44 protein-coding genes (2 of these 44 cut by a window edge) are annotated in these 57,671 nt (G+C 72.6%); 23 read left to right on the top strand and 21 right to left on the bottom strand.

Annotated features, from left to right (window positions below; genetic code table 11):
* From ACZ5SK_RS03585 to ACZ5SK_RS03570, 4 genes are all read right to left on the bottom strand, one after another.
* Positions 1–513 carry the beginning of an aldehyde dehydrogenase family protein gene (locus tag ACZ5SK_RS03585; RefSeq protein ID WP_334582892.1) on the bottom strand. The gene continues 912 nt to the left of window position 1, outside the view, so only the first 513 of its 1,425 coding nucleotides appear in the window; its start codon is at positions 511–513; its stop codon lies beyond the left edge, outside the window.
* A complete protein-coding gene (locus ACZ5SK_RS03580) occupies positions 510–1,388 on the bottom strand; it encodes an SDR family NAD(P)-dependent oxidoreductase (protein ID WP_334582893.1) in 879 nt (292 codons plus the stop codon). Before ACZ5SK_RS03580 ends, ACZ5SK_RS03585 begins: the two co-directional genes overlap by 4 nt.
* Positions 1,385–2,731 (bottom strand): flavin-containing monooxygenase, encoded by a 1,347-nt coding sequence (locus tag ACZ5SK_RS03575; protein ID WP_334582894.1) that lies wholly within the window; start codon positions 2,729–2,731, stop codon positions 1,385–1,387. Before ACZ5SK_RS03575 ends, ACZ5SK_RS03580 begins: the two co-directional genes overlap by 4 nt.
* A 72-nt stretch (positions 2,732–2,803) precedes the next feature.
* On the bottom strand, positions 2,804–4,000 hold the full coding sequence (locus tag ACZ5SK_RS03570) for an MFS transporter (protein ID WP_334582895.1): 1,197 nt from the start codon (positions 3,998–4,000) through the stop codon (positions 2,804–2,806).
* A 241-nt stretch (positions 4,001–4,241) separates the two neighbouring features.
* On the opposite strand from ACZ5SK_RS03570, the gene ACZ5SK_RS03565 reads away from it, so the two are divergent.
* Positions 4,242–5,333 (top strand): AraC family transcriptional regulator, encoded by a 1,092-nt coding sequence (locus tag ACZ5SK_RS03565; RefSeq protein ID WP_334582896.1) that lies wholly within the window; start codon positions 4,242–4,244, stop codon positions 5,331–5,333.
* A gap of 12 nt (positions 5,334–5,345) precedes the next feature.
* Here the strand turns inward: ACZ5SK_RS03565 and ACZ5SK_RS03560 are convergent, their stop codons facing one another.
* From ACZ5SK_RS03560 to ACZ5SK_RS03535, 6 genes are all read right to left on the bottom strand, one after another.
* On the bottom strand, positions 5,346–7,136 hold the full coding sequence (locus ACZ5SK_RS03560) for an amylo-alpha-1,6-glucosidase (protein ID WP_468575257.1): 1,791 nt from the start codon (positions 7,134–7,136) through the stop codon (positions 5,346–5,348).
* Positions 7,137–7,258: 122 nt separating this feature from the next.
* Positions 7,259–8,080, bottom strand: a complete 822-nt coding sequence (locus ACZ5SK_RS03555) for a carbohydrate ABC transporter permease (RefSeq protein WP_468575396.1) — start codon at positions 8,078–8,080, stop codon at positions 7,259–7,261.
* Between the two features lie 11 nt (positions 8,081–8,091).
* On the bottom strand, positions 8,092–9,075 hold the full coding sequence (locus ACZ5SK_RS03550; RefSeq protein ID WP_334582898.1) for a carbohydrate ABC transporter permease: 984 nt from the start codon (positions 9,073–9,075) through the stop codon (positions 8,092–8,094).
* A 10-nt stretch (positions 9,076–9,085) separates the two neighbouring features.
* Complete coding sequence (locus tag ACZ5SK_RS03545) at positions 9,086–10,327, bottom strand: sugar ABC transporter substrate-binding protein (protein ID WP_334582899.1); 1,242 nt, start codon at positions 10,325–10,327, stop codon at positions 9,086–9,088.
* 142 nt (positions 10,328–10,469) lie between these two features.
* On the bottom strand, positions 10,470–11,495 hold the full coding sequence (locus ACZ5SK_RS03540) for a LacI family DNA-binding transcriptional regulator (RefSeq protein ID WP_334582900.1): 1,026 nt from the start codon (positions 11,493–11,495) through the stop codon (positions 10,470–10,472).
* Positions 11,482–11,607 carry a hypothetical protein gene (locus tag ACZ5SK_RS03535; RefSeq protein WP_468575254.1) on the bottom strand — a complete coding sequence of 42 codons (126 nt, stop codon included), beginning with the start codon at positions 11,605–11,607 and terminating at the stop codon, positions 11,482–11,484. Before ACZ5SK_RS03535 ends, ACZ5SK_RS03540 begins: the two co-directional genes overlap by 14 nt.
* Before the next feature lie 218 nt (positions 11,608–11,825).
* Between ACZ5SK_RS03535 and ACZ5SK_RS03530 the strand changes: the two genes are divergently transcribed.
* Entirely contained in the window at positions 11,826–14,525 is a 2,700-nt protein-coding gene (locus ACZ5SK_RS03530; RefSeq protein ID WP_334582901.1) for a cellulosome protein, read from the top strand.
* A 23-nt stretch (positions 14,526–14,548) separates the two neighbouring features.
* The gene (locus ACZ5SK_RS03525; protein WP_468575252.1) at positions 14,549–16,372 is read left to right on the top strand and encodes an RICIN domain-containing protein; all 1,824 of its coding nucleotides are present in this window, start codon (positions 14,549–14,551) and stop codon (positions 16,370–16,372) included.
* Position 16,373: 1 nt separating this feature from the next.
* On the opposite strand, the gene ACZ5SK_RS03520 is transcribed toward ACZ5SK_RS03525, so the two are convergent.
* From ACZ5SK_RS03520 to ACZ5SK_RS03485, 8 genes are all read right to left on the bottom strand, one after another.
* The gene (locus tag ACZ5SK_RS03520) at positions 16,374–17,516 is read right to left on the bottom strand and encodes an RNA polymerase sigma factor (protein ID WP_334582903.1); all 1,143 of its coding nucleotides are present in this window, start codon (positions 17,514–17,516) and stop codon (positions 16,374–16,376) included.
* A complete protein-coding gene (locus ACZ5SK_RS03515; RefSeq protein ID WP_334582904.1) occupies positions 17,509–17,931 on the bottom strand; it encodes a YciI family protein in 423 nt (140 codons plus the stop codon). The genes ACZ5SK_RS03520 and ACZ5SK_RS03515 overlap by 8 nt, the downstream gene beginning before the upstream one ends.
* 119 nt (positions 17,932–18,050) lie before the next feature.
* On the bottom strand, positions 18,051–19,292 hold the full coding sequence (locus tag ACZ5SK_RS03510; RefSeq protein ID WP_334582905.1) for an ABC transporter substrate-binding protein: 1,242 nt from the start codon (positions 19,290–19,292) through the stop codon (positions 18,051–18,053).
* A gap of 20 nt (positions 19,293–19,312) precedes the next feature.
* On the bottom strand, positions 19,313–20,275 hold the full coding sequence (locus tag ACZ5SK_RS03505; protein ID WP_334582906.1) for a hypothetical protein: 963 nt from the start codon (positions 20,273–20,275) through the stop codon (positions 19,313–19,315).
* A complete protein-coding gene (locus tag ACZ5SK_RS03500; protein ID WP_334582907.1) occupies positions 20,272–21,693 on the bottom strand; it encodes a VWA domain-containing protein in 1,422 nt (473 codons plus the stop codon). The genes ACZ5SK_RS03505 and ACZ5SK_RS03500 overlap by 4 nt, the downstream gene beginning before the upstream one ends.
* Before the next feature lie 103 nt (positions 21,694–21,796).
* Positions 21,797–23,938, bottom strand: a complete 2,142-nt coding sequence (locus tag ACZ5SK_RS03495; RefSeq protein WP_334583804.1) for a tetratricopeptide repeat protein — start codon at positions 23,936–23,938, stop codon at positions 21,797–21,799.
* A 10-nt stretch (positions 23,939–23,948) separates the two neighbouring features.
* Positions 23,949–25,649, bottom strand: coding sequence for a trypsin-like peptidase domain-containing protein (locus ACZ5SK_RS03490; protein WP_361704267.1), 1,701 nt, complete (start codon positions 25,647–25,649; stop codon positions 23,949–23,951).
* 73 nt (positions 25,650–25,722) lie between these two features.
* Positions 25,723–26,454 carry an AfsR/SARP family transcriptional regulator gene (locus tag ACZ5SK_RS03485; RefSeq protein WP_361704270.1) on the bottom strand — a complete coding sequence of 244 codons (732 nt, stop codon included), beginning with the start codon at positions 26,452–26,454 and terminating at the stop codon, positions 25,723–25,725.
* Positions 26,455–26,897: 443 nt separating this feature from the next.
* Between ACZ5SK_RS03485 and ACZ5SK_RS03480 the strand changes: the two genes are divergently transcribed.
* The 3 genes from ACZ5SK_RS03480 to ACZ5SK_RS03470 are packed head-to-tail and all read left to right on the top strand — an operon-like array spanning position 26,898 to position 29,873.
* Positions 26,898–28,448, top strand: a complete 1,551-nt coding sequence (locus tag ACZ5SK_RS03480) for an esterase/lipase family protein (RefSeq protein ID WP_334582910.1) — start codon at positions 26,898–26,900, stop codon at positions 28,446–28,448.
* A gap of 24 nt (positions 28,449–28,472) precedes the next feature.
* Positions 28,473–29,192: a peptidoglycan-binding protein gene (locus tag ACZ5SK_RS03475; RefSeq protein WP_361704273.1), complete on the top strand. Its 720-nt coding sequence runs from the start codon at positions 28,473–28,475 to the stop codon at positions 29,190–29,192.
* 9 nt (positions 29,193–29,201) lie between these two features.
* A complete protein-coding gene (locus ACZ5SK_RS03470; RefSeq protein WP_361704276.1) occupies positions 29,202–29,873 on the top strand; it encodes a peptidoglycan DD-metalloendopeptidase family protein in 672 nt (223 codons plus the stop codon).
* A 31-nt stretch (positions 29,874–29,904) separates the two neighbouring features.
* Here ACZ5SK_RS03470 and ACZ5SK_RS03465 read toward each other — a convergent pair whose 3' ends face one another.
* Positions 29,905–32,367 (bottom strand): SpoIIE family protein phosphatase, encoded by a 2,463-nt coding sequence (locus ACZ5SK_RS03465; RefSeq protein WP_334582913.1) that lies wholly within the window; start codon positions 32,365–32,367, stop codon positions 29,905–29,907.
* Between the two features lie 140 nt (positions 32,368–32,507).
* Between ACZ5SK_RS03465 and ACZ5SK_RS03460 the strand changes: the two genes are divergently transcribed.
* From ACZ5SK_RS03460 to ACZ5SK_RS03380, 17 genes are all read left to right on the top strand, one after another.
* Positions 32,508–34,571, top strand: a complete 2,064-nt coding sequence (locus ACZ5SK_RS03460; protein WP_334582914.1) for a SpoIIE family protein phosphatase — start codon at positions 32,508–32,510, stop codon at positions 34,569–34,571.
* Positions 34,572–34,682: 111 nt separating this feature from the next.
* On the top strand, positions 34,683–35,924 hold the full coding sequence (locus ACZ5SK_RS03455) for a hypothetical protein (RefSeq protein ID WP_361704280.1): 1,242 nt from the start codon (positions 34,683–34,685) through the stop codon (positions 35,922–35,924).
* Positions 35,925–36,065: 141 nt separating this feature from the next.
* Positions 36,066–37,925 (top strand): phage tail sheath family protein, encoded by a 1,860-nt coding sequence (locus ACZ5SK_RS03450; RefSeq protein ID WP_361704283.1) that lies wholly within the window; start codon positions 36,066–36,068, stop codon positions 37,923–37,925.
* Positions 37,926–37,936: 11 nt separating this feature from the next.
* Entirely contained in the window at positions 37,937–38,458 is a 522-nt protein-coding gene (locus ACZ5SK_RS03445; protein WP_093771588.1) for a phage tail protein, read from the top strand.
* A gap of 4 nt (positions 38,459–38,462) precedes the next feature.
* Positions 38,463–39,194, top strand: a complete 732-nt coding sequence (locus ACZ5SK_RS03440) for a hypothetical protein (protein WP_334582917.1) — start codon at positions 38,463–38,465, stop codon at positions 39,192–39,194.
* Positions 39,195–41,898: 2,704 nt separating this feature from the next.
* Positions 41,899–43,137 (top strand): Pvc16 family protein, encoded by a 1,239-nt coding sequence (locus ACZ5SK_RS03435; RefSeq protein WP_468575245.1) that lies wholly within the window; start codon positions 41,899–41,901, stop codon positions 43,135–43,137.
* Entirely contained in the window at positions 43,134–43,448 is a 315-nt protein-coding gene (locus tag ACZ5SK_RS03430) for a hypothetical protein (RefSeq protein ID WP_457495700.1), read from the top strand. Before ACZ5SK_RS03435 ends, ACZ5SK_RS03430 begins: the two co-directional genes overlap by 4 nt.
* The gene (locus tag ACZ5SK_RS03425) at positions 43,445–44,086 is read left to right on the top strand and encodes a hypothetical protein (RefSeq protein ID WP_457495699.1); all 642 of its coding nucleotides are present in this window, start codon (positions 43,445–43,447) and stop codon (positions 44,084–44,086) included. The genes ACZ5SK_RS03430 and ACZ5SK_RS03425 overlap by 4 nt, the downstream gene beginning before the upstream one ends.
* Before the next feature lie 13 nt (positions 44,087–44,099).
* Positions 44,100–44,423: a hypothetical protein gene (locus ACZ5SK_RS03420; protein WP_468156246.1), complete on the top strand. Its 324-nt coding sequence runs from the start codon at positions 44,100–44,102 to the stop codon at positions 44,421–44,423.
* The gene (locus ACZ5SK_RS03415; RefSeq protein WP_468417516.1) at positions 44,423–45,541 is read left to right on the top strand and encodes a hypothetical protein; all 1,119 of its coding nucleotides are present in this window, start codon (positions 44,423–44,425) and stop codon (positions 45,539–45,541) included. The genes ACZ5SK_RS03420 and ACZ5SK_RS03415 overlap by 1 nt, the downstream gene beginning before the upstream one ends.
* Positions 45,538–46,092, top strand: coding sequence for a phage baseplate assembly protein V (locus tag ACZ5SK_RS03410; RefSeq protein WP_468417514.1), 555 nt, complete (start codon positions 45,538–45,540; stop codon positions 46,090–46,092). Before ACZ5SK_RS03415 ends, ACZ5SK_RS03410 begins: the two co-directional genes overlap by 4 nt.
* 7 nt (positions 46,093–46,099) lie before the next feature.
* Positions 46,100–46,450, top strand: coding sequence for a hypothetical protein (locus ACZ5SK_RS03405; protein ID WP_334582926.1), 351 nt, complete (start codon positions 46,100–46,102; stop codon positions 46,448–46,450).
* Between the two features lie 5 nt (positions 46,451–46,455).
* A complete protein-coding gene (locus tag ACZ5SK_RS03400) occupies positions 46,456–46,821 on the top strand; it encodes a GPW/gp25 family protein (protein WP_361704369.1) in 366 nt (121 codons plus the stop codon).
* Positions 46,818–49,670: a putative baseplate assembly protein gene (locus ACZ5SK_RS03395; protein WP_468575242.1), complete on the top strand. Its 2,853-nt coding sequence runs from the start codon at positions 46,818–46,820 to the stop codon at positions 49,668–49,670. Before ACZ5SK_RS03400 ends, ACZ5SK_RS03395 begins: the two co-directional genes overlap by 4 nt.
* Complete coding sequence (locus ACZ5SK_RS03390; RefSeq protein WP_468575240.1) at positions 49,667–52,873, top strand: putative baseplate assembly protein; 3,207 nt, start codon at positions 49,667–49,669, stop codon at positions 52,871–52,873. Before ACZ5SK_RS03395 ends, ACZ5SK_RS03390 begins: the two co-directional genes overlap by 4 nt.
* On the top strand, positions 52,870–55,002 hold the full coding sequence (locus ACZ5SK_RS03385) for a hypothetical protein (RefSeq protein WP_334582929.1): 2,133 nt from the start codon (positions 52,870–52,872) through the stop codon (positions 55,000–55,002). Before ACZ5SK_RS03390 ends, ACZ5SK_RS03385 begins: the two co-directional genes overlap by 4 nt.
* 48 nt (positions 55,003–55,050) lie before the next feature.
* A complete protein-coding gene (locus tag ACZ5SK_RS03380; RefSeq protein ID WP_334582930.1) occupies positions 55,051–56,394 on the top strand; it encodes a DUF6519 domain-containing protein in 1,344 nt (447 codons plus the stop codon).
* A gap of 29 nt (positions 56,395–56,423) precedes the next feature.
* Here ACZ5SK_RS03380 and ACZ5SK_RS03375 read toward each other — a convergent pair whose 3' ends face one another.
* Together ACZ5SK_RS03375 and ACZ5SK_RS03370 are read right to left on the bottom strand one after the other, a co-directional pair.
* On the bottom strand, positions 56,424–57,206 hold the full coding sequence (locus ACZ5SK_RS03375) for a hypothetical protein (protein ID WP_468575238.1): 783 nt from the start codon (positions 57,204–57,206) through the stop codon (positions 56,424–56,426).
* A 54-nt stretch (positions 57,207–57,260) separates the two neighbouring features.
* On the bottom strand, positions 57,261–57,671 hold the 3' portion of the coding sequence (locus ACZ5SK_RS03370) for a galactose-binding domain-containing protein (RefSeq protein WP_334582932.1). Its footprint extends 1,650 nt past the window's final position; the window shows 411 of its 2,061 coding nt (coding positions 1,651–2,061); its start codon lies beyond the right edge, outside the window; the stop codon is at positions 57,261–57,263.

The raw sequence follows: 57,671 nt of genomic DNA, 5'->3' as shown, positions 1-57,671 counted from the left end.
CGGGGTCGCCTCGGCGGGCTTGAGCAGCAGGCTGTTGCCCGCGGCGAGGGCGGGACCGACCTTCCACGCGGCCATGGCCAGCGGGTAGTTCCAGGGCAGGATCGCCGCCACCGCCCCGACCGGCTCCCGGGTCATCAGGCCCAGGCTGTCGGGTCCGCCTCCGGGGGCGACTCTGCCGAACACCTTGTCGGCCGCTTCGGCGAACCAGCGGACCGACTCGACCGCACCGGGTACGTCGCCGGTGAGGCACTCCGTGATCGGCTTTCCCGCGTCCTCGCTGTCCAGCCGGGCCAGGGTCCCGGCGTCGCGTTCCATCAAATCGGCCAGTCGCAGCAGCACCCCGCCGCGTTCCCGGACCGGCATCCGCGACCACACGCCGGACGCGAAGACCTGCCGGGCCCGCTCGGCGGCCTCGGCGACGTCCTCGGCGCTCGTGGCGGGCACGGTGGTGATCAGCTCCCCGGTGGCCGGGTTGACGACGTTCAGCGTGGCGGGGCTCTCGGTGAACGTCACTTCTCCTCCACCAGTTCCCAGCGTCCGTCGGCCTGCCGGGCCAGTCCACGGCGGCGCAGTTCCTCGAGATAGCGGGCCATACCGCGCTCACCACGTTTGCGGAACAGCCAGAACACCTTCGGCAACAGGTTCGGCGCCAGCATCGCGAACCTGACCAGACGGGACTCACCGGTGCGCGGGTAGGCCTCCAGGCGGGGCTTGTCGAGCAGGCTCACCACGGCCGCCACGACGTCGGCGGGCTGCTGGGGCGGATCCTGGAACTGCATGGAGTTCCCGCCGTCCACGGCTTCCTGGCGCAGCATCCGGGTGTCGGTCGCCGACGGCAGCACCGACCCGGCGAGGATGCCCTTGCTCCTCAGGTCGAGCCCTAGGGCGAGCATCGCCCCGCGCAGTCCGAACTTCGAGGCGGTGTAGATGGGGGTCTCGCCCAGCGGGAAGATCCCGCCGAGGGAGACGGTGGTGACCACGCGGGCGTCCGGCGAGGCCTGCAACAGCGGGATCGCGATCCTGGTGGCGACGAGCGGCGAGGTCAGATTGAGGGTGATCTCCTTCTCGATGCTCTCGACGCTGCGCACGTCGAAGCGTTCGGCGCTGGTCATTCCCACGTTGTTGACGAGTACGTCGAGGCGGCCGTACACGTCGGCGACCTGGTCGAAAAGGTGCTCCACCTGGGCCCGGTCCACCAGGTCGCAGCCGATGGCGGTGTGGCCGGCGCCGGGAAGCCCGGCGGCGACCTGCTCGGCGCGGGCCTCGTCGAGGTCGACGACGACGCAACGGGCGCCCCCGGTGGCGAAGCGACGGCACATCGCGCTGCCGATCCCGCCGGCGCCGCCGGTCACCAGCATGACCTTGTCATGGAAGTCGAAGCCGCTCATGACGCGGCCGCCACGCCCCGCGGGGACCGCGCGCGCGGCGGCCGTCCTTCGGTGCGCCAGCCCATGTCGGCCGCGATCCTCGCAAGGTGCTTCACGAGGGCCGCGCTGTCGACATAGCCGGTGTGCCGGGGCGAGTCGACGAACCTGATGCCGCCGGACAGGTCCGGACGGTCGGTACGGATCATGCCGGCGAACCGCTCGGCGTTCGGCAGCCGGTGCGCGACGTCGTGGATGTGCCCGGCGATCAGCTGGGCCTGGGTGTCGAAGAGCCGGTACGCGCCGGAGTTGGTCTCGACGAAGCCGACTCCGCACAGGCCCTGGTGTTCCCGGGAGAACGACGACAGGTACAGGTCGGGATGCTGCTCGTCGCCGAAGTACTTCTGCGCGACGGGCACCCGGTGAACGTAGCCGGTGGCCAGCAGAATCAGGTCGAAGTCGTCGCGGGTGCCGTCCGTGAAGCGGACGGTCCTGCCCTCGGTGCGGGCGATCCCCGGCTTGGCGGTGATGTCGCCGTGCTGAAGGTGGTGGATCAGCATCGAGTTGATCGCGGGGTGGGTCTCGAACAGCTTGTGGTCCGGTTTCTGCAGGCCCAGGCGCGTCGGGTCGCCGTTGACGATCCGCAGGAGGGTGCCGAAGACCCGCTGCGCGAGCCACATCGGCAGGTGCGGCCCGCCGCTTGCGATGGTGTCCACCGGGCGGCCGAAGAGATGCTTGGGGATGAACCAGTAGCCGCGGCGCATGCTGATCACCGCGTGGTCCGCGCTGCGGGCCGCGTCGCAGGCGATGTCGCAGCCGGAGTTTCCGGCTCCCACGACCAGGACCCGCTTGCCGCGCAGTTCCTCCGCGCTGCGGTAGCCGACCGTGTGGCGGACCTCGCCGGTGAAGTTCCCGGGCAGTTCCGGGACGTTGGGGTGCCACTGGGAGCCGGTGCACACCACGACCTGGCCGTGCACGCTCTGCTGTCCGTCGGCGCGGGTGACGGTCCAGGTGCCGTCCGCGTTCTTCTCGACGCTTTCGACCTCGACGCCGAACCGGATGCGCTCCGTCAGTTCATAGGCGTCGGCGAAGGACGTCAGATACGAGAGGATCTGCCGGTGCGGGGGATAGTCGGCGAATGCGTCGGGCATGGGAAAACCTCCGAAGCCCGAGAGGGTCCTGCTGGAAATGAAATGGGCCGACTCGTACATCGGGCTGCCGGGGTTGTCGATGTCCCAGATGCCGCCGGGCCCGGTGTGCCGCTCCAAATGCGTGTACGGCAGATTCCGCTCCGCCAGCGCTCTGGCGACCGCCAGCCCGGCAGGTCCCGCGCCGATCACGCATGTGTCGTACTGGATATTTCCCATGAAGCAGATTCCTTTTCCAGCCGTTCGCGATCCCATTCCTGAAGGGCTGAAAGGAACTTATTCACCCGCAGTTCAGCGGGAAATGGTCCCCGCGGTCAGAGAGGGGGCCTGGGCGGCCAGGCGGAAGGACCCTGCCGTCGCCAGGAGGGCGAGGACGAGTGCGGCGGGTATCCCGTAGGCGAGTCGGAAGTGGCCGGTGGACCCGAGGATTCCGCTGGCGGCCCCGCCGGCCAGCACCCCCAGGTAGTTGAAGACGTTCATACGGGCCAGCACCGATTCGGTCGCCCCCGGTCGCAGGCGCCCGGCCGATGCGAGGCACAGGGGGACGAGCGCGGATACCCCGAGCCCGGTGCACCCGGCGGCCAGGACCGCGTACGGCCAGGTCGGGGCGGCGGCCAGTCCGGCCAGGGCCGTGGCGGTGAGCAGGGTGGCGGCACGGATCACGGCCGCCGGACCGACGGCGCGTACGAGGCGGTCGGCGCAGGCCCGCCCGGTGACGGTGCCGACCTGGTAGGCCGCATAGGCCAGAGGTGCGAGGGACAGGGCGGTGTCCAGGGTCTGGTGGAGGTACAGCGTCGACCACGACGAGACCGTGGAGTCGATGACGTAGGCGACCAGGAGGACAAGGCCGAACGGGGCGAGCTCGATCCACAGTCCGCGGCCGAGCACCACGGACTCCCCCCGGGAGTCCCCCTGAGGCTCGCCCTGGTCGGACCCGGCGGGCGGCGAGTCGGCGGGAAGCTCGTGTGCGCGGACGGTCAGCGCCAGGGCCAGGACAAGGACGGCGTCCGCGGTCAGGGTGTACTCGGCGGGCCGGCCAAGGCGAGCGGTGCCCGCGGTCACCAGCGCGGCGGTGACGCCCGCTGCGCTCCAGGCGGCGTAGAAGGAGGCGAAGATGCTCCGGCCGTAGTGGCGTTCGACGGCGGCGGCCCGGGTGTTCGCCGATACGTCGATGCAGCCCAGCGCCATACCGAACAACCCGTAGGACACCGCGGCCACGGCCTGGTCGGGAGCCCGGCCGATCAGCAGCAGGGCCGTCGCGGCGGTCACGACGGCGGCCCGCATGGCGCCCACGGGTCCCAGCCGTCGGATCACGGCCGGTCCGGCGAAGCTGCCGACGCCCGCGCTCAACGCGACGGCCACGACGAGCACGGTCATCGTCAGCGGAGAGAGCGAGAGACGCTCCTTGACGGCGGGCACCGTGGTGGACACCGCGGCCACCGCCGCTCCCTGGGCGGCGAACACCCTCGCCACGGCCAGTCGGGCCACCGCAAGCGGGCTCCGGCGCACCGATCGTCGCCGAGCCGCGGTCCGAAGAGGTGCAGTCATCGTGAGCCTTCATTTCTTGCGCACGGCAGGGCGGGCGGGTTTCCGCACACCGTAGGGAGAGCGGAAAGGCCGTGTGCAGCGCGTCGGAGGCCGAAAGGGGGGCTCCGGCGGCCACCCGGGCGACACGCGGGGGCCGGTTGCTTACAGTGAAGCGAGAAACGCCCTGGTGAGAGGGAACGCGATGTCTGATGCTCCCGCTCCGGCCAGTTCTCCGGGAACGAGCCGCAGCACCTCGGCCACCATCGCGCCGAACATCCTCCGCTATCTCACCCGGGTCGCCGGGGAGCACGGCGTCGACCTGCAACCGCTGCTGACCCGGGTCGGGCTGGACCCGACGGTGCTGGGCTCCGCCGCACTGCGGGTCTCCTACCGGCAGGGCAGTGACGTCATCCGGCAGGCGGTGAGGCTGACCGGGGACGAGCACCTGGGGCTGCGCGTGGGCGCGGCGCAGCACCTGACCGCGTGGGGACTGCTCGGCTTCGCCATGATGGCCGCCGGGACTCATCAGGACGCCATCGAGACCGGCGTGCGCTACCAGAACCTCTCCGGGGCGATGACGGTGTGGTCGGCCGGCTGGGAGGACGCCGGCTATGTGCTGCGTGCCGATCTGCCGGACCCCGCGCTGGATCCGACGGTCGGCGTCTTCCTGATCGAGGAGGCGTACTCCAGCGTCGTCACCCTCACCCGGCTGAGCGTCGGCGCCGCGTTCGCCCCGCAGGCGATCGAGTTCGCCTTTCCCGCCCCGCGCGACACGCGCCCCTTCGACGAACTCTTCCGCTGCCCCCTGCACTTCGACGCCGCCGGCAACCGCATGGTGATCCCCGCTCGGTGGGCCCGCGCGGCCATGCCGGGGCGGGACCCCATCACCTATGCCGCCGTGCTGGAGGTGCTGGAGAGGGAGACGGCGTCGCGGCGCGACCAGCAGGACCTGCTGGAGGTGCTGGAGATCTCCATCGCGCAGAGCCTTCCGACGGTGCCCTCGTTCCCCGAGCAGGCCCGCCGACACGCCTCCAGCGAGCGCACCCTGCGCCGTCGTCTGGCCGAGTGCGGCACCACCTACGAGGCGATCGTCGACGGGGTACGTCGCGAGCAGGTCGAACAGTTGCTACGACGCCCGGAACTGACGCTCCGTGAGATCACCCGCCAGGCGGGGTTCGCCGACGTGAGCGCCCTCCGGCGGGCGGTGCGTCGCTGGCACGGAGCGACCCCGCTCGAACTGCGCGCCGGACTGCTGGCCCGGGAGGCCCCCGCCCGAGACGCCCGCGGCCACTGACCAAGATCTTCGTCAGCCGTCCAGATCTTCATCAGCCTTCCCGGGGCGGCGGCTGCGGGCGTGGGCTTCGGCGAGCAGGAGGTAGGCGGCGGCGGTCCAGGTGTAGGCGCGGTCGCGCAGGCCCGTGCCGGTGAGGGCGTCGAAGTTCTCGGCGAAGCCATGGGTCTCGCACAGGCGCCGGAAGCGGGTGCTGATCTCGTCGGCGAGGCGGTGGTGACCGGCGCGGCGCAGGCCGTCCTCGACGAGGACGGTGGCGGGCGCCCAGATGGGGCCGCACCAGTAGCCGTCGGGGCGGTAGTGCGGCGAGGTGGGCAGTTCGGTGGCCAGGCCGTACGGGGTCAGATGGGCCTCGATCCGGGTGGCCAGGGTCTTCGCGATGCGCTCGGGCAGGTGCTCGCCCAGCGCGATGGGCATCAGGTCGAGGAGGCCGTCGCTGCCCCAGGTGTCGCCGCTCTCGGCGCCCCGGGTGACGAACCGCTCCCCCGTCCACAGTTCGTCGACCATGGCCGCCTGGGTCTGCTCGGCGGTGCGGGTCCAGCCTCGCGCCTCTTCGTGATGGCCGAGTTCCGTTGCCAGGGAGGCGAGTTCGTGCAGTTGGAGGACGAGGAACGCGGCGAGGTCGGCGGTGACGACCACGCGTTCGGGGTCGAAGGCGGTCGCGTTGTCCCAGCCGCTGTCGTTGCCGTGCTGGTAGTGCGGCAGGGCGGCGTGCGGTGCGCGGCGCACGGTGAGCCAGAAGTCCGTCCAGCGTCTCAACCGGTCGTAGGCTTCGGTGAGTTCGGCGCGGTTGAGGGGTTCGGGCAGGCGTCTGCGCAGGTGGGCCAGGGTCCAGCCGTGGATGGGTGGTTTGACGAAGTTGTGCAGGACCTCCGAGTGGGTCACCGAGTCGGGCAGGGCCCCGCTGTCGTCCTGGTGGTCGAACGGCAGGGAGAACTGGTCCCGGGCCAGCGCCGGCGCTCCGGGCGCCAGGGCGAGGGCGTTGAAGCAGTGGTCCCAGCTCCAGACCTTGTCCATCCAGTGCTTGGACATCAGCACCGCCGGCCGGGTGACCAGGCCCGCCGGGCGGACCGTCGCCGACCACAGGACGTACACGGCGAGTTCGGCGGCCGGCGTGTGCGGGGAGCGCCAGGGGGCCACCGCGTCGGCGAACGCGGCGAACGCGTGCTCCGCCGCGGCCACGACCTCGCCGAACGTCGTCCGGGCTCGGTAGGGACGGCGCGCGCTGTCGAGCTCCTCGACGGCGACCTCCCAGGCGCCGTCCTGGTGCGCGTCCGGTTCCGCGTCCGGTTCCGGGGCCGCGGTGATCGTGAGTCCGCGGTCGGCCTCGCCCAGGGCCTGGCTGCCGACGACGTCCACGACGCCGGACAGGACGGTGACCCGGTAGCGGCGGCCGGTCTCGTACGAGGTGAACACCCACCCGCCGGCGGCCGGATCGCGGAAGAAGTACGTGCCGGTGAAGGGCGTCAGGGCGCGGGCCGCCGCGGTGATGCGCAGGCCGAGCCCCCTCCCGCGCAGGCGCACGGTGTCGGGCGACTCGTAGGCGAGGTCGACGCGTCCGCTCCCGTGGGACCAGCTCAGCAGGCTCGGCGTCGCCGTGACCCGGGTCTCGGCCCGGTCGCCGGTCGCCCGTTCGAGGGGGACGAGGCGCAGGACGGGGTGCATGCCGTTCTGGTGGGAGACCAGGTGGAGGTCGTCGGCGTAGGTGCCCTGCGCCAGGACCGGGGAGAGGTCGAACCAGGATCCGTGCGTGCTGAACGGGATGTCGTGGAGGGAGAAGGCCGGGCCGGGCCGGGCGGCGGTCATGAAAGGGCTACTCGTTTCTTCAGCGGGATCGGCTCTTCGCCGGAACGGCTCTTCTGCAAACGGCGCTTCGGCGGAACGGCGCTTCGGCGGGAACGGCGCTTCATGGGAGGCGCGGTGGTCGGTCAGTCCTTCACGGCTCCGGCGGTCACGCCGGCGGCGACGTAGCGCTGGGCGAGGACGAGGATCACCGCGGCCGGCAGCGAGGCCACCACGGCGGTCGCCATGATCGCGTTCCACTCCTGGTTGTTGTTGCCGATGTAGTGGTAGATGCCGAGGGTGATCGGCTCGTGCGCGCCACCGCCCGCGAGGGTGCTGGCGAAGACGAAGTCGGACCAGGACCACAGGAACGCGAACAGCGACACCGTGACGACGGCGTTGCGGCTCATCGGCAGCACGATCGAGCGGAAGGTGCGCAGGGGCCCGGCCCCGTCGGTCTTCGCGGCCTGGAGCAACTCCTCCGGGATGCCGGACATGAACGCGGTGAAGATCAGCACCGCGAAGGGGACGGCCAGCGTGGAGTCCGCGACGATCAGTCCGGGCACCGACTGGAGCAGCCCGAGGCTGAGGTAGACGGCGTAGAAGCCCATCGCCATGATGATGCCGGGGATCATCTGCGCGACCAGGAGAAGGAAGCTGACGACGCCGCCGCCGCGGGGCCGCAGTTTGGCGAGCGCATAGCCGGCGGGTGCGGCCAGCGCCACGGTGAGGGCGACGGTGCCCAGGCCGATGACGAGACTGGTGCCGAGGTAGGGCAACTGCTGGTCCAGAACGGCCCGGTAGCCCTCCAGCGTGCCGTGCACGGGGAACAGGTCGGGCGGGCTCTTGCGCATGTCCTGTTCCCGGGTGAAGGACACGTTGAGCATCCAGTAGACCGGGAAGAGCATGACAGCGGTGAGGAGAAGGCCGACGGCCGTCTTCCACCAGGTACGGCCGGGACGGTTCATGGCGGGCGCGGTCACGACAGTGCCTGCTTTCGCTGGACCCTCAGATACACCAGGCCGAAGACGAGAGCGGCGACGACGAGCAGGTTGCCGACGGCCGCGCCGGGGCCGAAGGCGGGCAGCAGGTTGCCGAAGCCGAGCTGGTAGGACCAGGTGGCGAAGGTGATGGACGAGTCGGCCGGGCCGCCCTTGGTCATGATCCAGATGATGTCGAAGACCTTGAGCGTGTAGACCAGGCCCAGCAGCAGGGTGATGGCGGACACCGGGCGCAGCAGCGGGAAGGTGATGCTCCAGAAGCGCCGCCAGGCGCCCGCGCCGTCGAGTGCGGCCGCCTCGTACAGGCTGGCGGGGACGGACTGCAGTCCGCTGTACAGCACGACGAGGTTGAACGGGACGCCGATCCAGATGTTGGCGACGATCACCGAGGTCAGCGACCAGGACGGCGAGGTCAGCCAGTTCACCGGTCCGATGCCGACGGCGTGCAGGACGGCGTTGACGATGCCCGAGTCGCTGTTGAGCATCCACGACCAGGTGGACGCCGACACGATCAGCGGCAGCAGCCACGGCACGAGGAACAGGGCGCGCAGGGTCGCCGACAGGCGGAAGTGCTGGTTGAAGAAGACGGCGAGGGCCAGGCCGAGGGCATATTGGAAGAACAGGCAGACGGCGGTGAACACGACGGTGTGCGTCAGGGCGGGCCCGAAGGTCGGGTCCTGGAAGACGGTGTCGAAGTTCTTCAGGCCGATGAACGGCGCGTCGCCCCGGACGAACGAGCGGACGGTGTAGTCGCGCAGGCTCAGGTCGAGGTTGCGGTAGAGGGGATAGGCGTAGAAGAGGGCGAGGTAGAGGGTGACCGGGGCGAGGAAGGCCCAGGCGGCCCATTGTTGGGAGGTCGGGCGCCGGCGTGGCGCGCGGCGGGCCGGGGGCGGGGCGGCGGTGTCCGCCCCCTTCCGGTCCGGCCCGGTCCGGTGGTCCGGCGGGTAGGTCGTCTGCTTCATCGGCGCCACGTCACTTGACTGCGGACTGGGCCGAAGTGAGCGCGTCCTTCGGGGACTTGGCACCGCTGAGCGCGGACTGGACCGCCTTCCACAGTTGCTCGGAGATCTTGGGGTACTTGGTGCCGAGGTCGTCGCTGGTGCGGCCCTTGGCCGCCTTGACCGCCGCGACCCAGGGCTTCAGCTCGGCGTTCGCCGCGACCTGCTTGTTCTGGACCTCGGCGGTGGGAGCCACGTAGGACAGCGTGGTGTCGGTGGCGTAGAGGTTCTCGGTGCTGGTCAGGCAGGTCACGAGCTTCTGCGTGGTGGCGTAGCGGCCGGTGTCGCCCCGGACCGGGACGGTGACGAACTCGCCGCCCGTCGGTGCGGCCGCGTTGCCGCCGCCGGACGCCGGGATCGGCAGCACCCCGTAGTCGAAGCCGGCCTTCTCGGCGTTCGCGAGCTGCCAGGTGCCGTTCTCGGCGAAGGCGTAGTCGCCGCTCGCGAACTCCTGCCAGCTGGTGGTCTGGGTGTTGTTGATCACCGAGTTGGGTGCGTAGCCCTGCTTCAGCCAGTCGGTCCACAGGGACAGTGCCGAGGCGCCCTGGGTGGAGTCGAGTGCGGTGAGCTGCGCGCCCGAGCCCCAGAACCACGGCAGGAACTGGAAGCTGCCCTCCTCGGTGCCGATCGCGGAGAAGGTGATGCCCTTCTTGCCCGCCTTCTTGACCTTCTCCAGCGCCGACGTCAGCGACGGCCAGTCCTTGACCGAGGCGATGTCGACGCCCGCCGCCTTGAGGACCGCCTTGTTGTAGTAGAGGGCGAGGGTGTTGGCGCCGATGGGCGTGCCGTAGGTCTTGCCGCCCGACTGCCCGGCCGCGAGCAGGTTGGGGTCGGCCTTCGAGGTGTCCAGCTTGTTGTCCTCGGTGGTGGTGAGGACGCCGGCCTCGGCCAGGGTCGACACCACGGGGTTGTCGACGATGAGGACGTCCGGCGAGTTGTCCTGCTGTGCGGCCAGGAGCACCTTGTTGGTCAGGTCGCTGGTGTCGAAGGCCGTCCGCTTGATGGTGACGCCCGCCTTGCTGCCGCAGGCGTCGAGCAGCTTCGCCCACGCGGAGTCCTTGGCGAACTGGGGGTACGGGTCCCAGATGGTGTACGTGCCGCTGTCGTCGCCCTTCGCGGAGGAGCTGCCGCCGGAGGAGCAGGCGGTGGTGCCGGTGGCGAGGGCTGCGACGGTCAGGGCCACGGCGGTGATCCGCCGTCCGGTGGTTCTGTTCATGGGGCGTTCCTTCGAGTTTTCGGCATGTTTTTCAGCATTTTTCGACATGGGCATGCCGAAGAAGCTGGGGAGAGAAGGGGCGGGACAGAACGGGCGGGAGAACAGGTGGGGAACAGGTGGGAGAGGAGGAGCCCGTGAGGCGTCAGGCGTTGGCCGGAGGCGCCGGGACGGGGCCGGTACTGGCGCGCAGGGAGATGGGCGGGGCGAGGAGGTGGTGGCGGGGTGAGGCCTCGGGATGGTCGAGCCGCTCGACGAGCAGGTCGACGGCGAGTCGCCCCAACTGCTCGGCCGGCACGTCCGCCGCGGTGAGCTGCGGGGTCACCGTCTCCGCCCACCGGCAGGCCACGACCCCGGTGACGGAGAAGTCGCGTGGCACATGGCGGCCCGCCACCGCCAGCCCCCGGTACAGACCGCCGAGCGCGGCCTCGTTCAGGGTGACCAGCGCCGTGGTGGCCGGGTCGTCGTGGAGGATCCGCTCCAGGCACTCCTGCCCGGAGGGAGCGTCGTCGCCGCACAGGTACGTCCGCACGGTGAGCCCGCGCTCGGCCGCGGCTTTCGTGAAGCCCTCGAGTCCGCGGTGCGCCGACTCGTAGCCGGCCCGCAGCAGGTGCTCGGGCCGGTTCACGAAGGCGATCCGGCGGTGCCCCAGGTCGGCGAGGTGGTTGACGCAGGCAGCCGCCAGCGCGGTGTGGTCGAGGCCGACCCACCAGTCACCGTCCGAGCTGGCGGTGCGGCCGATGCAGACGGCGGGAAAGTTCTCCTCCCCCAGGTGGTCGACGCGGTCGTCCTGGAGCCTGATCTCCATGAGGATCGCGCCGTCCACCCGTCGCTCGGCCAGCAGCCGCTGGAACGAACGGTCGCTGTCCACGCCGCTCGGGGAGAGCAGCACGTCGTAGTCGTAGGCCGCGGCGGCCTCCACCACGCTGCCGATGAAGTCGAGCTGCATGCCCGTGTAGTGGTTCCCGGCCGGCGGGAAGACCAGACCGATGGTGCTGGTGCGGCCGTTGGCCAGGGCACGCGCGCTGGCGTTGGGCCGATAGCCCAGCTCGTCGATCACCTGCTGGATCTTGCGCCGGGTCTCCTCCGACACCGCCCGCTTGCCGCTCAGCGCGTAGGACACGGTGCTCCGCGAGACACCGGCCCGCTGGGCGATCTCACCGATGTTCACGGGACTCCTTCGTCGAGTTCAGCTGGTTCATCTGGTTCATCGAGTTCGCCTGGTTCAGCCGGTTCAGCCGGTTCAGCCGGTTCAGCCGGTTCAGCCGGTTCGCCGAGCTCATCGAACCGGTTCGAGTGCGTACCGATCATCGAACCGGTTCGCGTGAAGGGAAGTTAGAAGCGACGGAAGCCGCTGTCAATGGCTTGCGCAGATTTCCAGATGCCTGCCGCTCAATCCTGGTCGAGGGTATTGCTGGCCCCTTTTCGGCGGTGCTAGCTTCCGGCACGCATTCTTCGAACCGGTTCGACTCCCATGACGGATCACCTCACGGAGACCTCAGTGCGACGCACCCGCAGCAGAACCAGAGCCGGGGCCGGCGCCACCGCCACCGCCGCGCTCGCCGCCCTGCTCGCCGTTCCCGCCGCCACCGGCACGGCCCGCGCGGCGGAACCCGAACAGCTCACCATCGACCTCGCCACGGACACCGGCGCCTTCCACGGCGGCGCCTCCGGCTCGCTCTACGGCGTCTACGGCGACGGCGTGCCCAGCCGCAACGTCCTCGAGGGCATGCACGTCCGCACGGTGTCGACGAAGGCCCAGGACGGCCCCCAGCACCCGGGCGCGGACGCCCTGGAGATGCTGCCGCCGTTCGTGGACTCCGGCGGCAAGGACGTCTACATCTACATGACCGACATCTACCGCGGCTTCCCGTACCAGTGGCCGGGCGCGGACGGTCCGGCGCGGCTCGCCGACTTCGAGGCGAAGATCAAGAAGCAGGTCCAACAGGTCCTGACCATGGGCGAGTACAAGGACCACGTCGTCTACGTCCCCTTCAACGAACCCGAAGGGAACATGTTCGGCACGGGCGAGTGGAGCTACAACAAGGTCTCCTGGCTCGACGACCCGCAGTACTACTTCGCGGCCTGGAAGGAGGTCTACCACCTCATCAAGGGCCTGGACCCGGACGCCCGCATCGCCGGCCCCAACACCAGCGTCCTGTACAACCAGGTCAAGGGCTTCCTGCAGTACGCCAAGGCCAATGACGTCGTCCCCGACGTGATGACCTGGCACGAGCTGTCGTCGCCCGCCGCGGTCCGCACGAACGTGGCGAGGTACCGGCAGATGGAGAAGGACGTCGGCGTCGGGCCGCTGCCCGTCAACGTCAACGAGTACGGCCACAACTACCACCTCTCGGTGCCCGGCCAGGTAGTGCAGTGGGTCTCCGCCATCGAGGAGTCGAAGATCGACGCCGACCTGGCGTACTGGAACATCGACGGCAACCTCAACGACTCGGCCGTGGAGGCCAACAAGGGCAACGGCCAGTGGTGGCTGTTCAACGCCTACGGGCAGCTGTCCGGCCACACCGTGCAGGTGACCGCCCCGCATCCCAACCAGCAGTACACCCTCCAGGGGGTCGCGACCCTCGACGGGGACAAGAGGCAGTCCCGGGCGATCTTCGGCGGCAAGAGCGGTGACGCGGACGTCGTCTTCAAGAACATCGACCCCCACCTGTTCGGGAAGACCGTGCACGCCACCGTGCAGGAGATCCCCTGGACCGGCCAGGTCGGCGACTCCGCCCAGCCGCTGCGGCTCGCGGACCGGGAACTGCCGGTCGGCGCGGACGGCTCGGTGACCCTGCCGATGACCGGCATGAACGAGATGTCCGCCTACCAGGTCATCCTCTCCCCCGGCGGCCACGGCGGTGTGCCGGCCGAACCGTCCGTGAGCTGGCGCAGGACGTACGAGGCGGAGAACGCCGTCTACACCGGCAGCGGCTACTCGAAGAACGGGCCCGAGGGGACGCCCTCGAACGTCGGCGGGTTCGCCACCTCCGGGACCTACAACGTCGGCGGCCTGCGCACCGGCTCCGACGGTGTGCTCGCCTTCGACGTGGACGTGCCCCAGGACGGCACGTACGACCTGAGCGTGTTCGCCAACTCCTACAACCTGTACGGCCTGGTGAAGGAGCAGGGTCCCACCAACGTCTTCCTGCGCGTCGACGGCACGGACCCGCAGGAACTGCGGCTGCCGCTCGGCTACAAGTGGGTGGTGTGGGGTCACACCGACACCACGGTGAAGCTGACCGCCGGCAGGCACCGCATCACGCTCGCCGCGAAGGACGCCGACCTGGGCGTCACCAAGGGCGACGCCATCATCGACAAGGTCGACCTGTCGCTGCGGGACGCCCAGGTGGCCGCGCCGGCGATCTACGAGGCCGAGTACGCCACCCTCGCGGGAGCGCGGCCCGACTACACCCGCGCAGGCGCCTCGGGCCCCGGCGTCGTACCCCTGGCCAAGGGCGACTCCGCGACGTTCTGGGTGTACTCCCCCGCCGACCGCGAATCGACCGTGTCCGTCGACCACCTGGGCGGTGGCCGGGCGAGCCTCTCCCTCAACGGCGAGCGGCTCGACGTCCCCAAGGTCGGGGGCGACAAGAAGGGCGCCGACCAGGTCCGGATGTTCCTGTCCGGCGGCATCAACAAGATCACCGTCACGGGCGCCGCACGCGAGCTGGTTCTCGACCGGCTGCGGGTCACACGGGCCGGCGGCGCCTCGGCGACCAAGGTCTACCAGGCGGAGGACGGCACGGTCGGCGGCGCCGCGAAGGTGACCGACGCCTACACCTTCGCCTCCGGCGGCAAGGCGGTCACCGACATCGGCGACGGCACGGCCAACGCGCTCACCGTCGACGTCGTCGCCGGGAAGGCCGGACGGCACGCCGTGACCATCCGCTACTCCAACGCCGAACAGGCGCCCGCCACGCACTACAACCCCGACCCGATCGCCCGGCACGCCGACCTCTCGGTCAACGGCGGTCCGGCCCGCCGGGTGCTGTTCCCGACGACGTTCCACTTCAACGACTTCCGGGAGCTGACCGTCCCGGTGACGCTGGAGAAGGGCGCCAACCGGCTCACCTTCACCGCCGAGGAACTGCCCGACTTCAACGGCGACACCTACAACCAGTACGACCAGCGCTCGCCGTACGCGCCGGTCATCGACCGCATCGCCGTCACCCCCCTCGCGCAGAAGCAGTCCTGACGCCTCGCCCCTCGGAGCCGCACATGCACCCCCGTTCACCACGTCCGCTGACCACAACCGCCGTCCTGCTGACGGCCCTGGCGGCGAGTCTGCTGCCCGCCACCGCCTCACGCGCGGCGGACACCGCCGTCACCGTGGACTTCGCCACCGCCGGCGGAGCCCCCTCCTACCACGCCTCCGGAATGATCTACGGAATGACTCCCGACGGGTCACTCCCGCAGGACCACTTCTTCAAGGACATCAAGTGGCACTTCATGCGGGCCGGCGGAGCCCAGCTCAACAACGGCGGCTACGGCACCAGCCTCGCCGGCTACCGGACCCGCTGGAACTCCACCCTGGCCCAGTACAAGCGGACCGTCGCCCTCGGCGGCACGTTCGTGCTGCTCCCGCACGACCTGTGGGGCGCCGACGCCACCACCACCCAGGGCTGGCCCGGCGACAACGGTGACTGGACCCTGTTCGACAACTTCGTCACCCAGCTCATCAACGACGTCCGCGCCAACAACATGACCGTCCAGTGGGACCTGTGGAACGAGCCCGACGGGAGGAACTTCTGGGGCCCGTCGCAGACCCAGTACCTGCAGATGTGGTCGCGGTTCTACGCCCGCGTCCGCGCCGCGTTCCCGGGCCAGCTCATCGTCGGGCCCAGCACCGCGAGCCAGCCGAACTCCTCCAACGCCTGGTGGACGACGTACCTCACCTACGTCAAGGCCAACAACGTCGCCCCCGACATCTACAGCTGGCACGACGAACCCGGCGATCCGGTCACCGACGTCGGCCGCGCCAACTCCACCATCGCCGCAGCCGGGTTGACCAACACCCGCCCGTACCAGATCAACGAGTACGCCACCCTGTCCATGCAGTCCCCGGGCGGCGGCGCCTGGTTCATCGGCCGCCTCGAGCGGGCCGGAGCCGACGGTCTGCGCGGCAACTGGGCCTCGGGCACGAACCTCCACGACTACGAGGCCAACCTGCTCACCAAGAACGGCGCAGGGCAGTACGTGCCGCTCGGCGAGTGGTTCACGTACCGCTACTACGGCTCCCAGACCGGCGCCATCGTCAACCTGGTCCCGGGCGCCGGCACCGACGGCCTGGCCACCAAGGACAACGCGGCCAAGAACGCCAAGATCCTGCTCGGGAGCAGCGGCAACACGGGCACGGTCACCGTGCACCTCACCGGTCTGAACACCACGTCGGTGGTGGAGAACAGCCGGGTCCGGGCGGTCGTCCAACGCGTCCCGTACGACAACGGCGCCGCGGTGGCCGGACCGGAGACGGTCTCCGACACCACGCTGACGGTCAGCGGCAACACCGCCTCGCTCAGCGTGCCCTGGTCGAACGCCAAGGACGGCTACACCGTCACCCTGCTGCCGCCGTCCGACACCACCGTCTCCACGGTCGCCGTGAGCCAGAACAGCGGGCAGTGCCTGGACGACACCGACCTCGGCACCGCCGACGGCACGCAGTACCAGCAGTACTACTGCGAGGGCGGCTACCAGCAGATGCTCGACCTCAAGCCGGTCGCCGGCCGGACGAACACCTACACCGTGGTCGACGAGCTCAGCGGCAAGTGCCTGGACGTCTCGGGCGCGTCGACGGCCGACGGCGCCGCCGTCGGCCAGTACAGCTGCAACGGGCAGACCAACCAGATGTTCACGCTCAACCCCGTCTCCGCACTCGGCAACAGCCACGACTACCAGCTCGTGGCCGTGCACAGCGGCAAGTGCGTCGACGTCTCGGGCGTCTCCACCCAGCCGCGGGCCCTGATCCACCAGTGGACCTGCGACCCCGCGAGCGCCCTCGGCACGAAGAAGAGCCAGATCTGGCGGCTTCAGGGCAAGGCCTGAGCTACGACAGGCGGGCGTTGAGGCGGGCGGCCTGGCGGGTCAGGTGGTCGCGTTCGGCGAGGTTGGGCGCCTTGCGGGCCGCCTCGGCGTACAGCCGGGCCGCCGTCGCCAGGTCGCCGTCGCGCTCGTGGAGGTGGGCCGCCACCGCGGTGTGCCGGGGCAGCGAGTCGTCCAGCGCCGCGAGCGCGGCCAGGCCGGCTCGCGGTCCGTCGGCCTCGCCGACGGCCACCGCGCGGTTGAGCCGGACGACCGGGCTGTCGGTCAGCCGCGTGAGCTCGTCGTACCACTCGACGATCTGCACCCAGTCGGTCTCCTCGGCGGTCGGCGCGTCGGCGTGGAGGGCGGCGATGGCGGCCTGGGCCTGGAACTCGCCGAGGCGGTCGCGGGCGAGGGCCGTCTGCAGGATGGCGACGCCCTCGGCGATCGACTTCGTGTCCCAGCGGCTGCGGTCCTGCTCGGCGAGCGGGACCAGGCTGCCGTCGGGCGCGGTCCGGGCGGCGCGGCGGGCGTGGTGGAGCAGCATGAGGGCGAGCAGCCCCGCCACCTCGGGGTGGTCGATCGCCGCCGCGAGCCGGCGGGTGAGCCGGATGGCTTCGGCGGCGAGGTCGACGTCGCCGGAGTAGCCCTCGTTGAAGACCAGGTAGAGGACGCGCAGGACGGTGGCGACGTCGCCGGGCCGGTCGAACCGCACGCCGGAGACGGTGCGCTTGGCCCGGCTGATCCGCTGGGCCATGGTCGCCTCGGGCACCAGGTAGGCCTGGGCGATCTGGCGGGTGGTGAGGCCGCCGACGGCCCGCAGGGTGAGGGCGACGGCGGAGGACGGGGTGAGCGAGGGGTGGGCGCACAGGAAGTACAGCTGGAGCGTGTCGTCCACGGCGGGCGTGGGGCCGGGCGCCGGCTCCTCCTCGACACGGTCCTCCCGTCGGCGGCGTGCGGTGTCCGCGCGGGTCTGGTCGAGGAACTTCCGCCAGGCCACGGTGACCAGCCAGCCCTTGGGATCGCGGGGCGGGTCGGCCGGCCAGACGCGGACCGCCTCGACGAGCGCGTCCTGGACGGCGTCCTCGGCCGCCGCGAAGTCTGCTCCGCGGCGGACGAGGACGGTGAGCACGCTCGGCGTGAGGCTTCTCAGCAGTGCCTCATCCACCGGCGTGGCAGTCCATGTCGCTGGGCGAGGCCGCGTAGAACGGGCGCAGCTCCAGCCACTCGTGGATCGGCTTCCCGCCGGCCCCGGGCGCGGCCGACAGCTCCCCGGCCAGCTCGACGGCCCGCTCGTAGCTGTCGACGTCGATCACCATCCACCCGGCGATGAGGTCCTTGGTCTCGGCGAACGGTCCGTCGGTGACGGGCGGGCGCCCCTCGCCGTCGTACCGCACCCACGTCCCCTCGGGGGCGAGCGCCTGACCGTCGACGTACTCCCCGCTCTTCTCCAGCCGCTCCGCGAAGTCCCGCATGTACTGCACGTGCGCCGAGATCTCCTGTGGCGTCCACTTCTCCATGGGCACGTCGTTGACCGCGGCCGGGGCTCCGCGGTAGTGCTTCAGCAGCAGGTACTTGGCCATCGTGGTTCTCCTCGGTACTGGTGCGACGGTACTGGTGCGACCCCTTTGTGGTCGCGTTCATAGCAGGGACGGAGCCGGCCGCGGGTTCTCGACATCACGGTGCGCATTGTTTTCACGCGCTACGACGAGCTCGTCAGCGTCGCGCAGAGCTTGTCCGAGGGGACGGGGGACTTCCCCAGCTTGTGCTGGACTTCGTCGAGATCGTCGAGGAGGCCGGTGGGGTCCTTCGTGCCGGCGGTCGCGTAGTCGAGGACGGCCCGGTAGAAGGCGGCCGACACATCGGGGGTCATCGTGTCGGCCGCGCCGAAGCACAGCGTGTAGCCGGAGTCCGGCCGGAGCATGCCGGCTATCCGCTGCTGGACGGCGTCGTCGTAGCGGGTGACCCGGCTGTCGGCGGAGAACGCGGAGCCCGCTTGCTGGTTCACCCAGGACTGCTGGGCCTTCGTCCGAGCGAGGTAGGCGATGAACGCCTCGGCGCTCGGATTGTCATCGGTGAACATGCCGACGAAGTCCGCCGAGACCTCCAGCCGGCGCGTCGAGGAGGACGGCACGTAGTCGTGGCTCTGCCCCTTCCTGAACCCCATCGCGGACAGCGCGCCGTGGGCGAGGGAGCAGGTGCGGGGTGTGCCGGCCATTCCCGCGGCGGCCTCGCCGAAGTTGCGGACGGCGGCGCCTTTGACACCGCTCCCCACGAGGTTGCGCCAGGTGGTCCAGGCCTGCTTGAGCGGGGGCGAGTTCCATTCCAAGGTGCCCGAGAGCCACTGCTTGTAGGCGTCGCCGTCGCCCTGGGCGAGCAGGATGTCGGCGATCCAGTCGGCGCCGGGCCAGCCGGAGGTGGGGCCGGACTCCAGTCCGAGGCACCAGGTCCCGGTCTTGCGGAGGTCGGCCGGCGAGGGCCGTCCGGTCACCGCGGGGTCGAACCAGACGAGGCTCTTGACGTCGACTTTCACGGGCACCGCGTAGACCTCGCCCCGCACCTTCGTCAGCCCGCGGAACGGCTCCAGATAGGCGTCCGTGGGGACCCGGAGCGGTTGTAGCTTCCTGTCCTTCTCCGCTTCCTGGTCCGCGTACCGGTAGATGGCTCCGACGCTCGGCAGCATGGCGAGGTCGGGCGGCGCCCCGGCCGCCACCGCGGCGTCGAGCTGCTGGGTCAGGGCACGGGTGACCTGCACGTCCACCTGGATGCCGGTGTCGTCCTCGAAGGACTTGACGACCGAGTAGAACGCCTGGAACTCGTTGCCGGACCAGGGGATCATGATCGTCACCCGGTCGTGGCCGGGGCCGCCGCCGCAGCCGGCCGCGGCCAGTAGCAGGCCCAGGACGAGGGCGCAGTGCGCGAGGCGCGCCGACAGTGTTCTCATGGCCGTTTCCCTGACCGTGGTCATGAGCGCGGGAACCTGTACTCGGCGAGGCGGGGGCGGTAGCCGAGGTAGGCGAGCGCGGCGGCGGCCGCGAGGAGGCCCAGGGCGAGCGTCGTCGTCAGCCAGTGTCCGATCAGCGGATGCCGGCTGAGCGCCTGGGCGTCGTGCCGGCACAGCAGGCTGGCCGTGATCCCGACCGCCGCGGTGGCCGCCAGTGCGAGGACCAGCTGGGGGCTGACCCGGCGGCGGAAGCGGCGTACGACGATCCGGCTGGTCGCGAGGACGCACAGGAGCAGGACGGCCGCGGGTCCGACGAGCAGGGACCAGACGTAGGCGGGGCTCAGCCAGTGCGACTCACGCTGGGCGTCGAGCGCCTGTCGCTGCATGTTCTCGAGGTCGGTGAGCGATGCCTTGAGGCCGCCGGTGCCCGGGATGGGGTCGTCCGTCCCGGGTTCTCGCGCGTTCGGGGCGGTCAGGGCCTGCCGGGCGGCGGTCAGGCCGGCCCGGCCGCTGCGGGCGTAGTCACGCACCGCCGTGTTGGCGAGCTGGATGCAGGTGGTCAACTGGCCCTGGAGGAACTGGAATTGGGCCTGTCCTCGGCTTCCGGCCGCGTTGCCCTCGGCCGCCGAGGTGACGAGGGTGTTCACGCGTGCGGTGTCGTTGGCGAACTCGGCGCCCGTGCCGATGAGGGTGACCTGGCCGGTGTCGGCGGCCTTCGCGAGCGCCTTGTCCGCGGCCACGGCCGTGTCACGTGCCTGGACGATGTCCTCGATGGCGCCGTCGGTGCGTCTCGCGGCGGCCAGTTGGTCGTCGGCCCGCGTCGACACCAGCAGATACAGCAGTGCCGTGGCCAGCACCATGGTGATCACGCCCGCTCTGAGCCAGCGCAGCACCCGCACCGGATGGACCGCCCGGGCCCGTGTTCCCCAGCCGGTCACCGCCTCGCGCAGGGACCGTCGGGGCTCCGTGGTCGCTGCGCTCATGCGGCATCCACCGGGGTGCCGTCCGTCGTCGCTTCGTCGAAGCGGTGGCCGCAGTTCTCGCAGAACCTGGCGGAGCGCGCCGAGGTCGTCGCCCCGCAGCGCGGGCAGTCGCGCGTGGACGGGCCGTCGGCGGGCGGGAGTTCGAGGGCGTCGACCGGCGGGGCCGCGGTCCTGGTCGATTCGAGGCCGAGTCGTTGCACCTGTCCGCGGGGCGCGTCGCGGCGGACCCGCAGCCTGCCGTCGGGGCCGGTGACCGACACCGAGCGCAGCAGCCGCATGCGCGCGGTGTCCCTGAGCTCCTCGGCGAGTCCCACCGCGATGCGCAGCTCGCGGTCGGCGCGGTCGAAGTCCCTTCGCTGCTGGGCGTCGGCGCAGGCCCGCATGGCCATGCCCAGTTCGTGTTCGTTCTCGACCCGGGTGAGGTCGGCGGACGGCGGGATCCCGAACCCGGGTGTCCCGCGCCGTCGTACGACCATGGCCGTGGGGGCGGAGCACGGCAGGCGTGTTCCGTCGCTCTGTTCGGCGTGCAGGGTGATGCGGGCGGCGCGCAGGTTCTCCTCGACGGTCAGCGTCTCGGGGTCGAAGCGCAGCGACACCTGGTACTGGCGTGTTTCGGGCGACCAGGAGCCGAGCGGGACGTGGATCTCGTCGCCGTGCGGCTGACGTGCCGTCAGTTCTGCTTCCACGGGACGTGTCTGGCGTACGAAGCCCAGCTGGAAGCGGTCGTTGAGGCGCAGGCCCAGGTAGACGCGGGCCACGACGATGCGCTGGGCCTGCTGCATGATGCGGGTGAAGTCCTCGGTGAGGTCGGAGACGGTGACGACGGCCTCGGCGGCGCCGTGCAGGGCCTCCGTGATCCGCAGCAGTTCCGCGTAGTTCCAGTCCTCGCCGAGTCCGCGCGCGTCGCACACGAAGCGGTCGGTGCACGCCTCCAGCACGCTGTCCAGCTGCTGGGGCGTCTCGTGCTCGTCCTTGCCGTCCGTGTAGAGCACCGCGTGGCGCACGGTCCCGGGGGACGTCACCGACGCGAACAGCCGGTCCGCGCAGGCCAGCCACTGGCCGATGGCCGTGCCGCCCTCGGCGAGCTGGCCGATGATCCGGCTCTTGGCCTCCTGCCGGGCCGCGGCGTCGACGAGGGCGAGGCCGCCCGTGGTCGGGTAGACGACCTCGGCCTTGTGGTTGCCCGCGACGATGCCCAGGAGCGTCCCGTCCCGCAGGGTGTCGACGGCCGCGCACATCGCGCGTTTCGCCTCGTCCAGCTTGCCGTGGCCGCGCATGGACAGCGACTTGTCCATGATGAGGATCTCGGCGGCCCCCGTCCGGGGGACCGCGTCGGCGACGGATCGGGCCCCGACGGTGACGAGGGCGTCCGCGCGGGTCTCGTCGTAGGCCAGGTCGGACGGCGCGTCCACGTCCACTTCGAAACTGAGCCCTGTTAAGGGCGGGCTGTCCCCCACCGGCATCACCCGACTGTGTCCTCAAGTGTCGCTACGCGTCCCCTGTTTGTCCCTGCGTAGCGGGTCAGGAGCTTAGCGTGTCGGGTGTGGCTGCGAAACGGGTACGGCGGGTTCGGCTGCGGCGGCCCGGCCAGCCCCGGGCCGGCACCGGCCGCAGCCGGTTCGCCAGGTCCACCAGGGCGACGTACGCGCGTTCGGTGGGAGCGTGGGCGCCGAGCCCGCGGACCGCTTCGGACAGCTTCAGCCGGTCGTGGGTGCGCAGGAACTCGGCGTACTGGATCTCGGCCCCGAGGCCGGTGGCCGCGGCGTCGTCCGCGTGGAGGCCGTCCAGCGCCGCTCGGGCCCTGGTCAGGTCATCCTCGGTGGGCGCGGTGTGGTCCGGCTCGGCGAGGACCGTGACGAGCAGTCGGACGGCCGCGACGCGCGCCTCGCGTTCGTAGCGGAACTCCTCGGTCAGACGCTCGGCGGTGGCCACCGCTTCCGCTCGCCGGTCGGCCAGCAGGTGTACGCGGGCCAGGCCGAAGCCGGCCGGGCCGATCGCGGGGGTGGTGTCGAAGACGGTGCCGTAGTGCGAGCGGGCGGCGTCGCGGTCGTCGCGGAACTCGGCGCACAGGCCGAGCGCGAGCTGCGGGATCAGTTCACCCGGCAGGGTCTGTCGGACCTCGGTGAAGTGGCCGACGGCTCTCGGCACGTTCTCGCGGGCCAGCGCGATCAGACCGGAGTACCAGGCGTGCAGCCAGTGCCAGTCGGGCAGGTCCGCGCGGGCGAGGGCCTCGGCGGCCCGGTCCGCGTCGCCGCGGCGCAGGGCGAGCCTGCTCTCGGCGAGCGCGTTCCCGGCCGAGTCGCCGACGCGCGGGTCATCGGGATCGGAGAGGGGGGTGGGGAGCGCCGCCGCCATGTCCTGGGGGCGGGGGCAGGAGAACGGGGCGGGCATGGTCAGCGTCGCGTCGTCGGTCGCGACCGCCCGGACCCAGTGGTCGAGCGGTCGCGGCGCGCCCAGTCCGCCGTGCAGCGGCTCGGTGATCGAGCCGAACAGCGCCGACGGACGGGCCACCTGGCGACGGGCCGGCGGTGCTGCCACGATCTGCCGGATCACTCCGCTGAGCTGCTCCCCGAACTGACGCGAGGAAACGAATCTCCGCTGGGGCACGGCGGTGTCCGTGGCGCGGTTCAGGAGCAGCATCAGCGAGTCGACTCCGGGGGCGGCGCGATCGGTGCAGTGCGAGCGGCACACCTCCCGCAGCGTCTTCCCGAGCCCGTACAGGTCGAAGCCGGGGGTGGGCTGCAGATGCTCCGGGTCGCCCTCCGGGGGCGCGTAGGGCGCGGTGTACGCGACGATCGGCCCGGGTTCGTCCTGGGACCGCACCGCGCCGAAGTCGATGAGGCGGACCCGGTCGAGGGGCCGGGCGGAGCCCGCGGAGCCCTCCTCCCGGAACCGGATGATGTTCAGGGGCTTGACGTCGCAGTGCAGCAGGCCCCTGGCGTGCAGGTAGTCGAGCGCCTGAAGGATGCGCACCCCGTGCCCGAGGAGGATTTCGAGCCGGTCGCCCTCCCGGGCCGAGAGCGGCTCGCCCGGGACGTACTCGAGCACCAGGTGCGGCCCCTCGGGCTCGTAGCCCAGGATGCGGACGATGCTGTCGTGCCGGAGTCCGACCAGTATGTTCCGCTCGTGCTCGGCCGTCCTGGCCACCGACCTGTTGAGGACCTTGAGGACCACCCGGGTCTCGAGGTTGCGGTCGTGGGTGAGGTAGGCCGCCCCGTAGGCCCCCGAGCCGAGGACGCGCTCGACGTCGTAGCGGCCGGCGAGGGTGAGGCCCTGGGGCTGGGCGAAGTCGAAGGCGGTGCCGCAGTGGGGGCAGAATCCCGCGGTCCGGCCCGGCTCGTCGCCGTGGCCCCTGCCGACCGGTTTCCCGCACACGGGATTCGCGCAGTAGCGGTGTTCCTCGGGGACCGGGCCCGCCGTGGGGGAAGGTATCTCCGGAAGTTCGGGGGCGTGGTCGGCGTCGATCAGGCCGAGGCCGTACCAGGGGTCGGGCCGCACCTGCGCCACGCCGACGCCGGCCCCCTGCGCCGGTACGGCCGTGGCGGCGGGTGATGCGGCGGGCCGGGCGGCGGCGCCTTCCTGCGGCAAGGGCTGCCGGTCGCACCTCGGGCAGAAGCCCTGCTCGTCGATCTCGCCCAGGCCGCAGTCGGCGCGGTTGCACATCGGCACGGCGTCACCCTTCGTCGATCCGGCGGTTGACCTCGTCGGTGTAGCGCTTGACCAGCCGGCGGGCGGCGGTGAGGTCGATGGGTACGGTCTGCAGCGCACGGGCGGCGGGGGCGTGGAGGTCGGCGAGCCGCCGGTCCTCGTCGCCGAAGAACCGCGCGGCGCGCACACGGTGCAGTTCCAGGCTCGTGCCGAGGTCGTCGTGGCTGAGGATCTGCCGCCGCAGGGCGCGGTCGAACCCGGCGAGCTCGGCGCGGGCCTCCACGGCGCGGTCGTGGACGGCGGCGAGTTCGGGGTTCGGCTCCGTGGTGCGGGCGACGGCCAGCCGGACCCGCAGACGGGGTGCGACGCTGTTCGGCAACCGTGGGGCGGCGAAGAACTTCCCTCCCCAGCGCGCCCACAGCCGGGCCGCCGCCTCCTCCTCGTCGGCGAGCTGCCCGACGACGGCCTGGGCCTCTGCCGAGGTCACGCTCCGGGAGGGCGACCCGCCGATCGGGGCGGGGTCGAGGGACACGTCATGGGCGAGATCGGCGGGCGGCCGGTCCTCGAAGCCCAGGACGAGGCGCAGTCCGCGCGAGCGGGCCCGGCCGGCCAACGGCCCCAGCAGGTCCCGGACGAGTGCGGCGGGGTCCGCTGCCCGGTCGACGCGGCCCACCACCAGACACGCGGGCGGCCGGCGGTGCACCAGCCGGCGCACCGCGTCACGGTCGTTCTCCGCGCGCAGCCCGAACCGGCCCAGCAGATAGCGGCGCACCTCGGCGACGGACTTGCCGCAGGCGTCGTAGGCCGCGTCGATGGAGCCGAGCCCGAGGACCGTGCCGCCGGGCGCGCCGGTCAGCTCGGCGTCGGAGACGGCCGCCCGGGCGGCCGGGTCGGCCGTGCGCACCAGACGCACCAGCCATGAGGAGCCCGCCCCGACCGAGGCGTCGGTGCCGACGACGACGGTGCCCGACCATCCTCCGTCGAGCAGCCGGGTGAGTTCCTGGGTGAGGGCGAGTCGCAGCGGGTCGCCCAGCACGTCCTTGGGCAACTCGCCGCCGGACGGCCCCAGTTCGTCGGCGCGGTGGCCGCCGGCGAACTTCTGGATGCCGGGCAGGTAGGTCAGCAGCGTCTCGGTCGGCATCATCCAGGCCGCCCTGGCGTCGCCGTCGTCGTAGTCGGCGACCACGAGGCCGATGACCTTCCCTTCGAACTCGCCGTCCAGGGCCACCACCCCGGCGCCCGAATAGCCCGGCTGGATCCAGGGGTCGCCGGCGCGTATCCGTTTCAGCAGTCCCCACTCGCCCTGGCGCCAGCCGGAACCCGCCAGTTCGGCGTCCGTCCCCATGCCGTACGGCTCGGCCTGCGGAAAGCCGTAGACCCGCACCCTGCCGCCCGAGATGGGCACCTTCCACAGGGCGGTCCTGGTGCCGCAGTCGACGGGCTCGCCCAGGGCGAGCAGCGCCACGTCGCCGCGCCGCGCGCCCTCCTCGTGCACCCACGATCCCGGGACCACCCGGGCGGTGCGCATCCACTCCGGACCGCACGCCACACTTCTGATCCGCACGTGGTCCGCGATCCCCTGCGGCTGCGCCTCGGCGCGGCGGACGACATGCGCGCAGGTCAGCACGTGTCTGTCGTCGAGCAGCACCCCCGCACCACAGGGGGTCCCGCGCTCGTCGTCCACCCTCACCCGCCACGGGTTCTCGCTGTGGTGATGCAGCGCCATCTCTCCACAGTATGACAACTCCCGCCCCATGAGCCCGAGTTGTCGGCATCGGACGCCGAGGGCGCCGAGGGTCTCAGTACGATCGGCCGAGCCGCCCGGGGAGCATCCGGGCGAACCGGGGCGAGGGCTCGACGCCCAGTTCCTCGTTCAGCAACCGGCGGAAGGCGTGGTAGTGGCGCACCGCCTCGCTGACGTTGCCCTCGGCGAGATGCGCCGAGACGACGGCCCGGTGCGCACTCTCCCGCAGGGGTTCCGCGCGCAGGCTCGCCCACGCTGCCTCCATCGCCAGGGCCGGTCTGCCCTGCCGGATCAGGGCCTCGGCCAGGGCGTCGAGTGCGTGCAGCCGCAGTTGCCGCAGGCGTTCCCGCTCCACCAGGACCCAGTCCTCGTCCCAGCCCGGCAGCAGGTCCTCGCCGACCAGGAGCCCGAGCGGCCGGCGGGCGTCAGGGGGTGGGCCGCAGCCCCTGACCACGCCGAGTGCCGTCCGGGTGAGGGTGTGGACGTCCACGCGCAGGGCCGGGGCGATGAGCAGCGCGTCGCGGCAGCAGGCGATCAACGGCGGTTCTCCGCGCGGCAGTTTCCACAGGGTGGTGCGCAGGCTGCCCCGGGCGTGCTCCTCGGTGACGTCGGGCCACAGCGTGCCGGCGAGGACCGTGCGGGAGACCCGGCTGCGCAGCCCCATGAACGCCAGGAGCCGCTGGCCGTTGCGGCACAGTTCGACGGCCCCGGTCCCGGTCTCCAGCCGGAACTGGCCGAGCAACCGCAACCGGGGAGGAGGGAACGCCACCTTGATCGCCTCGCTCACAGTGTGGTGCGTGAGCGCGCGCCGTCGAAGGCTCGCTGCCCGGCCTCGCCGGCGGCGCGTCACGGGTGATGATTCGCTGGTGCAACGCCGAGGGCGTGCCGTCCGTCGAGGGCGTGCCGTCCAGGGCCGAGGGCGTGCCGTCCGTCGAGGAGACCTCCGTATTCCAAGTCTCGGCCCGCTGACCACGCGGTGCAACTCCGTCGCCTCGCGTGGCCGGTGACGGCAGGATGACGCCGTGCTGACGGCGGCTCCGTAACGTGGGAGGCGGCCACTGCTTCGGCTACGACGTCGTCCTTGCCGACCCCGCGGATCCCGGCTTCGGCCCGGATCGATGAGGAGGTCGCGATGCCCTGTCGCGATGCCCTGTCTCTCCCACGTCTTCGCCGACCGCCCGGACGCACGGCTTCCGGACGTCGGTGAGCGCCGACCCCAGGCGGACCGTCATGTCCCAGTCCCCGAAACTCCCCGTCATCTACGTCCGCGGCTTCGCCGGCGGCCAGTCGGGCATCAACAACGCCGTCGCGGACCCGTTCTACGGATTCAACGAGGGCTCCACGCACATCCGGGTCGGACCGGACGACGAGCCGGACTTCTACCAGTTCGAAAGCCCGCTGTTGCGGCTGCACATGGACGAGCAGTACCAGATCCTCGTGGAGGGCAGCCAGGAGAACTACCTGGACACCCAGCCCGCCATTCCGGCCGACACCATCTGGATCCACCGCTTCTACGATCCGTCGGCGAGCACCTGGGGAGGAAAGCCCAGGGAATTCCGCATGGAGGACGCCGCGGAGGATCTGTACGAGCTGATCAAGAAGGTCACGGCGAAGTCGGGGACGCAACGCGTCCATCTGGTCGCGCACTCCATGGGCGGTCTGATCTGCCGCTGTCTGATCCAGAAAATCCTGCCGGAGGCACAGGTCAAGCCCACCGACGTCGTCGCCAAGTTCTTCACCTACGGCACCCCGCACGGGGGCATCGCCTTCGACTTCGGCTTCGGCGCGCTGGAGCGGCTGCGGGACGCGATCGGCGTCAACGGCGCCGAGATCTTCGGCCGTGAGCGGATGCACCAGTACCTGACGCCGGGCGCCGGCGCCGAGCAGAAACCGAAGGACGACTGGGATCCCCGCTCGATGACCCCCGTCGACGAGGCGTACGCGTTCCCGCTCCGTCAGGTCTTCTGTCTGGTCGGCACCGATCCGGCCGACTACGACGTGGCGTACGGTCTGTCGTCCGCCGTGGTCGGGCCGCGCAGCGACGGCCTGGTGCAGATCGACAACGCGTACGTCCCCGGCGCCCATCGGGCCTATGTGCACCGCAGCCACAGCGGACGCTATGGGCTCGTCAACTCCGAGGAGGGCTACCAGAATCTGCGGCGCTTCCTGTTCGGCGACCTCATGGTCGAGGCCGACCTCGTCGACCACCGCATTCCGCGGCGCAAGGACACGGCGTGGCAGGCGGAGGTCGCTCTGTCGGTGCGCGGTCTGCAGATCGTGATGCACGAGCGCAAGAGCGCCCAGTGGTGTCCGATCCAACTGCAGAACGGGATGGACAGCGTGCCCGCGGAGAGCGTGCCCGGGCAGACCGGCCCGGGCTCCGACGGGGCGGTCCCGCTGGCGCACACCTTCCTGTGCGAGAACCTGGCCAGTCCCCAGGGTTCCGGCTCCATGCGGTACGCGCTGCATCTGCGGATCCTGTCCCTGCGCACCCGCGCCAACGGCTTCCTGGACTTCCAGGACCACATCGAGCAGACGGCGGACTTCGACGACATCCTCGTCGTCGACGTCGCCGGCGACAACGGCTCTCCCGCGCTGCGGGCCACCTGGAACTCCGCCATCTCGGGCCCCATCGGCCAGTACGAGCAGACCGGTTCGGTCCTCGTCGACGAGGACGCCGCGCCCGGCACATGGGTGGCCGGCATCCCGCTGCCCGCCACGACCCGACCGATCCTCGGTGACGACGCGCGGATCCGCCTCACCGTGACCGGCTGGAACTGACGAGACGAGAGGAGCCGAGCCGTCATGGTCGCCCTGTCCAACGTCCGCTTCGGTAAGAAGAACGAGGACGTACGCACCGTACAGAAAGCCCTCATCGCCCGAGGACACAAGATCTCCGACGGCGCCACCGGCCTCTTCGGCGAACAGACCAGAGCCGCCTACCGCGCCGAACAGATCGCCCAGGGCTTCAAAGGAGCCGACGCCGACGGCACGCCCGGCTGCACCTCCCTCACCGCCCTCGGCCGCCACGCCGGCTTCAAGGTCGACTGCACCGGCGCGGCGCCCGCCTCCGGCGGCGGACGGCTCAGCCTCGCCCAGGTCACCTACCGCGACCCCGGCGACGACTCCGGGGAGGCCGCCATGCAGCGCTACGCCCGTACGGCGTGTCAACTGACCGGCATGGACCCGAAGTTCGGGGTTCCGGCGCTCACGACCATCACCAAGCGCGAGTCCGCCCACAACAGCCCGAAGTTCCGGGTGAACACGACGGACGTCAACGCGCACGGGCCGAAGGCCGCCGACGGTCACCCCCTGAACTGCTCCCGCGGCGCCACCCAGTGCATTCCGACCACCTTCGCCGCCTACCACCAGGCGGGCACCGCCACCACGCCCTACGACGTGGTCGCGGACATGTGCGCGACGGTCAACTACGTACGCGCCCGCTATCACGTGAACCGGTCCGGCTCGAATTTCGCCGCCCTCGTCCAACAGGCGGACCCGCACCGCGCTCCCCACGGATACTAGGAGCCCGTCATGGTCGCCCTGTCACACGTCCGCTTCGGCATGAAGAACGAGGACGTACGCACCGTACAGAAAGCCCTCATCGCCCGAGGACACAAGATCCCCGACGGCGCCACCGGCCTCTTCGGCGAACAGACCAGAGCCGCCTACCGCGCCGAACAGATCGCCCAGGGCTTCAAAGGAGCCGACGCCGACGGCACACCCGGCTGCACCTCCCTCACCGCCCTCGGCCGCCACGCCGGCTTCAAGGTCGACTGCACCGGCGCGGCGCCCGCCGGCAAGGGGCATGTGCCGTCGCCCGTGCCGGGACACAAGGTCACCTTCGCCTTCTACCAGCCCGGCCCCTACCAGTGGCGGCCCGACGGTGTCGGCCGGCACACCGGGGAGGACTTCGCCGCCAGGCCCGGGGTTCCCGTGGTCGCCGTGCGCAGCGGCACCATCGCCTGGTCGAACGGCGCCGGCGACGCATACGGCCAGTGGATCGGGCTGGCGGCGGACAACGGTCACGTCTACACCTACTGCCATCTCTCGCAGCGGCAGGTGAAGGCCGGGCAGAAGGTCGCCGCCGGGCAGCAGCTCGGAAAGGTGGGCACGACCGGCAACTCCACCGGGCCGCATCTGCACTTCGAGATGTCCAAGGGCTCCCACTGGTCCTACGGCAACGTCGCCAAGCCCAGCTGGTGAGCCGACGGGCGCCCCGCCGGACCCGGCCTTGTCACGGGATCTCCTGCTCGGCCCAGATGATCTTTCCGGCGGTCGTGTACCGGGCGCCCCATCGATGGGCGAGCTGGGCCACCAGGAAGAGGCCGCGGCCCCCTTCGTCCGTGATCCGGGCGTGTCTCAGTCGCGGGGCGGTGCTGCTGGCGTCGGAGACCTCGCAGGTCAGGCGCGAGTCGAGAAGGAGCCGCAGCCGGATGGGGGGTGTGGCGTAGCGGACGGCGTTGGTGACCAGTTCGCTCACGATGAGTTCGGACGTCATGGCCAGCTCCGCCAGCCCCCAGGCCGCCACCTGGCGTGTCGCCCGGGCCCGGACCTCGGCCACGGCGGCCGGGTCCGCGGGGACCTCCCAGGAGACGACGTGGTCGGCGGCCAGCGCGTGCGTGCGGGCCAGGAGCAGGGCGATGTCGTCGGGCTGGGGCACGGGCACCAGCCGCTGCACCGCCGAGGTGCACATCGTCCCCAGATCGGTGCCGGACCGGGCCAGTACCTCGCCGAGCCGGGTCATGCCGTGTTCCAGGTCACGGTCGGCGCCCGCGATGAGGCCGTCGGTGTAGAGGCCGATCAGACTGTTCTCGGCGAGTTCGATCTCGGTGGACTCGAACGCCATCCCGCCGAGCCCCAGCGGGGGCCCGGCCGGCGGCTCGGGGAAGGACACCTGTCCGCCGGGGGCGACGACGACGGGCGGCGGGTGTCCGGCCCGGGCCATCGTGCACCGCCTGGTGACCGGGTCGTAGACGGCGTACAGGCAGGTCGCGCCGAGGAAGGCGGTCGTGCCCTGCTGGGCCGCCGTGCCGTCGGTCTTCTCGGCGCTCAGCCGCAGCACGAGGTCGTCGAGGTGGGCCAGCAGTTCGTCCGGCGGCATCTCCATGTCGGCGAGGGTCTGCACCGCCGTGCGCAGCCGGCCCATGGTCGCCGCGGCGGCGATGCCGTGCCCCACCACGTCGCCGACGACGAGCCCCACCCGGGCCCCGGACAGCGGGATCACGTCGAACCAGTCGCCGCCCACCCCGTCGGTCGGGTCCGCGGGCAGGTAGCTGGAGGCCACCTCCAGCGCGGTGCCGCCCGCCAGGGCGTGCGGCAGCAGACTGCGCTGCAGGGTGACCGCCGCCGTGTGCTCCCGGGTGTACCGGCGGGCGTTGTCCACGCACAGCGCCGCCCGCGCCACCAGTTCCCGGGCCAGCAGCACGTCGTCGGGCCGGAACGAGACGAGATTGAGCGACCGTACGAAGGTGGCGAGGCCCAGGACGGTGTTGCGGGCCCGCATCGGCACGGAGATGAGGGAGTGCAGTCCGAACCGGCGGATGTTCGCCGCCCGCTCGGGCTCTTCGGACCGCCACACCTCGTCGGACGGGTCGAGGACCGGGATGAGGATCGGCTCGCCGTCGATGAGCAGCTGCGCGTCGTGCGTGGGAGGAACGAAGTCCACCGGGTCGCCGATGCGGACCACGGCCTCCGGGCAGCCCTCCCGCACCGACGCCATCCCGGCGCGCCGCATCACCGGCTTGGCGGGCGCGGGTCCCGCGTCGGTCAGCCACGCGCCGTGCCCTTCGGTGCTGAGCACCGGCTCCAGGAGGTCGACGACGACGAAGTCCGCGAAGCGCGGGACGGCGAAGTCGGCTAGCTCCTGGGCCGTGCGCATCACGTCCAGCGTGGTGCCGACCCTCGCCCCGGCCTCGTTGACCAGCGCCAGCAGTTGGCGGGCGGTCCACCGCTCGGTGACGTCCTGGACCATGTAGCAGACCCCGGAGACCGAGTCGTCGGCGCTCACCAGCGGGAAGAAGGACGTGGAGTAGGCGCGCCGGCGGTGCGGGTCGGCCCAGCTCCAGCCGAGGTACTCGTAGTCGGTGATCGGGGCCCTGGTCTCCAGGACCTTGCGCATCAGCCCCTCTATGGCCTCCGCCTGCAGCCCGGGCAGCAGCTCGCTCAGCCGGCGCCCCAGCCGCTGGGGGCGGGGCACACCGCCGAATCGTTCCAACGTGTCGTTCAGCCACACGTAGCGCAGTTGCAGATCCATCACCGCCATGCCGACCGGAGAGCGGGTCAGAAACCCGTCGAGGACGGACTGACCCAGCGTCCACTGCCGGCTCTGCCCGCGTGCGGAGAGCAGAAAGCACTCCTGCGCACCGACACAGAACGACGCGGAGACCCGCAGGTCGACGTCGACGGCGTGGCCGTCCCGGTGCCGCAGCAGGACCCGACCGCTCCACCCCATGCCCGCGCGGCAGCGCTCGGCGACGCCGGCCACCCGCGCCGGATCCCGGTCCATCGCGGCCAGGTCGGCGGCCGAGCGGCCCACCACCTCCGAGGCGGGGTGGCCGAGCAGCGCCTCCGCGGCGCGCGTCCAGCCGACCACGACACCGTCCGCGGACACGACCGCCGCCGCGTCGGTGGACGCGTCGAGGAGATCACGCGCCCCGGTGGGCATCGGGGCGTCGGAGTCTTCTCGCGCGAAATCCATGGGTGCGCCGTCCTCCACATCACCATGGTCCTGCTTGTCCGTCCGATCCGCACGGCACCGCCGGCGCCCGCCGAAGCCCCGCTCCGCTACCGCACACGGCGGCCGGGAGGGAGCATGGAAGGGCTGGAGGAGGTTCCGCGATGACAGCCGAACCCACCCGGTCCGACGGTGACGTGTACCGCTCCGCGCCCCCGCCCACCGGTCTGCTGGACATGCTGAGCGTGTCCGCGATGGTCCTCGACGCCGACGGGCGCATCGTGTTCTGGACCCCGCAGGCGAAGGAGCTCTTCGGGTACACCGCCGACGAGGCCCTCGGCAAGTACGCGGCGCGGCTGTTCATCCACTCCGAACATCTCAGGGCCGTGGTGAGGCTGTTCACGGAGGTGCTGGAGACCGGCCGGAGCTGGGCGGGCACCTTCCCCATCCGGCACAAGGACGGCAGCAGCCGTCTGATGGAGTTCCGCAACATGCGGCTGCTGGACGACGTCGGCGACGTCTACGCCCTGGGCATCGCCGCCGACCACACCCTGCTCCAGCGCGTCGAGACGGATCTGGCGCTGTGCGAGCGGCTGATCACCCAGTCCCCGATCGGCCTGGCCCTCCTCGACCCCGACCTGCGCTACCTCCTCGTCAACCCGGCGCTGGAGCGCATCGACGGCATCCCCGCCGAGGACCATGTGGGCCGTGGCCTCAGGGAGACGCTGCCGCTGACCGACGTCGACACCATCGAGTCCGCGCTGCGTCAGGTGCTCACCACCGGCACGCCGCTGCTCGACCAGTACCACGTGGGCCGCCCGCCCACCGACCCCGACCACGAGCACGCCTGGTCCCTGTCCTTCTACCGGCTGGAGGACCCCGGCGGGCGGGTCCTGGGCGCGGCCGCCTCGGTCGTCGACGTCACCGAACGGCACCGCGCGGCCGCGGAGGCCGACCGGGCCCGGCGCCGCCTCGCTCTCATCGCCGACGCCTCCGTGCGCGTCGGCACCACGCTGGAGGTGGAGGAGACCGCCCGGGAACTGGCCGAGATCGCCGTCCCCCAGCTCGCCGACGTGGTCGCCGTGGACATCCTCGACTCCGCGCTCGCCTGCCGCCGCGCACGCCGGCCGGACGACGGCCCGGAACTGTTCCGCGCCCTCGCGCTCAAGGCGGCCCACCCCACCGTGGCACTGCGCGCCGCCGACCCGCCCGGTGACCTCGCGGCCTACGACGGCGACCGGCTGGTCACCCTGTGCGTGCACACGGGCCGGCCGGTGCTGGTGCGGCACGTCGGCGACCAGGACCTTCCCCGTATCGCCCGGGACGCCGAGGCCGGCTCGCTGCTGGCCCGGGCCGGCGTCCACTCGTATCTCGCGGTGCCGCTGATCGCCCACGGCGAGGTGCTCGGCGCCCTCGACCTCAAGCGCACCGGCAACCCGCTGCCCTTCGACGAGGACGACGTCGTCCTCGCCTCCGAGCTGGCCGGCCGGGCGGCCGTGGCCATCGACAACGCCCGCTGGTTCCAGAGCGTGCGCAACACCGCCCTCACCCTGCAACGCAGTCTGCTGCCCGACCACGCACCCCACCAGACCGGCCTCGACCTCGCCTCCCGCTACCAGCCCGCGCAGGCCACCAGCGAGGTCGGCGGCGACTGGTACGACGTGATCCCGCTGACCGACGACAAGACGGCGCTGGTCGTCGGGGACGTCATGGGCAACGGTATCGACGCCGCCGCCACCATGGGCCGGCTGCGCACCGCGACCTGCGCCTACGCGGACCTGGACCTCGAACCCGGGTCCGTGCTCCAGCACCTGGACAAGATCACCTGCGATCTGGAGCACTACATCGTCACCTGCCTGTACGCCGTGTACGACCCCCGTACCAGGCAGTGCCGCATGGCCAACGCGGGGCACATGCCGCCCGCGCTGGCGGGCCCCGGCCATGCCCCCCGGCTGCTCGACCTGCCCTCGGGCGCCCCGCTCGGCGTCGGCGGCGTCCCCTTCGAGACCACCACGACCGACTTCGTCCCCCGCGACCTGCTGGTCCTCTACACCGACGGCCTCGTCGAGACCCGGCACCACTCCATCGACGACCGCCTCGACGTCCTCCTCAACTTCCTCGACGAACCCGAACGGCCCATGGAGGAGATCTGCGACCTCCTGCTGTACGGCCTGCGCCACCCCGACGACCACGACGACGTCGCCCTGCTCGTCGCCCGGATCCTGTAGGCCGTGGACCCGCTCGACCCTCGTATGTCTGAGGTTCCCGCGGGAGCGGTCGGGACATTGACTGCTCCCGGATCGACAACTCCACGGGCACACGAGGATCGGGGGATCCTGATGTACGGGTCAGTACGAGGCAGACGCAGGGGAGTACGAGGCGGCCTCGCGGTCGTCTGGAGGTGGTGTCTGCTGGCGGCGGTCCTGGTCGGCGCGGCCGCGCCGACGGCGCACGCGTCCGGGGCGGCGCCGGTCGCGCCCCGGGACGCGCCGACCGCCGCGCGGGCGGTCGAGGTCCCGGCCGGGGTGACCGCGGGGGTCGCGGTCTTCGACCGGCAGACCGCGACCTTCACCGAACAGCTCAATCCGCGGATGCGGTTCCGGTCCGCGTCGGTCGTCAAACTGCTCATCGCACTCGACCACCTGTGGAACCTGGGCCCCGACTACAGCCTGCCCGCGGACGACCGTGCCCGGCTCGACACGATGCTGCGCTCCAGTGACGACGCGAGCGCCTCGTACTACTGGGCGCAGAACGGCGGCAGCGCGATCGTCACCCGGATGGTCGCCCGCCTCGGCCTCGCCGACACCGCGGGGCCGCCGGCGGGCTACCCGGGCTTCTGGGGCTACACGGCGCTGTCCGCCGCCGACACCGTACGGATCTACCGCTACCTCCTGGACAGCGCGCCCGAGCCGGTCCGCACCCTCGTCATGGGCGACCTGCGGCAGTCCACGCGGTGCGGCACCGACGGATTCGACCAGCGCTTCGGCATCCCGGCATCGTTCGAGAAGCCGTGGGCGGTCAAGCAGGGCTGGTCGGGCTTCGGTGACTCCGGCAACTGCACCGAAACGACCGCCGTCACGGGCGCGACCCCGGCGAAAACCGGGGCGGGAGCCAGGGCGGGGGCCAGGGCGGGGGCCGGGGCGGGGGCCGGGGCGGACGACGTGGATCTGACGCAGCGGGCACTGCACACCACCGGAACCGTCGGGGCCGGCGACCGCTCGATCGTCGCCGTGTTCACCCTCCAGCCGACGAGCACCACGTTCGGCGCCGCCTACACCAACCTCAACCGGCTGGTCCGCTCCCTGAACGTGCCCGGGGGCGTGCACCCGGCCGGCACCTGGTTCGGCACCTGGGGCACGGACGTACGCGTCCGCGCCGGTACGACCACCTCCTCGACCGCGCTCACCAAGCTGCCGGCGGGAGTGGAGGTGCTGATCCGCTGCCAGAAACAGGGCCAGCAGGTCGAGGTGCCGCCGTACGTCAACGACTGGTGGGCCTACCTGCCGCTGTACGGCGGCTACATCACCAACATCTACGTCCGGTCACCGGACAACCAGTTGCCGGGCGTCCCCCTCTGCTGACGCCAGGTCGGCTCCTCACCTGATCGACGCAGGCGGCAGCCCTTTCATCGCGCAGTGTCACGAGACGTGTGTATACGGTGAACACGGATCACGACCAGCATTCCTCCAAGTCGTTGCGTCCAGGAGGAGAAAGGGGCCGGCATGCCGGTGAACGTCACCTACCCGGGCGTCTACGTCGACGAGGTCAAGAGTTCCGTCAGAACCATCACGGGCGTACCGACCTCGGTCGCCGCGTTCGTCGGCTACGCGCCGCGCGGCCCGGCCGACCGGCCGGTGCACATCACCGGCTGGGCCGACTACGAGGCCGTCTTCGGCGGGCTGCAGGCGAAGTGCCCGATGAGCTACGCGGTCTACCAGTTCTATCTGAACGGGGGGAGCGAGGCGGAGATCGTCCGGGTGGTGAAGGAGGACCCGCTGGTGGTCCACCTGGAGCTTCCGGGCGGCCCGCCCGCAGCGGCGGCCACCCAGCCGGCGTCCACGCCCGCGCCCGCGCCCGCCGCGGCGGGCGGCAGCGGCGGCAGCGGCAGCGGCAGCAGCAGTGGCAGTGGCAGCAGTGGCAGCGAGGGAGGGGACAACGCTGCCACCTCCGGCACCTCGGGGGAGGGCGCCGCCTCCGACGACAAGAAGAAGGGGAAGGGCGCGGCCGACGCGAGCGGCAGTGGCAAGGCGGCCGCGTCCTCCACCCCTTCGAGCGGGGCCACGAGCACCCCCACACCCGCCCCCGCCGCCGTTCTCGTCGCCGCCTCCCCGGGACGGTGGGGGCTGAATCTCCGAGCTCGGGTCGACTACGACACCTCGGAAGGCAAGGACACGCCGGATTCGAAGCGCAAGCTGTTCAACCTGACGGTCCACGACGTGGAGACCCGTGCCCAGGAGCGATACCTCAACGTCAGCATCGAGCCAGGCAGTCCACGCAACCTGGAAACCGTCCTGCAGTCCTCACGGCTCGTCCGTGCCGAGACTTCCGCCAAGGCGATCCCGGCACCCAGCCCGGACCCGGACCCCAAGGATGCCGATCCCTTCAACTCAACGACAGCAGACAAGAAACCGTGCTGCTACGGCCCGAGGGAGGACGACGACGGAGCCGCGGAGCTTCCGGAACCGACCATGTACACCGGTAACCCGGCCGACAAGACCGGCCTGTACCAGTTGTTGAAGACGGACATCTTCAACATCCTGTGCCTGCCGGACCAGTTCGAGGCCCCGGGTGCCGCGAAGAGCGTACGGGATGCCGCGCTGAAACTGTGCCTCGACCGGCGTGCCGTCCTCCTCGTCGACCCACCTACGAGCTGGACGGGTGACCTGGACTCCGTCCTCGACGGACTGGCAGGCGTACAGGGCGACGAGGCCGACAAGAACGCCGCGCTGTACTACCCCCGCGTCCTCGCCCCGGACCCCCTCCTCGGCGGCGCCGTCCGGCCCTTCCCGCCCTGCGGCGTCATGGCCGGTGTCCTCGCGCGGACCGATGTGCAGCGAGGGGTCTGGAAGGCACCGGCCGGCACGGACGCCTCGTTGAGCGGGGTCAGTGATCTGGAGGTGCCGCTGACCGATCTGGAGATCGGGCGGCTGAACCCCGTCGGCGTGAACTGTCTGCGGCGGCTGCCGGCCGCCGGGCCGGTCGCCTGGGGAGCACGCACCCTGCGCGGGGCCGACCGCCTCGCGGACGAGTGGAAGTACCTCCCGGTGCGCCGGCTGGCCCTGTTCATCGAGGAGAGCCTGTTCCGGGGCACGCAGTGGGTGGTGTTCGAGCCCAACGACGAACCCCTGTGGGCGTCGGTCCGGCTGAACGTCGGCGCCTTCATGAACTCGCTGTTCCGCGCGGGCGCGTTCCAGGGCCGGACTCCTCAGGAGGCGTACCTGGTCAAGTGCGACAAGGACACCAACCCGCAGAACGACATCGACCGGGGCATCGTCAACATCCACGTGGGCTTCGCCCCGCTCAAACCCGCGGAGTTCGTGATCGTGCACATCCAGCAGCTCGCCGGACAGATCCAGGTCTAGGAGGACGACCGATGCCGGAAGTCACGCGCCGGGACCCCTTCAAGAACTTTCGCTTCCGGGTGAAGTTCAGCGGGGAGACCGCCTATATCGCCGGAATCAGCAAGGTCAGCGGACTCAAACGCACCACCGAGGTCATCCGGCACCGCGACGGCGGCGACCCGGGCACCAGTCGCAAGCTCCCCGGCCGCACGGAGTACGAGGCCATCACCCTGGAGCGCGGCTGCACCATCGACACCGCGTTCGAGGAGTGGGCCAACAGGGTCTGGAGCCTGAAGAACTCGGCGGGCGGTCTGGAGACGTCCCTGAAGGACTTCAGGCGGGACCTCGTCATCGACGTCTTCGACGAGGGCGGCCAGCAGGTGCTGTCCTACTCCGTGCACGAGGCCTGGGTCTCCGAGTACCAGGGGCTTCCCGAACTCGACGCCGGCTCCAACGCCGTCGCCTTCGAGCACATCAAGGTGGAGCATCACGGCTGGGTGCGGGAGCACACCAACCCGCCGCAGGAGCCGCAGTTCAGCGACACCGCCGGGTGACCTCATGCCGCATCGACTGACGGAGGCGAACGTCCTGGAGGTGTGGGAGGGCGGGCTCGGCGGCACCCCGGCGGCCCGCTCCCTCCTGCTCGCCTCGGTGGCGGCGCCTGCCGGTAGGGACGTCGCGGACCTGCCCCTGAGCGTCGTCAACGCCCTTCTGCTGGAGCTGCGTTGCGGCGCTTTCGGCAACGCGCTGCCCTGTACGGCGGACTGCCCGGCGTGCGGTGACAGCCTCGATGTGACCGTGGCGGCCGGGGAGTTGAGGCCCGCGGGGGCGGGCGCGGACGCCGACCCGGGGGGCCGCGTGCCCGCTACGGCGACGCTGACGACGTACGGCATGACGGTCACGTACCGGGCCCTCACCGGCCGCGACGTCCGGGCCGTCGATCCTACGGCGCCCCGGGCGCGTCGCAGTCTGCTGCGCCGGTGCGTCGTGCACGTCAGTCCACCCGCCGAGGAGCTGCCCGACGAGGTCCTCGAGGACGTGGCCCGACGGCTCCCGGAGCTCGACCCGGGGGCCGACACCGTACTCGTCCTGAACTGCCCGCAGTGCGAGCACCGTTGGGAGGCCGCTCTGGACATCGGCGACCACCTGTGGACCGAAGTCTCCGGCTACGCACGCAAGTTGCTGCACGAGGTGCACACCCTGGCGCGGGCCTACGGCTGGTCGGAGGCCGAGGTGCTGGCGGTCAGCCCGGCGCGGCGGCAGTTCTATCTGGAGGCGAGCGCCGGATGAACGACTTCGTGGACCGGGTGCTGGGGGCGCCGGGACCGCGGCTCAGGCCGCTGACGCCGAACGTGTTCGACCCGGGTGCGCCGCGACTGCCGAGCGGTCAGGGTGGCCCTGGCCGCTCTCACGAGCCGGATGCGGCGCCCGTCCCGGACACGTCGGAGGCCTTGTCCTCCATGTCCTCCATGCCGCCGGGCGAGCCGGGCTCGGCCGGGCACTCGTCGTCCTCGCCGCCTCTCCCGGGAGACCGGCCCCGGGCCGCCGACAGCGATACGGCAGAGCCGCCCGGACGGACGTCCCGGACGTGGTCAGGTGCGGACGCTCCGCCGGCCGGTGACCGTCCCGTTCCGGTCGACACGGGCCGGCCAACCGGCGTGGAGGGCGGCGCTTCCGCACCTGGCGAGAGCCCCGCTCCTCGTCCGAACCGCTCGCCTCGCGCCACTGCGGCGACGCCGAAGGACATGCCGAGCGTGTCCTCGCCGGGCCGGCGCGCCGAGGCGCCCCCCACGGACTCCGCGGTAGCGCCACCGGCACAGGCACCGGGCGGGCACCCGAAACCCCGGAGCGCCCGCCTCAAGCCCCGGACACCCGGCGCCCCGGGGACGGCGGCCAAGACCGAAGACACCGCCCCGCACGCCTCGAAGACGGGGACGACCGACGACACCTCGGCACACACCCCGACGACGACGGCAGCGGCGGCGGCGACCAACGGCACCTCGCCGCACGCCCTGACGACGCCGTCCGAGACTGGGCACGCCGAAGCGTCGGCGCGCAGCACGTCCGCTGCACCGAGTACGCGGGACACGTCCCGAAGAGCTTCCCGCGTGCCACCCGAGGCTCACAGCGCGTCGCCCCGTGAGCCGGCCCCACCGCCCACACTCCAACACACGCCACCGCCCAGCCCGACGACGCCTCCCCCGTCCGACGGCATGCGACCACCCGCCCCGGCTCGGTCCCACCGGCCCGAGGACACCTCACCGCACCACCCGGCCACCTCTCACCGGGCTGAGGAAACCTCGCCACACCACCAGGCCGCTGCTCCCCAGGCCAAGGACACCTCACCGCACCACCCGGCCGCTGCCCCCCAGGCCGAGGACACCTCGCCACACAACCCGGCCACGCCTCGCAAAACCGAGGCCGCCTCACGACGCCAATCGGGCCCGTCCTCCCCGCCCGAGGGAAGCTCGCGGCACCACTCGGCGCCGCCCGCCGGGCCTCCGGTCGCGACACCGGAGGTCCCGGACTCGACCCGCAAGGGCCGGAACGCGCGGCCGGACCCCGAAGGCGTGCGGCCATACAGTGCGGCGACGCCACCACACCGCAGCGTCGTCCCACCACACGGCACCGTCGCGCCAGCACACGGCCCGGACACGCCCGGTTCGCCCGGCACCCCGGCGACCCACTACCCGACAACCGGCGCCGAGCACGTCCAAGGATCCGCGGTGCACGCCGTCCGGCCCAGCCCGCTGCCGAGCGCCGAGAGCGCACACAACCCGGTGCCCTCGGCCGAGGCAGACGCCGAGGCAGCAGTGAAGCTGACGGTGCCCGAGGCAACGGCCGTCACCCCCGCCCCACCGACGTCGATGGCCGCCACGTCCCCGACACCCCCCGAACCGTCCCGGCCCAGGGCCACCACGCCCCCGGCACCCTCCGAACCGTCCCGGCCGGGGGCCACCTCGCCGCAGGTCATCTCCGCACCGTCCCCGTCCGAGGCCGCCTCACCTCGGCCTGTTTTCGAACCGTCACCGTCCAGGACCACCCCACCCCCGTCGTTCTCCGGACCGTCCCGCTCCCAGGCCAATGCGCCTGTGGCCTCCTTCGAACCACCCGTGTCCCGGACCGCACCGCCCCCGTCCCACACCGCGTCACCTGCGGCTGCCCGCGAACAACGCCCCTCCCCGGCCGCCTCGCCACCGCCCGTCCCGGAACCGCCCCCGTCCCGTGCCGCTTCACCTGCGGCTGCCCACGCACAACGCCCCTCCCCGCCCCCCTCGCCGCCGCCCGTCTCCCCGTCCCGCACCACGTCACCTGTGCCCCCCTCCGAACAACCCGCGTCCCCGCCCCCCTCGCCACCGCCCGTCCCGGAACCGTCCCGGCCGAAGGCCGCTTCACTCATGGGTTCCTCTGAGGCACCGCTCAGCCCCGTCCCGCTCGCGTCCGCCACGGACGCCTCTTCGAGCCCTTCGGCACCAGCCCCGCCCCCTCACCTCGGCGTCCGCGCCGCAAGGCCCGTCTCCGCCACCCCCGAGCGTCCCTCCACCCATCCCGCCCCTCCCCCCACACCCCTCACGCACCCGACTCCCCCTGCACGGCACGTGGCCCCCACCGCCTCCACGCACCCCGAATCCCCGCCACAACCCGGCCTCCACGCGCCCCCCGCACACCCGACGCCCCCCGCACGGCACGCGACCCCCACCCCTTCCACGCACCCCCAACCCCCGCCGCCCCCCGCGCACCTCACCCGACGTCCCACACATCCCGGACCCCCCACACCCCCCGCACCCCCCGCGTCTCCGTCACCTCCCTCGCCACCGGCCCCCGAAGCCGCGCCCCCACCCCACCGCCCCGCGACGCCGCCCAGAGAAACCGTGCTGCACGTCACCATCGACCGCCTCGTCGTCCATACCGCGCGTTCGCAGCCGGTGGTGGACGACCCGGCTCCGCCGCGGCGGTCGCGGATGTCGCTCGAGGAGTACCTCGGGAGGCGGTCGTGAGTGACGCGTTGGCCGTTGCCGCGGTGACGGAGACCTTGCGGGTCGCGTTGCAGGAGGCCGTCCTCCGCACGGTGCCCGATGCGGTGGTGACGGTGCGCCATCCGGGCGGCATGGACGTCGTCGACGAGGACGACGGGCGGACGCCGGCGCGGACGCCGACCCTCAACCTGTTCCTGTACCGCACCGCCGTCGACGCCGCCTGGCGCAACACCGACCCCCTGGGAACGCACCCCGGTGAGACCCGGCACCCGGCGCTGCCCCTCGTCCTGCACTACCTGTTCACCGGGTACGCGCCCCCGGACCAGGACTCCACTCTCCCCGAGCGGCTGCTCGGCGCGGCCATGGCGGCCTTGCACGACCGGCCCGTGCTGTCCGCCGAGGCGCTCAAGGCCGCCGCGGACTTCAGCGATCTGCATCGGCAGCCCGAACCGGTGAAGGTCACCCCGGCGGTCATGCCGCCGGACGAGATGTGGCGGCTGTGGACGGCGCTCGGTCACGGCTACCGGCTCTCCGTGCCGTACGAGGCCCGGCTCGTGCTCATCGACAGTTCCGTGCCGGGCCGGACGCCCCTGCCGGTGCTGCGGCGCGGCGCCGCCGGGGCCGGGCCGGAGGCGGCGCCGACGGCGGCGGAGCCGTGGCCGGTCCTGCGGGACGTGCTGCCCCCGGTCGCGGCGCCGGGCGCCGACGTCGTGCTCAGCGGCAGCGGGTTCGGCGGGGCCGGGGCGGGAGCGGTGAGCGTCCGCCTGACGCATCCGTTGCTCGGGGGTCCGATCGTGCTGCCGGCCCGTGCCGACGGGGCCGCCGCCGTGCGGGTCGCCCTGGACGGCAAGCTCGGCGCGGGGCAGTGGTCCGTGGTCGTCGTCCTCACCGCTCCCGACGGCAGCGAGCGGACCACCGCGCCCCGCCCTCTGCGGATCGCGCCGCGCATCACCAGCGCCCTGCCGTTGACCGTCGCGCGGACGGGGAAGGGGGCGAAGGAGGCGAAGGGCGTCCTGGTGCTGTCCCTCGACTGCGAACCCGCCGTTCAGCCCGGTCAGCGCGCCGAGTTGCTGGTGGGGGATCTGCCCGTGCCCGCCGAGCCCTTCGCGCGGGCCACGCGCAAGCTGCGGTTCCGGCTGGTCGCGGGGGTGCCGGGGCGGTATCCGCTACGGCTGCGCGTCGACGGCGTGGACAGCCCGCTGGCCGATCCGGGCGCGGAGCGGTTCGACGCCGACACGGCGGTGGTGATCACATGACGGCGACCCGGGTCGAACTGCGTATCCGCCGACTGGTGCTGGACTCGGCCGACGGTGTGTCGCGGGCGGCGCTCTGCGCGGCGGTGGAGACCGAGCTCGCCGTGCTGCTCGGCCTCTCCCCCGCGGGCGGGCCTCGTGCCGGGAGCGGTCCCGCTGGGGCGGCACCCGCACACCTGTCCGAAGCCGTATCCGCCCCCGCGCCCGCGCACGTATCCGCACACGTATCCACACACGTGTCCGTGCTCGGTCGGCACATCGCCCGGGCCGTCCACCGGGCGATGTGCGAGGCGGAAGGCGAGGGTGTGTCATGAGCCAAGTCATGCCGCGGCGCGGCGGTTTCGTCTTCCTCGATCCCGAGCACGGGCGGGTGCTGCGGGTCGTGCCGTTCCAGTACAACCCCGACAGCATCACCCGTACGCTCCAGCCGCGGGGCATCGGGGCCGACGCCGGTGACCGGCTGGAGGCGCTGCGGTTGCAGGGGCCGCCCCGGGAGACGTTCCGGATCGACGCGGAGTTCGACGCCACGGACCAGGTGGCCGCGGCGGGCGCTCCGGCGCCGCCCGCCGGTTCCGGGCTGTTCGGGATGCTGTCCGCGCTGGAGACGGCGATCGCTCCCACGGCCGCGCAGTTGACGCAGCAGAACGACCTGGCCGCCCAGGGGATCCTGGAGATCGCCCCGGTCCAGGCGCCGCTGCCTGTGCTGGTGCTCGGCGCGCACCGGGTCCTGCCCGTGCGGATGCTGGACCTCGACGTGTCGGAGGAGGCGTACGACGGGGAGCTGAGTCCGATCCGGGCGCGGGTGACGCTGACGGTGCGCGTCCTGACCGTCGACGACGTGGGCTTCGGCCACAAGGCCGGCGGGCTGTACCTGCAGTACCAGCAGGGCAGGGAGCGTTTCGCGGCGCTCGTCGGCTACGGCCCGGGAGCGGTCGGCTATGCGAGCGGATGACAGGAGATGAGCCGTGTTCGAGCCCAGCAGCAGGTACCACGCGGTCCCCACGACGACGCGCACCCTCGCGGACGGCAGGACCGTGACTCACCTGCGCCGGCGTTTCCTGCCGCAGCCGGAGGAGCTGATGGCTGTCGGCGAGCATGTGGTCGCGGCCGGCGAGCGGCTCGACCGGATCGCGGCGCGACGGTACGGCGATCCCGAGCAGTCGTGGCGGATCGCCGACGCCAACCGGGCCATGTGTCCGGAGGAGTTGACGGCCACGCCCGGCCGGCGGCTGCGGATCACCCTGCCGGCCGAGGCGTCGGCGGCGCCCGGCGGCGGGCCGGTCGTGTGATGACGCATCAGCTGCACCTGCTGCTGCTCGTCGGGGACACCGTGCCCGCTCCGGCCCCGGCGGCGATGATCGACGCCCTGCACGGCGTGCGGATCACCTCGGCGAGCGGCCGGACCAGCGGCTTTCAGCTGACGTTCGCCGTCAGTTCCCGCTCCCCGCTGGCCGGGGCGGTGCTGCCGGGCGGGGCGCTGTACGCGAAGAAGCGGGTCGTGGTCGCCGTGGTCCTCGCGGGCCGGTGTCATGTGCTGATGGACGGGGTGGTGACCCATCAGGAGCTGCACGCGGGCCGGGCTCCGGGGTCGTCGTTCCTCGTCATCACCGGGGAGGACCTGACGGTGCTGATGGACCTGACGCACGTCCGGCGCGCCTACCCGGGGCTGCCGCCGCAGCTGCGGGCGATGGCGGTCTGTGCGGGGTACGCGCAGTACGGCGTCGTGCCGCGGGCCGTGGCCCCGGTCCTCACCGACCAGCCGAACCCGGTGATCGACATTCCGGTGCAGTCGGCGACCGATCTGGCGTATCTGCGGGCGATGGCCGCGGACGTGGGGCACGTCTTCCATCTCGAACCGGGGCCCGCGCCGGGCGTCAGCACCGCCTACTGGGGGCCGCAGAACCGCGACGGAGCCCTTCAGCCGGCCCTCACCACGGGCTGCGGCGCGGCCGACAACGTGGAGGAACTCACCTTCTCCTTCGACGGGCTGGCCACGTCCGGCTACCGCACGGACCGGCTGGAGCCGCCGTCGACGTCCGCTTCCGAGGCCGCCGCGCCCGAGCCCGGCATCCTGCGCAAGAGCCTGTCGGCGAGCCCGGCCGAGGCGCTGCGCACGGGGGCGCTCACCGGGCAGACCGGCCGCTCGCTGCCCCGGACCCTGCTGGCGGGGCTCGGCCGCGAGGTCGCCGTCGACGCCGTCACCGGCCGCGGCACCGTCGACGTGCTGCGCTACGGCCATGTCCTCGGCGCCCACGCTCTGGTGGGGGTGCGCGGGGCGGGACGGGCGTACGACGGGCGGTACTTCGTGGCCGGCGTGACCCACGACCTCACCCGCGACACGTACAGGCAGCACTTCACGCTGGTCCGCGACGGGCTCGGCGCCGACACCCAGGCGGTGACCGCATGACGACAGCACAGACGACGCCACAGGCAACGGCACGGGTGAACCAGTGGCACGGGATGTACGAGGGGGTCGTCGTCTCCGCCGTCGATCCGACCGGCGTCGGCCGGCTCCTCGTTAGGGTGCCCGAGGTGCTGGGCGACGAGACGCCGGTGTGGGCGGTGCCGGTCACCCCGCTGGCCGGTTCGGACTGCGGGATGTACGTGGTGCCGCCGCCGGACTCCGGGGTGTGGGTGCAGTTCCTGGACGGGGATCCCGAGCGGGCGGTGTGGACCGGGTTCCGGCGGGGCGGTTCGGGGGACGTGCCGTCGGCCGCCCGGTCCACCCCGCCGGGCGTGCCGCAGATCGTGCTGGCCACGCCCACCGGGAACGCCCTCGTGCTCAGCGACCTGCCGGGGCCCACCGGCGGGATCAAGTTGCAACTGCACGGTGAGACCGGGCCGTTCATCAAGATCAATGAGACGTCGATCGAGATCTCCTGCGGTCCCGGACTCGCCACCATTCAACTCGTCGGACCCCAGGTCATCGTCAACAACGGCGCGTTGACGGTGCTGTGAGGAGACCATGCCCGGACTGCTGCTCCACTACGGCGCGTTGATGATGTGCGCCCACCCGCCCGGCCTCGTGAGCGTCCCCGCGCCGGTCCAGCAGCGTGTCCTGGTGGGGCCGCAGCCCGTGCTGACCAGCGCCGACCAGTTCCTGGTGGCCGGGTGTAGCTTCCCCGCCGTCACCCTGGGGGCGCCGCCGTGCGTGAGCATCACCTGGCTGCAGCCCTCCACCCGGGTGTTCGTCAACGGGCTGCCCGTCCTGCTGCAGCCGACGCCCGCGGGGGTCGCCCCGGCGATCGGCGTGGGCACCCCGCCGCCCAACCCGCCGACGGTGCTGGCCATGCAGTTCCGGGTGCAGGGGATGTGAGCGCGATGGACATCGACTTCCCCTACCGGGTCGACGCCCGGGGCCGCACGGCACGCGTCGACCACGCCGGTCATGTCCGGGACATGGTGGAGCTGGTCCTCTTCACCGGTCCGGGCGAACGGGTGAACCGGCCCGACTTCGGCTGCAACCTCCTCGACCTGGTCTTCGCCGGGAACAGTCCCGAGCTCGCCGCGACCCTGGAGATGACCGCCCAGGCGGCCCTGCAGCGCTGGCTCGGCGATGTGCTCACGGTGGAGTCCGTCACGGTGACGTCGCAGGAGGCGACGCTGCGGGTGCATGTGGCGTACGTCCTGACGGCGACGGGCGAGAGCCTCACCGTCACGGTCACGGGCGGGGGAACCTCCTCATGACGGTGCTGAACGGGTCGTACGAGGGTCTGAGCGCGGACGGGCCGGCCGGTATCCGGGAGGTGCGGGCGGAGCCGGACCGGCGCACGCTGACCGTCACCTTCGTCGGGGTGCTCCCGCCGGGAGTGGACCGCACCCGGTTCGTCGTCGAGGGCGGACGGCGGGTCGTCGGCATCCGTGTCCTGCGGGTCCGCCGCGACTTTGGGCCGGGGCGCGAGGCCGGCGGGGAGAGTCGGCTGCGGCTGACCCTGGACCGGCCGGGCGACGACTCCACGTATCGGCTGCGGGTGCTGGGGCGGGGCTTCCACGGCGGCCACGACCACGCGGACTTCACCTTCCACCCGACCGCCGGCCACCCCCCGCGCCCCACCCCGAGGGCCGCTGAGCCGGCCGGGCCGCCCGTCGGCCCCGCCCCGGCGATCGACTACCTGGCCAAGGACTACGCCAGTTTCCGCCGGCTGCTCCTGGAGCGGCTCTCGCTCACCCTGCCGCAGTGGACCGAACGGCACGCCCCCGACCTCTGGATCACTTTGGTGGAGCTGCTGGCCCATGTCGGGGACCGGCTCAGCTACCAGCAGGACGCCGTGGCCACCGAGGCGTACCTGGACACCGCGCGGCTGCGCACCTCCGTGCGGCGCCATGCGCGGCTGGTCGGCTACCCGATGCACGACGGCTGCGCGGCCCGCACCGTCGTCTGCGTGGAGACGGGCGCGGAACTGACCGTGAACACCCACGATCTGGCGTTCACGGCGCAGTCCGAGGACGAGTACCCGCAGCGGGCGGACCGGCCGTGCAGCCCGGCGATCTCGCCAGAAGCCCTCGTCTCGTCCCGGTATCCGGCCTACCAGCCGCTGGAGCGGCGCCGTATCCGGCTGCTTCCCGCGCACAACGGCGTACCGCTGTGGGCCTGGGGGAAGGACGAGTTCGCGCTGCCCGTCGGGAGCACCCGGGCCGCCCTCCTCGACGGCGACGGCGGACACCGGGTGCTGGAGCTGAGGAGCGGCGACCTGCTCGTGCTGGAGGAGACGCGGGGACCCGGCGGCAGCGCGCCCGACCCCGCTCACCGGCAGGCCGTGCGGCTCACCCGCGCGATGCGGGACGTCGACGCGAACACCGGCAGGGCGGTGGTGAAGATCGCCTGGGCCGCCGAGGACGCCCTCGCCTTCCCGCTGTGCGTGCGCAACCCGCAGGAGCCGGGCGGGCGTCCGAGCGCGACCGTCGTGGCCCGCGGCAACGCCCTGCTCGTCGAACACGGTCTCGGCATCGACTGGCTCCCCTACGGCAAGGCCGGGAACATGGGCGCCGCCCACGCCGGTGACAAGGCCGGTGAGATCGTCCAGGTGCCAGGGGCGGCGGCCGCGGCCGGCGATGTCTCGCCGGTCCGGTCCCGGCCGGTGACGCTGCGCGGCGGGCCCGTCACCTGGTCCCCGCCGTACCCCCTCCCGGCCGATCTGGCCGCGGCGCAGGCACGGCGGCTGGGAAGCCTCGCGACCCGGGCACGGGAAGGTCTGCGGGATCTGCACCACGGGGTGCCCGAGCTCCACCCGGAGAGCCGTGAGCTGCTGACGGCCCTGTTCGGGGCGTCGTTCCTCGACGACTTCGCCGGGCTCTCCGACGACGCCGACCGCCGCGGCACGGCCGCCCGTTTCCTCTCCCTGTTCGACGAGTTCTTCGAGCCCAGGCTGCGCCGCCTGGAGACGCTCGCGCAGCGCGCCCGGGCCGGGTACGTGCTCGAGGCGGCCGACGCGCGCTGGGAGCTCGCGCAGACCTGGGGCGAGCGGGCCGCGGCCGGGCTGGACCCGGCCGACCCGGCCCTGCACGGCCCGGCGAGCAGCGCCCTGCGCCCCGATCCCCGCGAGGCGCTGCCCGCGCTGTACCTCCAGGAGCATCCGGGGAACGGCCCGGTCTGGACCCCGCGCCGGGACCTGCTGTCGAGCGGCCCCCGTGACCGGCACCTGGTGGCCGAGACCGACGACGACGGGGTGCTCGCCCTGCGCTTCGGCGACGACCGGTGCGGCCGGGCACCGCGCCCGGGGGCCGTGATGTACGCCTTCTACCGGGTGGGCAACGGCCGGTCGGGGAACGCGGGCAGCGAGGCCGTCAACCGGATCGCCCACCGCGAGCCCGCGCTTCTGGCGGACGTCACACGGGTGCGCAACCCGGTGCCGGTGACCGGCGGCACCGATCCGGAGCCCCTGGCCCAGGTGCGGCTGGCCGCCCCCCGCGCTCCCTTCCGCACGTTGCTGCGCGCGGTCACCGCCGAGGACTACGCGACCCTCGCCACGGGCCGTCCCGACGTGCAGCGCGCCGCCGCCTCGCTGCGCTGGAACGGCAGCTGGTACGAGGCCGAGGTGGCCCTCGACCCGGCCGGCGCCGCCGTGCCGTCGGCGACGCTGGTGGAGGAGGTGCGGGCCTGGCTGCACCGCTACCGGCGCATCGGGCACGACGTCGTCACCCGGCCCGCGCTGCTGGTACCGCTCCAGGTGGGCCTGGACGTGCTCGTCGACCCGCACTACGTCACCGCCGATGTGCGCGAGGCGCTGCTGCGCCGTTTCCTGCCGGGCCGCCGGGGCGGGGGCGAACCGGGCTTCTTCGACCCGGCGGAGCTGACCTTCGGCACCCCGGTGCGGTCCAGTTCCCTGGTCGCGCTGTGCATGGGCGTGCCCGGGGTGCGGCATGCCGAGGTCACCCGGCTGCGCCGGATCCACGGCCTCGGCGGGGACCGGGAGGGGCCGGACGTGCCGCCGTCCGGGGAACTGCGGATGCGTCCGCTGGAGGTTCCCCGGCTCGACGGCGACGTCGGCCGTCAGGAGAACGGGTGGCTGACCCTGCGGCTGCGAGGTGGACGATGACCGACTGCTCCGCCGGCCGACCGGCTCCGGCGCCGGTGTGGAACCGTCCCGGGCTGCCCGCGCTGTCCTACCGGGTGGGCGTCCACCGGCAGTTCCTCGACGCGATGCTGGCCCGGCTGCCCGTCACCGGCGACGGCCCCCCGCCCCTGGAGGCGCTGACGACGCGGGAGCCGGACGACCCGTCGATCGCCCTGCTCGACGCGTGGGCCGTCGTCGCCGACGTGCTGACCTTCTATCAGGAGCGGATCGCCGACGAGGGCTTCCTGCGCACCGCGGCGGAGCACGAGTCGCTGGTGCGGCTCGGGCGGCTGGTCGGGCACCGGCCGCGCCCGGCGCTCGCGGCCGCCGCCCATCTCGCCTACACGCTGGATCCGGGCGCGTCGTGTGTCGTGCCGGCCGGGTCGCAGGTGAAGAGCGAGCCCGAGCCCGGCGCGCTCCCGGTGGTCTTCGAGACCGCCGAGGACCTCACCGCGCGGGCGGAATGGAACCGGCTGCCGGTGCGCGCCACCTGGCCGCCCGCCCTCACGCCCGCCGTCGCGACCCGTGTCCCGTCCCTCGACGTCGACGGGGTCCAGTCCGCCCTGCGCCCCGGTGACCGGCTGCTGTTCGCCTACCCCGACGCCCGGCTGAACCTCACCCGGGTGGTGAAGAGCGCGGAACCCGATCCGGCGCGGGGGCGGACCACCGTAGTGCTGCGGGTGCCGGACCCGCCCCGGCAGCTGAACCACGCGGTGGACGCGCTGCGGGAGGACATGGAGGACGCGGCGCGCCGGGCGGGCGCCGAGGGCCCGTTCGAGGAGCTGCTGACGCTGCTGCGCGACGTGCGCGAGCGCGCCGAGGAGCTGCGCGACCCGGACACCTTCGCGGCCCGCCTCGACCGCAGGCTGCGGCGGCTGAAGGAACGTCTCGCCGGGGTCGGCGGCGACCTGGACGCCGACAAGCTGGCCGAGCGGGCCGCCGCACGGCTGGAGACCGTCCAGGACGCCGTGCGCCGTCTGAAGGAGGCGCCGGAGCGGGCTGCGGCGGCGGGGGGCCGGGCGCTGCTGCGGGACCTCGCCGACCCGGCGGGGCGGGTGCAGCACACGATCGACCCGCTGCTGGACGCGCTGGGCCGAGGTGGGGGCGGGGGTGCGGGCCGGGGTGCGCCGCCGCGTCGGCTTCCGCCGGCGGTCACGGACGCCCTGGGCGCCGGATCCGACGCGTTGCCCCGCCTGCTCGCCGAGCACCGGCCCGGCGTCGGTGCGTCCTTCTACCAGGCGCTGTCCACGGTCGCTCCCCCGGTCACCGCGCCGGGCGTGTACCGCTTCCGGGTCACGGCCGCGCCGCTGGGTGCCTCGATCCCGGACGACGCCCGCGTCCAGCGGCTGTTGCGGGGGGCGACGCCGCCCCGGGCGGAGGGCGGCGGCCCGCTACCGCACGACGTCCTGTTCCTGGACGCGGTGCACGAGGAGATCCAGCCGGGCAGCTGGATCGCGGTGCGGGCGGCGGGCCGGTCGCGCACCCGGGTCATCAAGGTCGTCGAGGCCGGCCAGTTGTCCGTCGCCAACGAGGTGGACGCCGTACGGGTGACGCGGCTGGCGCTGGCCGAGCCGTGGACCGAGGACTGCGAGGACATGGCCGTGCGACGGGCCACCACCGTGTGGGCGGCGGGCGAACCGCTCGTCCTGGCCGCCCCGCCCGATCCCACGGACGTGTCGGGCCACGCCATCGCCCTGGACGGCGTGTTCGAGGGGCTGACCCCCGGCAGGCCGATCGTCGTCTCGGGGCAGCGGACGGACGTGGTGCCCGACGGCGGAGGGGGGGTGGCGGGCGCGGAGCTCGCCGTCCTGGCGGGCGTACGCCATGCCTTCGACGGGACCTCGTTCGACGACCGGGTCCGTACGACGCTGCTGCTGACCTCCCCGCTCGCGCACCGCTACCGGCGCGACAGCGTCGTCGTGCACGGCAACGTCGTCACGGCGACCGCGGGCGAGACCGTCACCGAGGTGCTCGGCAGCGGCGACGCCGGCCGGGCGGGGCAGGCGTTCTCGCTGCGGCGCAGCCCGCTGGTGTGGCTGCCGTCGGCGAACGCCGACGGCGGTGCGGAGGACCTCCTCGTCCGGGTCGACGACGTGGCGTGGCGGCGGACCGCGGACCTGGGCGAGGCGGGGCCGGCCGACCAGGTGTTCCGGCTGCGCGCGGGCGCCGACGGCAGGGCGGCGGTGGAGTTCGGCGACGGTCGGCACGGCGCGCGCCCGCCGACCGGGACGGAAAACGTCACCGCCCGCTACCGCGTCGGCGGCGGCCGCGCGGGCAATGTCGCCGCCGGGCGGATCAACCAGCTGGTGAGCAGGCCGTTCGGGGTCAGCGCGGTCACCAACCCGCTGCCGGCGACGGGCGGGGCGGACGCCGACGGCCGGGCGCGGATGCGGCAGGCGATCCCGTTGCGGCTGGCCGCGTTCGACCGTCTGGTGTCGACGGTCGACTACCAGTCCTTCGCCCGTGCCTTCGCGGGGGTGGGCCAGGCCGTGGCCCGCCGCTGCGTGGACGACGGCCGGCCGGTCGTGCACGTCACGGTCGTCGCCGCGGACGACGCCCCGCTGGACGCCTTCTCCCCGCTGCTGGGCGCCTTGCGCTCGGCGCTGCGCCGGTACGGCGACCCGGCGCTGCCGGTGCGGGTGGAGCCCTGTGAACGGGTCCGGCTGGTGGTGGTGCTGGGCGTGCGTACGGCCGCGGGTCATCTCCCTCAGAAGGTCGAGCAGCGGGTGCGTGAGGCGCTGGTCGCCCGGCTGGGCTCCGGCGGGGCGTTTCTGGGCCATCCCGTGTACGACAGCGCGGTCGTGGCCACCGCGCAGGCGGTACCCGGCGTGGACTTCGTGGACCTGGACGCCTTCGGAGGGTTTCCGGAGGGCTCCGACCCGGCGGACGTCGTCCGGTTCGCGCAGCACCCCACGGTCGCCGCCTTCGTCCCGGCCCTGCCGGCCGGTCCGCGCGCGGTGCGCGACCGCGCGCCGTCCGGCACCGGCGCCGGCGCGGGAGGCACGCCGGCGGACCCGGGCGACGTCGTCGACGCGGCGCAGGCCCCCACGGTCCTGCTCCCCCGTGGGAACTCCCCGGCCGCGCCCGCCCCTACAGCCCTGCCGCGGCTGGTGCTGCGCCCCGCCCAACTGGTGCTGCTGGACCCGACCGTGCCCGGCTCCTTGATCCTGCGGAGGATTCCATGACCCCGGACGAGCTGTACGCGCTGCTGCCGGCCGTGGTCCGCGGGCGCGACGCGGAGCAGGGCGGCCCGCTGCGGGCGCTGCTGACGATCGTCGCGGAACAGGTGACGGTCGTCCAGGAGGACATCGAGCGCCTGTACGACAACTGGTTCATCGAGACCTGCGAGGACTGGGTGACGCCCTACCTCGGCGACCTCGTCGGCTACGAGATCCTGCCCCGGATCGCCGCCGCCCTGTCCGACGACACCCTCCGGGCGAGCGGCCTGCCGGCCGCCGCCGTGCCCCGCCGGGACGTCGCCGACACCGTGGTCAACCGGCGCCGCAAGGGCACCCTGGCGCTGCTGGAGGACCTCGCGTCGGCGGTGGCCGGGTGGCCCGCCCGGGTGGTGGAGTACCGGCGGCTGCTCTGCGTCACCCAGCCCGTGCGCCGCTACACCTGCGACGGCGCCGACGCGGACCGCAGACTGGCCCGGGGCGCCCTGGTCGACGTACGGGACGCGGGGGCGCTGGACCGGCTGGGCGGGCCGTTCGACACCCTGGCCCGCACCGTGGAGGTGCCGCGCGCGGGCTCGGCCCGCCGGGCCGGCCGGTACGGCGTCCAGTCCGTCGGCCTGCACCTGTGGCGGCTGCGCACCTACCCGGTGACCCGGGCCCCCGCGTACTGTCTGGACCGCGAGCGGGCCTGCTACACGTTCAACGTGCTCGCCGTCGACACGCCGCTGTTCACCGCGCCGGTGCCCGAGCCGTCGAGCTTCCACATCGCGGACGAGTCGAACGTCCCGGAGCCCATCGGCCGCAGGGCCCTGACGGACCGGCTGTACGACTACTACGGGCCGGGCAAGAGCCTGTGCGTGTGGACCGGCCCCGACGAGCAAAGGGACGTGGTGGGTCTGGACCGGATCGTCGTCGCGGACCTCTCCCACTGGCGCCGTCGCCTTACCGACGACGAGGTCGCCGTCGACCCGGTCCTCGGCCGGCTGATGCTCCCGCCGGGCACCGCCCCCGCGCACGGGGTGCGGGTGACGTACCACCACGCGTTCTCCGGAGACCTCGGCGGCGGCGAGTACCCCCGCCCCGAGCCGGCGAGCGACGGTGCCGAGGAACGCTACCGGGTGGGTCCCGGCGAGGCCCACCACAGCATCGCCGACGCGATCGGCCGCTGGCGGGCGGAGAAGCGGGCGCACGAGCTCAAGGCGGAGGCGATCGTGGAGATCACCGCCAACGAGGTGTACGAGGACCTGACCGACATCCGCCTCGACCCGGGGGACCGGCTCACCGTGCGCGCCGCGGACGGCGTCCGCCCGGTCGTCCGGCTGACCGGCCGGCCCGGCGAAGGCCGCGCGCTGACGGTCAGCGGCGGCCCGGCCGGGTCCCGCGGCGAGGCGGCGTCGCTCGTCCTCGACGGGCTGCTGGTGACCGGCGGCGGAGTGCGGGTGCGTGGCGGCGTGGGCCGTCTCGTCGTCCGGCACTGCACGTTCGTGCCGGGCTGGGAACTGGAGTCCCGGGGCACACCCCTGGCGCCCGGGGCGCCGAGTCTGGACATCGGCGCCGACTGCCCGGTCCGCACCGAGATCCGCCACAGCGTCCTCGGCCCGGTGACGGTGGCCGCCCGCGACGGCGCACGGGAGCCGCGCCGGGTGGAGGTGTACGACAGCGTGCTGGACGCGACGCTGAGCGAGGCGACGGCGCTCGGCGACCCCGACGGCGGCCCCGCCGACGTCCTCCTCACGGCCCGCCGCACCACCGTCGTCGGCGCCGTGCGCGCCCGGGCGGTGGACCTGGTGGAGAACTGCCTGCTGTCCGGCGAGGTGCGGATCGAACGGCGTGACCAGGGCTCCGTACGGTTCTGCTGGCTGCCGTCCAAGGCCAGGTGGACGCCGCCGCGCTTCCACTGCGAACCCGACCACTCAGGTGCCCGGGAACTACGCTTCGCCGGCACCCGGTACGGCTCCCCCGACTATGTCCGGCTCGCCGACGACTGCGCCGAGGCGATCCGCCGCGGGGGCGACAACGGCTCGGAACCCGGCGCGCTGCACCACCTGTTCCAGCCGCAGCGGGAGGACAATCTCCGCACCCGGCTGGCCGAGTACACCCCGGCCGGATGCGACCCGGCGCTGTTCTTCGTCACTTGAGCGACCGCCCCGACACCGTCCGCCCCCGGCCCAGGCAGGAAGCACTCCATGCACGGCGACTTCTCCCGCGTCATCTTCGATCCCGCCCGGCGGTTCTCGGCCGTGCTGTCCCAGCAGGGCCGGGTCCAGCTCGACGCCGACATCAACGAGCAGACGGCGATCCTCCTGCACTATCTGCGCACGCTGGCCACCGACCTCATGGGTCCCGCCGCGTACCCGCCCGACCACGACGGCCTCGGCGGCTTCGGGGTCGACGCCTTCGACGGCGACACCTTCACCGTGGCCCCGGGCCGCATGTACGTCAACGGCATCCTGTGCGAGTGCGACGGCACCGACTACTGGGAGCAGCCCGACGGCCACCTCGACCCCGACAACGACCGGCTGCCGTCCGGTCCCTTCCTCGTGTACCTGCGGGTGTGGGAGCGCCTGGTCACCGCGTGGGAGGCGCCCTGGATCCGTGAGGTGGCGCTCGGCCCGGCCGGGCCGGACACGACCGCGCGCAGCCGGGTGGTCTGGCAGGTGTGCGTGCTCCCGGTGGAGGGCGACTCGCCGGTGCCCGACCCGCGCAGCGCGTCGCACTTCCTCCGGGACCGGGTCCGCGGCGCCTTCGAGCCGCGCGGCCTGCTCTCCGCCGCGACCGGGCAGCCCGAGGAGGACGACGCCTCGCTCGGCGGCCCGCCGGCGTCGTCCGGGTACCGGGGGCCCGAGAACCAGCTGTACCGGGTGGAGGTGCACCGGGGCGGCAGCGAGGGGTGGGCGACGTACAAGTGGTCACGGGAGAACGGCTCGGTGGTCCTGCCGGTCCTGTCCGTCGACGGGAACTCGGTCGAGCTGGAGACCCTGGGCCGGGACGACAAGCTGGGCGTGGACACGGGCGACGTGGTGGAGCTCCTCGACGACGCCGCGGTGTGCCGCGGGGCGTCGGACCGGTACGACGAGGACTGCGGCCTGCTGTACACGGTCACGAAGGTCGACCATGCCGGGCTCCGGGTGGAACTGGACCAGCCCGCGACCGTGGGTCCGGCACCGCGGCGCCGCCCGTTCCTGCGCCGCTGGGACCACGGCACACGCGGACAGGACGAAGGACCCGCGGGCGACGGGACGGGCCTGCCGGTCCGGGAGGGGAGATGGCTGCCGCTGGAGGACGGGGTCCAGGTCCGGTTCCATCCCGGTGAGGGAGAGCCCCGCAACTACCGCCGCGGCGACTACTGGCTCATCCCGGCCCGGGTGCTGACCGGCGACGTCGAATGGCCGCGCAGCCGCCAGGGGCAGCCGCTACCGCGCCGCCCCCACGGCGTTCCGTACCACTACGCCCCGCTGGCGTACGTCGAGCCCCGGGGCGGCGACTTCCGGGTGGTGGACCTCCGGGTGCCCTTGTCACACCGGCGGTAGGGGTCCCACCGCCGGTGGGGGCGGGGCGGTCAGCGCCCGGTGACCGCGAAGATGAAGACCAGCCAGGCGACGAAGAGCAGGATCACCACGGCGATCACGAGCGCGGGGGTGCTGCGGGCCGAGACCTCGGCGCCCGTGGTCAGGTTGCGCAGCTGTTTGACCCGCAGCGTGCCGTTTCTGGCCCGGCCCGTCGCCCGCAGCCAGTCCCCGTCGTTGACGGCGCCCTCGAACAGGTCGCCGCGCATCTCCACGGGCACCAGCCCGATCGCGCGACCCTCTCGATTGCGCATCTCCAGACGGAAGTTGCACACGACCGTCGTGCCGACGTCACCGTCGCTGCCGCTCACCTCGGTGCGCATCCGCACCGTGCGCGCCACGCCGTAGACAGTGCCGCTGCCCTCCAGGGTGCCGACCGGGACGGGGCGGTGCTCGGTCTCGTGCCGGGGTCGCTCGTACTGCGTTCTCCCGTGCCGCGCCTCCTCGTACCGCGTCTCCTCGTACCGCGTGTCCCCGAGCCGCGTCTCCTCGTGTCGCGTCGCCCCGTGCCGCGTCTCCTCGTACAGGGTCTTCTCGCGCGGGGCGGAGGTCGTGGGCCGGTGCGCCTCCTCCGTGCGGAGGTGGATCCGCCGCCGCCAGGGGCGTCGGGGCCGCGGATGGTCGTCCTCCGCATAAGCCGGGAGCCAGGCGCCGCAGCGGCGGCAGCGCTGTGCGTCGGGCGGCGCCTCGGCACCGCACCTCTCGCACATCCAGGCGCCGTCCACGGTGGTGTCCTCCTGCGAGAAGACCGTCACAAAGACCTTCGCCACTTCCATCGTGACGCCGATCCCACGCCCGCGCCACGGGGGCGCCGCCCCGCTCTTCGTGCGTCAGGCGCTGTGCACGCCCACGTCGTACAGCGAGTACCCCCAGTCCGTGCCGCGGCCGAGGCCGTGGACCCGGACGTAGCGGGCCGGGGTGCCGGTGAACCTGGCCGTGTCCAGGCCGCCGTCGCCGGAGGTGGTGGACCAGGCGGTCGTCCAGTTCGTGCCGTCGGTGGAGAGTTCGACGCGGTACGACGCGCCGTAGGCGCGCTCCCAGTCGAGGGTGACGCGGGAGACCAGGTTGGTGGAGCCCAGGTCGACCTGCCACCACTGGTCGTCACTCCAGTCACTGGCCCAGCGGCTGTCCTCGTCGCCGTCCACGGCCCGGCCGGGCTGGTAGCTGGTGAACGGGTTGGACTCGGAGGAACTGGCCGTGGCCGTCCGCCCCTTGGCGAGATCGACCGAGGCCTGGTGCTG

The sequence above is a fragment of the Streptomyces sp. NPDC031474 genome, assembly GCF_055581185.1.
This window is presented reverse-complemented; position numbering and strand designations above follow the sequence as displayed.

Bases quoted from the DNA above. Each gene is read 5' to 3' on its own strand.
- ACZ5SK_RS03580 (WP_334582893.1), bottom strand. From the start codon at position 1,388: ATGAGCGGCTTCGACTTCCATGACAAGGTCATGCTGGTGACCGGCGGC.
- ACZ5SK_RS03575 (WP_334582894.1), bottom strand. From the start codon at position 2,731: ATGGGAAATATCCAGTACGACACATGCGTGATCGGCGCGGGACCTGCC.
- ACZ5SK_RS03565 (WP_334582896.1), top strand. From the start codon at position 4,242: ATGTCTGATGCTCCCGCTCCGGCCAGTTCTCCGGGAACGAGCCGCAGC.
- ACZ5SK_RS03560 (WP_468575257.1), bottom strand. From the start codon at position 7,136: ATGACCGCCGCCCGGCCCGGCCCGGCCTTCTCCCTCCACGACATCCCG.
- ACZ5SK_RS03555 (WP_468575396.1), bottom strand. From the start codon at position 8,080: ATGAACCGTCCCGGCCGTACCTGGTGGAAGACGGCCGTCGGCCTTCTC.
- ACZ5SK_RS03550 (WP_334582898.1), bottom strand. From the start codon at position 9,075: ATGAAGCAGACGACCTACCCGCCGGACCACCGGACCGGGCCGGACCGG.
- ACZ5SK_RS03545 (WP_334582899.1), bottom strand. From the start codon at position 10,327: ATGAACAGAACCACCGGACGGCGGATCACCGCCGTGGCCCTGACCGTC.
- ACZ5SK_RS03535 (WP_468575254.1), bottom strand. From the start codon at position 11,607: ATGAGCTCGGCGAACCGGCTGAACCGGCTGAACCGGCTGAACCGGCTG.
- ACZ5SK_RS03525 (WP_468575252.1), top strand. From the start codon at position 14,549: ATGCACCCCCGTTCACCACGTCCGCTGACCACAACCGCCGTCCTGCTG.
- ACZ5SK_RS03515 (WP_334582904.1), bottom strand. From the start codon at position 17,931: ATGGCCAAGTACCTGCTGCTGAAGCACTACCGCGGAGCCCCGGCCGCG.
- ACZ5SK_RS03510 (WP_334582905.1), bottom strand. From the start codon at position 19,292: ATGAGAACACTGTCGGCGCGCCTCGCGCACTGCGCCCTCGTCCTGGGC.
- ACZ5SK_RS03505 (WP_334582906.1), bottom strand. From the start codon at position 20,275: ATGAGCGCAGCGACCACGGAGCCCCGACGGTCCCTGCGCGAGGCGGTG.
- ACZ5SK_RS03495 (WP_334583804.1), bottom strand. From the start codon at position 23,938: ATGTGCAACCGCGCCGACTGCGGCCTGGGCGAGATCGACGAGCAGGGC.
- ACZ5SK_RS03490 (WP_361704267.1), bottom strand. From the start codon at position 25,649: ATGGCGCTGCATCACCACAGCGAGAACCCGTGGCGGGTGAGGGTGGAC.
- ACZ5SK_RS03480 (WP_334582910.1), top strand. From the start codon at position 26,898: ATGTCCCAGTCCCCGAAACTCCCCGTCATCTACGTCCGCGGCTTCGCC.
- ACZ5SK_RS03475 (WP_361704273.1), top strand. From the start codon at position 28,473: ATGGTCGCCCTGTCCAACGTCCGCTTCGGTAAGAAGAACGAGGACGTA.
- ACZ5SK_RS03470 (WP_361704276.1), top strand. From the start codon at position 29,202: ATGGTCGCCCTGTCACACGTCCGCTTCGGCATGAAGAACGAGGACGTA.
- ACZ5SK_RS03465 (WP_334582913.1), bottom strand. From the start codon at position 32,367: ATGGATTTCGCGCGAGAAGACTCCGACGCCCCGATGCCCACCGGGGCG.
- ACZ5SK_RS03460 (WP_334582914.1), top strand. From the start codon at position 32,508: ATGACAGCCGAACCCACCCGGTCCGACGGTGACGTGTACCGCTCCGCG.
- ACZ5SK_RS03455 (WP_361704280.1), top strand. From the start codon at position 34,683: ATGTACGGGTCAGTACGAGGCAGACGCAGGGGAGTACGAGGCGGCCTC.
- ACZ5SK_RS03450 (WP_361704283.1), top strand. From the start codon at position 36,066: ATGCCGGTGAACGTCACCTACCCGGGCGTCTACGTCGACGAGGTCAAG.
- ACZ5SK_RS03445 (WP_093771588.1), top strand. From the start codon at position 37,937: ATGCCGGAAGTCACGCGCCGGGACCCCTTCAAGAACTTTCGCTTCCGG.
- ACZ5SK_RS03440 (WP_334582917.1), top strand. From the start codon at position 38,463: ATGCCGCATCGACTGACGGAGGCGAACGTCCTGGAGGTGTGGGAGGGC.
- ACZ5SK_RS03430 (WP_457495700.1), top strand. From the start codon at position 43,134: ATGACGGCGACCCGGGTCGAACTGCGTATCCGCCGACTGGTGCTGGAC.
- ACZ5SK_RS03425 (WP_457495699.1), top strand. From the start codon at position 43,445: ATGAGCCAAGTCATGCCGCGGCGCGGCGGTTTCGTCTTCCTCGATCCC.
- ACZ5SK_RS03415 (WP_468417516.1), top strand. From the start codon at position 44,423: ATGACGCATCAGCTGCACCTGCTGCTGCTCGTCGGGGACACCGTGCCC.
- ACZ5SK_RS03410 (WP_468417514.1), top strand. From the start codon at position 45,538: ATGACGACAGCACAGACGACGCCACAGGCAACGGCACGGGTGAACCAG.
- ACZ5SK_RS03405 (WP_334582926.1), top strand. From the start codon at position 46,100: ATGCCCGGACTGCTGCTCCACTACGGCGCGTTGATGATGTGCGCCCAC.
- ACZ5SK_RS03400 (WP_361704369.1), top strand. From the start codon at position 46,456: ATGGACATCGACTTCCCCTACCGGGTCGACGCCCGGGGCCGCACGGCA.
- ACZ5SK_RS03395 (WP_468575242.1), top strand. From the start codon at position 46,818: ATGACGGTGCTGAACGGGTCGTACGAGGGTCTGAGCGCGGACGGGCCG.
- ACZ5SK_RS03390 (WP_468575240.1), top strand. From the start codon at position 49,667: ATGACCGACTGCTCCGCCGGCCGACCGGCTCCGGCGCCGGTGTGGAAC.
- ACZ5SK_RS03385 (WP_334582929.1), top strand. From the start codon at position 52,870: ATGACCCCGGACGAGCTGTACGCGCTGCTGCCGGCCGTGGTCCGCGGG.
- ACZ5SK_RS03380 (WP_334582930.1), top strand. From the start codon at position 55,051: ATGCACGGCGACTTCTCCCGCGTCATCTTCGATCCCGCCCGGCGGTTC.
- ACZ5SK_RS03375 (WP_468575238.1), bottom strand. From the start codon at position 57,206: ATGGAAGTGGCGAAGGTCTTTGTGACGGTCTTCTCGCAGGAGGACACC.